This is a genomic window from Vibrio sp. Sgm 5, from assembly GCF_026241575.1.
Taxonomy (GTDB): Bacteria; Pseudomonadota; Gammaproteobacteria; order Enterobacterales; family Vibrionaceae; genus Vibrio; species Vibrio jasicida.
Genome location: NZ_JAPHPY010000034.1, coordinates 1 through 57,671, shown reverse-complemented (window position 1 = coordinate 57,671; position 57,671 = coordinate 1). Strand labels below are relative to the sequence as shown.

The 57,671-nt window shown below is 45.4% G+C and carries 54 protein-coding genes, 3 tRNA genes and 1 other RNA gene (1 of these 58 running past the window's edge); 44 read left to right on the top strand and 14 right to left on the bottom strand.

All coding sequences use genetic code 11. From position 1 onward, the window contains the following. The 4 genes from epd to mscS form a co-directional block, all read left to right on the top strand. Nucleotides 1-108, top strand: the end of a protein-coding gene (gene epd / locus OQJ86_RS17770) for an erythrose-4-phosphate dehydrogenase (protein ID WP_038870338.1). It extends 930 nt beyond the left edge of the window; only the last 108 of its 1,038 coding nucleotides appear in the window; its start codon lies beyond the left edge, outside the window; the stop codon is at nucleotides 106-108. Between the two features lie 153 nt (nucleotides 109-261). Next, nucleotides 262-1,422: a phosphoglycerate kinase gene (locus tag OQJ86_RS17765; RefSeq protein ID WP_038870336.1), complete on the top strand. Its 1,161-nt coding sequence runs from the start codon at nucleotides 262-264 to the stop codon at nucleotides 1,420-1,422. A gap of 153 nt (nucleotides 1,423-1,575) precedes the next feature. Beyond that, a complete protein-coding gene (fbaA, locus tag OQJ86_RS17760; protein WP_038870335.1) occupies nucleotides 1,576-2,652 on the top strand; it encodes a class II fructose-bisphosphate aldolase in 1,077 nt (358 codons plus the stop codon). 458 nt (nucleotides 2,653-3,110) lie between these two features. Beyond that, complete coding sequence (gene mscS, locus OQJ86_RS17755; RefSeq protein ID WP_038870334.1) at nucleotides 3,111-3,977, top strand: small-conductance mechanosensitive channel MscS; 867 nt, start codon at nucleotides 3,111-3,113, stop codon at nucleotides 3,975-3,977. 63 nt (nucleotides 3,978-4,040) lie between these two features. On the opposite strand, the gene OQJ86_RS17750 is transcribed toward mscS, so the two are convergent. Both OQJ86_RS17750 and OQJ86_RS17745 read right to left on the bottom strand, forming a co-directional pair. Further along, the gene (locus tag OQJ86_RS17750; protein WP_038870332.1) at nucleotides 4,041-4,523 is read right to left on the bottom strand and encodes a YbaK/EbsC family protein; all 483 of its coding nucleotides are present in this window, start codon (nucleotides 4,521-4,523) and stop codon (nucleotides 4,041-4,043) included. A 24-nt stretch (nucleotides 4,524-4,547) separates the two neighbouring features. Further along, a complete protein-coding gene (locus OQJ86_RS17745; protein WP_039976408.1) occupies nucleotides 4,548-5,177 on the bottom strand; it encodes a LysE/ArgO family amino acid transporter in 630 nt (209 codons plus the stop codon). A 140-nt stretch (nucleotides 5,178-5,317) separates the two neighbouring features. On the opposite strand from OQJ86_RS17745, the gene OQJ86_RS17740 reads away from it, so the two are divergent. Both OQJ86_RS17740 and OQJ86_RS17735 read left to right on the top strand, forming a co-directional pair. Continuing rightward, nucleotides 5,318-6,214 (top strand): LysR family transcriptional regulator ArgP, encoded by an 897-nt coding sequence (locus OQJ86_RS17740; protein ID WP_038870328.1) that lies wholly within the window; start codon nucleotides 5,318-5,320, stop codon nucleotides 6,212-6,214. A gap of 257 nt (nucleotides 6,215-6,471) precedes the next feature. After that, complete coding sequence (locus OQJ86_RS17735) at nucleotides 6,472-7,167, top strand: oxidative stress defense protein (RefSeq protein ID WP_038870326.1); 696 nt, start codon at nucleotides 6,472-6,474, stop codon at nucleotides 7,165-7,167. A 76-nt stretch (nucleotides 7,168-7,243) separates the two neighbouring features. Here the strand turns inward: OQJ86_RS17735 and serA are convergent, their stop codons facing one another. The 5 genes from serA to OQJ86_RS17710 all read right to left on the bottom strand — a co-directional run bounded on the left by serA (nucleotide 7,244) and on the right by OQJ86_RS17710 (nucleotide 10,548). Continuing rightward, nucleotides 7,244-8,473, bottom strand: a complete 1,230-nt coding sequence (gene serA / locus OQJ86_RS17730; protein ID WP_038870325.1) for a phosphoglycerate dehydrogenase — start codon at nucleotides 8,471-8,473, stop codon at nucleotides 7,244-7,246. A 259-nt stretch (nucleotides 8,474-8,732) separates the two neighbouring features. Next, complete coding sequence (gene rpiA, locus OQJ86_RS17725; RefSeq protein ID WP_038870323.1) at nucleotides 8,733-9,389, bottom strand: ribose-5-phosphate isomerase RpiA; 657 nt, start codon at nucleotides 9,387-9,389, stop codon at nucleotides 8,733-8,735. Nucleotides 9,390-9,447: 58 nt separating this feature from the next. Continuing rightward, nucleotides 9,448-10,041 (bottom strand): 5-formyltetrahydrofolate cyclo-ligase, encoded by a 594-nt coding sequence (locus OQJ86_RS17720; protein WP_042605408.1) that lies wholly within the window; start codon nucleotides 10,039-10,041, stop codon nucleotides 9,448-9,450. Nucleotides 10,042-10,046: 5 nt separating this feature from the next. Beyond that, a non-coding RNA gene (gene ssrS, locus OQJ86_RS17715) (6S RNA) lies at nucleotides 10,047-10,231 on the bottom strand. An 8-nt stretch (nucleotides 10,232-10,239) separates the two neighbouring features. After that, entirely contained in the window at nucleotides 10,240-10,548 is a 309-nt protein-coding gene (locus tag OQJ86_RS17710) for a cell division protein ZapA (RefSeq protein ID WP_038870320.1), read from the bottom strand. Nucleotides 10,549-10,797: 249 nt separating this feature from the next. Between OQJ86_RS17710 and OQJ86_RS17705 the strand changes: the two genes are divergently transcribed. The 3 genes from OQJ86_RS17705 to OQJ86_RS17695 are packed head-to-tail and all read left to right on the top strand — an operon-like array spanning nucleotide 10,798 to nucleotide 13,830. Next, a complete protein-coding gene (locus OQJ86_RS17705; protein WP_038870319.1) occupies nucleotides 10,798-11,376 on the top strand; it encodes a YecA family protein in 579 nt (192 codons plus the stop codon). 39 nt (nucleotides 11,377-11,415) lie between these two features. Then, complete coding sequence (gene ubiH / locus OQJ86_RS17700) at nucleotides 11,416-12,594, top strand: 2-octaprenyl-6-methoxyphenyl hydroxylase (RefSeq protein WP_038870317.1); 1,179 nt, start codon at nucleotides 11,416-11,418, stop codon at nucleotides 12,592-12,594. 27 nt (nucleotides 12,595-12,621) lie between these two features. After that, entirely contained in the window at nucleotides 12,622-13,830 is a 1,209-nt protein-coding gene (locus OQJ86_RS17695; RefSeq protein ID WP_265988788.1) for an FAD-dependent 2-octaprenylphenol hydroxylase, read from the top strand. Between the two features lie 76 nt (nucleotides 13,831-13,906). On the opposite strand, the gene OQJ86_RS17690 is transcribed toward OQJ86_RS17695, so the two are convergent. From OQJ86_RS17690 to ygfZ, 3 genes are all read right to left on the bottom strand, one after another. After that, nucleotides 13,907-14,113 (bottom strand): DUF1107 domain-containing protein, encoded by a 207-nt coding sequence (locus OQJ86_RS17690; RefSeq protein ID WP_038881174.1) that lies wholly within the window; start codon nucleotides 14,111-14,113, stop codon nucleotides 13,907-13,909. Between the two features lie 661 nt (nucleotides 14,114-14,774). Next, nucleotides 14,775-15,248, bottom strand: coding sequence for an aminoacyl-tRNA deacylase (locus OQJ86_RS17685; RefSeq protein ID WP_038870314.1), 474 nt, complete (start codon nucleotides 15,246-15,248; stop codon nucleotides 14,775-14,777). Then, a complete protein-coding gene (gene ygfZ, locus OQJ86_RS17680; RefSeq protein ID WP_265988784.1) occupies nucleotides 15,241-16,209 on the bottom strand; it encodes a tRNA-modifying protein YgfZ in 969 nt (322 codons plus the stop codon). The genes OQJ86_RS17685 and ygfZ overlap by 8 nt, the downstream gene beginning before the upstream one ends. Nucleotides 16,210-16,445: 236 nt before the next feature. Here ygfZ and OQJ86_RS17675 point away from each other — a divergent pair, with 236 nt between their 5' ends. Next, nucleotides 16,446-16,706, top strand: a complete 261-nt coding sequence (locus OQJ86_RS17675; protein ID WP_038870312.1) for a succinate dehydrogenase assembly factor 2 — start codon at nucleotides 16,446-16,448, stop codon at nucleotides 16,704-16,706. Nucleotides 16,707-16,860: 154 nt separating this feature from the next. Then, nucleotides 16,861-17,094: a hypothetical protein gene (locus OQJ86_RS26615; RefSeq protein ID WP_039976429.1), complete on the top strand. Its 234-nt coding sequence runs from the start codon at nucleotides 16,861-16,863 to the stop codon at nucleotides 17,092-17,094. 35 nt (nucleotides 17,095-17,129) lie between these two features. Here OQJ86_RS26615 and nadB read toward each other — a convergent pair whose 3' ends face one another. Further along, the gene (nadB, locus tag OQJ86_RS17665; protein ID WP_038881183.1) at nucleotides 17,130-18,737 is read right to left on the bottom strand and encodes an L-aspartate oxidase; all 1,608 of its coding nucleotides are present in this window, start codon (nucleotides 18,735-18,737) and stop codon (nucleotides 17,130-17,132) included. 555 nt (nucleotides 18,738-19,292) lie between these two features. On the opposite strand from nadB, the gene rpoE reads away from it, so the two are divergent. The 11 genes from rpoE (at nucleotide 19,293) to acpS (ending at nucleotide 28,535) form a co-directional block, all read left to right on the top strand. Then, the gene (gene rpoE, locus OQJ86_RS17660; protein ID WP_005436461.1) at nucleotides 19,293-19,871 is read left to right on the top strand and encodes an RNA polymerase sigma factor RpoE; all 579 of its coding nucleotides are present in this window, start codon (nucleotides 19,293-19,295) and stop codon (nucleotides 19,869-19,871) included. Between the two features lie 26 nt (nucleotides 19,872-19,897). Continuing rightward, entirely contained in the window at nucleotides 19,898-20,524 is a 627-nt protein-coding gene (locus tag OQJ86_RS17655) for a sigma-E factor negative regulatory protein (RefSeq protein ID WP_038870308.1), read from the top strand. Beyond that, a complete protein-coding gene (gene rseB, locus OQJ86_RS17650; RefSeq protein ID WP_038870306.1) occupies nucleotides 20,521-21,486 on the top strand; it encodes a sigma-E factor regulatory protein RseB in 966 nt (321 codons plus the stop codon). The genes OQJ86_RS17655 and rseB overlap by 4 nt, the downstream gene beginning before the upstream one ends. Beyond that, nucleotides 21,483-21,953, top strand: a complete 471-nt coding sequence (locus OQJ86_RS17645; protein WP_045466052.1) for a SoxR reducing system RseC family protein — start codon at nucleotides 21,483-21,485, stop codon at nucleotides 21,951-21,953. The genes rseB and OQJ86_RS17645 overlap by 4 nt, the downstream gene beginning before the upstream one ends. Before the next feature lie 149 nt (nucleotides 21,954-22,102). Then, nucleotides 22,103-23,896: a translation elongation factor 4 gene (lepA, locus tag OQJ86_RS17640; RefSeq protein WP_045397750.1), complete on the top strand. Its 1,794-nt coding sequence runs from the start codon at nucleotides 22,103-22,105 to the stop codon at nucleotides 23,894-23,896. Nucleotides 23,897-24,000: 104 nt separating this feature from the next. After that, complete coding sequence (gene lepB, locus OQJ86_RS17635; RefSeq protein ID WP_038881188.1) at nucleotides 24,001-24,900, top strand: signal peptidase I; 900 nt, start codon at nucleotides 24,001-24,003, stop codon at nucleotides 24,898-24,900. A gap of 20 nt (nucleotides 24,901-24,920) precedes the next feature. Further along, nucleotides 24,921-25,598, top strand: a complete 678-nt coding sequence (gene rnc, locus OQJ86_RS17630; protein ID WP_005436448.1) for a ribonuclease III — start codon at nucleotides 24,921-24,923, stop codon at nucleotides 25,596-25,598. Next, on the top strand, nucleotides 25,591-26,553 hold the full coding sequence (gene era, locus OQJ86_RS17625; protein WP_038881191.1) for a GTPase Era: 963 nt from the start codon (nucleotides 25,591-25,593) through the stop codon (nucleotides 26,551-26,553). The genes rnc and era overlap by 8 nt, the downstream gene beginning before the upstream one ends. Nucleotides 26,554-26,682: 129 nt before the next feature. Continuing rightward, entirely contained in the window at nucleotides 26,683-27,414 is a 732-nt protein-coding gene (gene recO / locus OQJ86_RS17620; RefSeq protein ID WP_039976437.1) for a DNA repair protein RecO, read from the top strand. Then, entirely contained in the window at nucleotides 27,411-28,142 is a 732-nt protein-coding gene (gene pdxJ, locus OQJ86_RS17615) for a pyridoxine 5'-phosphate synthase (RefSeq protein ID WP_265988765.1), read from the top strand. The genes recO and pdxJ overlap by 4 nt, the downstream gene beginning before the upstream one ends. A gap of 12 nt (nucleotides 28,143-28,154) precedes the next feature. Further along, nucleotides 28,155-28,535: a holo-ACP synthase gene (gene acpS / locus OQJ86_RS17610; RefSeq protein ID WP_038881196.1), complete on the top strand. Its 381-nt coding sequence runs from the start codon at nucleotides 28,155-28,157 to the stop codon at nucleotides 28,533-28,535. A gap of 89 nt (nucleotides 28,536-28,624) precedes the next feature. Here acpS and barA read toward each other — a convergent pair whose 3' ends face one another. Next, nucleotides 28,625-31,423 carry a two-component sensor histidine kinase BarA gene (gene barA / locus OQJ86_RS17605; RefSeq protein WP_265988762.1) on the bottom strand — a complete coding sequence of 933 codons (2,799 nt, stop codon included), beginning with the start codon at nucleotides 31,421-31,423 and terminating at the stop codon, nucleotides 28,625-28,627. Between the two features lie 192 nt (nucleotides 31,424-31,615). Between barA and rlmD the strand changes: the two genes are divergently transcribed. The 5 genes from rlmD to eno all read left to right on the top strand — a co-directional run bounded on the left by rlmD (nucleotide 31,616) and on the right by eno (nucleotide 39,458). After that, nucleotides 31,616-32,935 (top strand): 23S rRNA (uracil(1939)-C(5))-methyltransferase RlmD, encoded by a 1,320-nt coding sequence (gene rlmD / locus OQJ86_RS17600; RefSeq protein ID WP_265988760.1) that lies wholly within the window; start codon nucleotides 31,616-31,618, stop codon nucleotides 32,933-32,935. Nucleotides 32,936-33,062: 127 nt separating this feature from the next. After that, complete coding sequence (relA, locus tag OQJ86_RS17595) at nucleotides 33,063-35,282, top strand: GTP diphosphokinase (protein WP_038870285.1); 2,220 nt, start codon at nucleotides 33,063-33,065, stop codon at nucleotides 35,280-35,282. 206 nt (nucleotides 35,283-35,488) lie between these two features. Continuing rightward, nucleotides 35,489-36,286: a nucleoside triphosphate pyrophosphohydrolase gene (gene mazG, locus OQJ86_RS17590; protein WP_265988757.1), complete on the top strand. Its 798-nt coding sequence runs from the start codon at nucleotides 35,489-35,491 to the stop codon at nucleotides 36,284-36,286. A 151-nt stretch (nucleotides 36,287-36,437) separates the two neighbouring features. Beyond that, nucleotides 36,438-38,078: a CTP synthase gene (locus OQJ86_RS17585; RefSeq protein ID WP_265988755.1), complete on the top strand. Its 1,641-nt coding sequence runs from the start codon at nucleotides 36,438-36,440 to the stop codon at nucleotides 38,076-38,078. A gap of 81 nt (nucleotides 38,079-38,159) precedes the next feature. Then, nucleotides 38,160-39,458: a phosphopyruvate hydratase gene (gene eno / locus OQJ86_RS17580; protein WP_038870282.1), complete on the top strand. Its 1,299-nt coding sequence runs from the start codon at nucleotides 38,160-38,162 to the stop codon at nucleotides 39,456-39,458. A gap of 78 nt (nucleotides 39,459-39,536) precedes the next feature. On the opposite strand, the gene OQJ86_RS17575 is transcribed toward eno, so the two are convergent. Continuing rightward, nucleotides 39,537-41,216, bottom strand: a complete 1,680-nt coding sequence (locus OQJ86_RS17575; RefSeq protein WP_102388512.1) for a discoidin domain-containing protein — start codon at nucleotides 41,214-41,216, stop codon at nucleotides 39,537-39,539. A gap of 230 nt (nucleotides 41,217-41,446) precedes the next feature. On the opposite strand from OQJ86_RS17575, the gene ftsB reads away from it, so the two are divergent. From ftsB to rpoS, 8 genes are all read left to right on the top strand, one after another. Next, nucleotides 41,447-41,728 (top strand): cell division protein FtsB, encoded by a 282-nt coding sequence (gene ftsB, locus OQJ86_RS17570; RefSeq protein ID WP_038870281.1) that lies wholly within the window; start codon nucleotides 41,447-41,449, stop codon nucleotides 41,726-41,728. A 1-nt stretch (nucleotide 41,729) separates the two neighbouring features. After that, nucleotides 41,730-42,437, top strand: a complete 708-nt coding sequence (gene ispD, locus OQJ86_RS17565; RefSeq protein WP_265988749.1) for a 2-C-methyl-D-erythritol 4-phosphate cytidylyltransferase — start codon at nucleotides 41,730-41,732, stop codon at nucleotides 42,435-42,437. Between the two features lie 14 nt (nucleotides 42,438-42,451). Beyond that, nucleotides 42,452-42,928, top strand: a complete 477-nt coding sequence (gene ispF / locus OQJ86_RS17560) for a 2-C-methyl-D-erythritol 2,4-cyclodiphosphate synthase (RefSeq protein ID WP_038870279.1) — start codon at nucleotides 42,452-42,454, stop codon at nucleotides 42,926-42,928. A gap of 46 nt (nucleotides 42,929-42,974) precedes the next feature. Further along, a complete protein-coding gene (gene truD / locus OQJ86_RS17555; protein WP_265988747.1) occupies nucleotides 42,975-44,018 on the top strand; it encodes a tRNA pseudouridine(13) synthase TruD in 1,044 nt (347 codons plus the stop codon). Then, complete coding sequence (surE, locus tag OQJ86_RS17550) at nucleotides 44,018-44,794, top strand: 5'/3'-nucleotidase SurE (RefSeq protein ID WP_265988745.1); 777 nt, start codon at nucleotides 44,018-44,020, stop codon at nucleotides 44,792-44,794. The genes truD and surE overlap by 1 nt, the downstream gene beginning before the upstream one ends. Continuing rightward, entirely contained in the window at nucleotides 44,794-45,420 is a 627-nt protein-coding gene (locus OQJ86_RS17545) for a protein-L-isoaspartate(D-aspartate) O-methyltransferase (protein WP_265988743.1), read from the top strand. Before surE ends, OQJ86_RS17545 begins: the two co-directional genes overlap by 1 nt. 14 nt (nucleotides 45,421-45,434) lie before the next feature. After that, entirely contained in the window at nucleotides 45,435-46,358 is a 924-nt protein-coding gene (locus tag OQJ86_RS17540; RefSeq protein WP_265988741.1) for a peptidoglycan DD-metalloendopeptidase family protein, read from the top strand. A gap of 79 nt (nucleotides 46,359-46,437) precedes the next feature. Then, complete coding sequence (gene rpoS / locus OQJ86_RS17535; RefSeq protein WP_038870341.1) at nucleotides 46,438-47,421, top strand: RNA polymerase sigma factor RpoS; 984 nt, start codon at nucleotides 46,438-46,440, stop codon at nucleotides 47,419-47,421. 88 nt (nucleotides 47,422-47,509) lie between these two features. Here rpoS and mutS read toward each other — a convergent pair whose 3' ends face one another. Continuing rightward, complete coding sequence (gene mutS / locus OQJ86_RS17530; RefSeq protein WP_265988738.1) at nucleotides 47,510-50,071, bottom strand: DNA mismatch repair protein MutS; 2,562 nt, start codon at nucleotides 50,069-50,071, stop codon at nucleotides 47,510-47,512. Nucleotides 50,072-50,156: 85 nt separating this feature from the next. Here mutS and pncC point away from each other — a divergent pair, with 85 nt between their 5' ends. The 9 genes from pncC to OQJ86_RS17485 all read left to right on the top strand — a co-directional run bounded on the left by pncC (nucleotide 50,157) and on the right by OQJ86_RS17485 (nucleotide 57,570). Beyond that, nucleotides 50,157-50,639, top strand: coding sequence for a nicotinamide-nucleotide amidase (gene pncC / locus OQJ86_RS17525; protein ID WP_038870269.1), 483 nt, complete (start codon nucleotides 50,157-50,159; stop codon nucleotides 50,637-50,639). Nucleotides 50,640-50,839: 200 nt separating this feature from the next. Continuing rightward, nucleotides 50,840-51,883 carry a recombinase RecA gene (recA, locus tag OQJ86_RS17520; RefSeq protein ID WP_038870267.1) on the top strand — a complete coding sequence of 348 codons (1,044 nt, stop codon included), beginning with the start codon at nucleotides 50,840-50,842 and terminating at the stop codon, nucleotides 51,881-51,883. A 181-nt stretch (nucleotides 51,884-52,064) separates the two neighbouring features. Beyond that, nucleotides 52,065-52,532 (top strand): recombination regulator RecX, encoded by a 468-nt coding sequence (gene recX, locus OQJ86_RS17515; RefSeq protein ID WP_265988735.1) that lies wholly within the window; start codon nucleotides 52,065-52,067, stop codon nucleotides 52,530-52,532. Nucleotides 52,533-52,674: 142 nt separating this feature from the next. Next, nucleotides 52,675-55,257 (top strand): alanine--tRNA ligase, encoded by a 2,583-nt coding sequence (gene alaS, locus OQJ86_RS17510; RefSeq protein WP_265988733.1) that lies wholly within the window; start codon nucleotides 52,675-52,677, stop codon nucleotides 55,255-55,257. Nucleotides 55,258-55,460: 203 nt separating this feature from the next. Further along, nucleotides 55,461-56,648, top strand: coding sequence for an aspartate kinase (locus OQJ86_RS17505; RefSeq protein WP_265988731.1), 1,188 nt, complete (start codon nucleotides 55,461-55,463; stop codon nucleotides 56,646-56,648). A 92-nt stretch (nucleotides 56,649-56,740) separates the two neighbouring features. Then, entirely contained in the window at nucleotides 56,741-56,938 is a 198-nt protein-coding gene (gene csrA / locus OQJ86_RS17500; protein WP_004415691.1) for a carbon storage regulator CsrA, read from the top strand. Nucleotides 56,939-57,181: 243 nt separating this feature from the next. Continuing rightward, a tRNA-Ser gene (locus tag OQJ86_RS17495) sits at nucleotides 57,182-57,273 on the top strand. Nucleotides 57,274-57,359: 86 nt separating this feature from the next. Then, a tRNA-Arg gene (locus OQJ86_RS17490) sits at nucleotides 57,360-57,436 on the top strand. Between the two features lie 57 nt (nucleotides 57,437-57,493). Continuing rightward, a tRNA-Arg gene (locus OQJ86_RS17485) sits at nucleotides 57,494-57,570 on the top strand. The last annotated feature ends 101 nt before the right edge of the window (nucleotides 57,571-57,671 follow it).

Below are 57,671 nucleotides of genomic sequence, written 5' to 3'. Positions count from 1 at the left end.
GGGCAACTCGTAAAAATGCTTGTTTGGTGCGATAACGAATGGGGCTTTGCTAACCGGATGCTGGATACCGCTTTAGCAATGCAAGCTTCTTCACAAGTGGAGCCTTAATGGTGAGGAAGCGATGGAGAAATTTTTTATTTTAAGCCTTGAAATAAATCTGACGTATCTCCATATCAATAACCAGTTTGAAGAATTAACGGGCTTGGCAGGATTGCCGAGTTTTTAAAAACTTTAATTATTTAATATTTGAGAGGACACATCATGTCTGTAATCAAGATGACTGACCTGGATCTTGCAGGTAAACGTGTATTTATCCGTGCTGACCTAAACGTGCCAGTAAAAGACGGTAAAGTAACTTCTGATGCACGTATCATCGCATCTCTTCCAACTATCAAGCACTGTCTAGAAGCAGGCGCTAAAGTAATGGTTACTTCTCACCTAGGTCGCCCAACTGAAGGTGAATACGCTGAAGAGTTCTCTCTACAACCAGTAGTTAACTACCTAAACGACGCACTAGATTGCGAAGTTAAACTAGCGAAAGATTACCTAAACGGTCTAGAACTAAACGCTGGTGAGCTAGTTGTTCTTGAAAACGTTCGCTTTAACAAAGGCGAGAAGAAAAACGAAGAAGAACTGTCTAAGCAATACGCTGCTCTATGTGACATCTTCGTAATGGACGCATTCGGTACCGCTCACCGTGCACAAGCATCTACTCACGGTGTAGGCATGCACGCAGACGTAGCATGTGCGGGTCCTCTACTAGCTAACGAACTAGAAGCACTAGGTAAAGCAATGGACAAGCCTGCTCGTCCAATGGTTGCTATCGTAGGTGGTTCAAAAGTTTCTACTAAGCTAACGGTTCTTGAGTCTCTATCTAAAATCGCTGACCAACTAGTTGTTGGTGGTGGTATTGCTAACACATTCATCGCAGCTGCTGGCCACAACGTTGGTAAGTCTCTATACGAAGCAGACCTAGTTGAAACAGCTAAGAAGCTAATGGACGAGTGTGCAATTCCAGTAGCAACTGACGTTGCATGTGCGAAAGCATTCGACGAGAACGCAGAAGCTGAAATCAAGCACGTTTCTGAAGTACAAGACGACGACATGATCTTCGACCTTGGTCCAGATTCAACTGCTGAACTAGCAGAAATTTTGAAGAACGCTAAGACTATCCTATGGAACGGTCCAGTAGGCGTATTCGAATTCAAGAACTTTGAAGCTGGTACTAAAGGTATCTCTGACGCTATCGCATCTTCTGAAGGCTTCTCTGTTGCTGGTGGTGGTGACACGCTAGCGGCTATCGACAAGTTCGGTATCAAAGCTGACGTATCTTACATCTCTACTGGCGGCGGCGCTTTCCTTGAGTTCGTAGAAGGTAAAGTTCTTCCAGCAGTTGAAATGCTAGAAGCACGCGCTAAGTAATATTCAGTAAAGCGGGACTCCTCTCCCGCTTTCTTGTTTGCTGCAACGCGAGAGGAACTCTGCTAAAATAGCCTCAGTTGTGAGCAAACGTTTGCAAGATTTTCAATTTAACAAGTTTTGTTTATAAAACGACAGATAAATAGGATTACATCCATGTCTAAGATCTTCGACTTCGTAAAACCAGGTGTTATCTCTGGCGATGACGTTCAGAAAGTATTTGAAGTAGCAAAAGAGAACAAATTTGCTCTTCCAGCAGTTAACGTTGTTAACACTGACTCAATCAACGGTGTTCTAGAAGCTGCAGCGAAAGTTAAAGCTCCTGTTGTTGTTCAGTTCTCAAACGGCGGTGCTGGTTTCTTCGCTGGTAAAGGTGTGAAACTTGAAGGTCAAGGTGCACAAATCCTTGGCGCTGTAGCAGGTGCAAAATACGTACACGCAGTTGCTGAATCTTACGGCGTTCCAGTAATCCTTCACACTGACCATGCTGCTAAGAAATTGCTTCCATGGATCGACGGTCTGCTAGACGCTGGTGAAGAGTTCTTCGCTCAAACTGGTAAACCACTATTCTCTTCTCACATGATCGACCTTTCTGAAGAGTCTCTAGAAGAGAACATCGAAATCTCTGGCAAATACCTAGCTCGCATGGCGAAAATGGGTATGACTCTAGAGATCGAACTAGGTTGTACTGGTGGTGAAGAAGACGGCGTTGATAACTCTCACATGGACGCATCAGAGCTTTACACTTCTCCAGAAGACGTTGCTTACGCATACGAGAAACTAAACGCTATTAGCCCACGTTTCACTATTGCAGCATCTTTCGGTAACGTACACGGTGTTTACCAAGCAGGTAACGTTGTACTAACTCCAACTATCCTACGTGACTCTCAAGCATACTGTGCAGAGAAGTTCGGTATTGCACCAAACGCTCTAAACTTCGTGTTCCACGGTGGTTCAGGTTCATCTGAAGCTGAAATCCAAGAGTCTATCGGCTACGGTGTTATCAAAATGAACATCGATACTGATACACAGTGGGCAACTTGGGATGGTATCCGTACTTACTCTGCAGAAAACTTTGATTACCTGCAAGGTCAAATCGGTAACCCAACTGGCGAATCTGCGCCAAACAAGAAGTACTACGATCCACGCGTATGGCTGCGTGCTGGTCAAGCTTCAATGGTAGCTCGTCTAGAGAAAGCATTCTCTGACCTAAACGCAATCGACGTACTATAATTCGTCTTATTTGAGTTTCTAAAAACCCGCTCTTCGAGCGGGTTTTTTTATGTCTAATCAATGAGACAGCGACCATTCTCTTTCTTTTAGCAATTGATAACTCAATCAACTGCTATATGATCACCGCACTTCATATCCCTTCAGTTTTGGCGCAAATTTCGAAACCCAGCGCATTTCCGCACCAAGTGGCATAAAAGCAATTAAAAAGTGTGGCGAAATGTAAATCCATTGCGTACTCTGTAACATGCCAATATCGGAAAATTCTGATAAAGCTTTGTTTTGTAGGTCTTTGCGAAACTCTGACTTTGCAAAATTTCAGTTTTGAGATATTGTGCCAAAAATCTGACACTGTTCAGGAAAACAATAGGGATGTTGTTGTGAATAAGAACCTATAAAAAACAAGGTTCATAAGTTAACGGCAATTAGATTTTTATATCTTTATTTTGAGGATACGAATTATGGCAGGTGAATCGATGGGTATCGATACCTCTTTAACGGATGGTTTGAGCAAAGCGGAAACGTGGCTAAATAACAACTCAGATCTTCTTATTCAGTACGGTGTAAACATCATTTCTGCACTGCTGATCCTATTTATCGGTAACATTATCGTTAAAGCGGTAGCAAACAGCGTTTCAAAAGTGCTTGAAAAGAAACAAATGGACAAAGCGGTTGTTGAGTTTGTCAACGGTCTAGTTCGTTACCTTCTATTTGTTATTGTATTGATTGCGGCACTAGGTCGTGTAGGTGTTCAAACTGCATCTGTAGTTGCGGTAATTGGTGCGGCTGGTCTTGCTGTTGGTCTTGCTCTACAAGGCTCACTATCTAACTTTGCTGCTGGCGTGCTAATCGTTGCATTCCGTCCATTTAAGTCTGGTGACTATGTGGAAATCGGTGGTGTAGCTGGTAGTGTTGAAGCAATTCAAATCTTCCAAACTGTACTAAAGACACCTGACAACAAAATGGTTGTTGTGCCGAACTCATCAGTTATCGGCGGCGCAATCACTAACTACTCTCGCCACGCTACGCGTCGTGTAGACCTAGTTATCGGTGTTTCTTACAGCGCTGATCTTAAGCAAACTAAGCAAGTTATCCGTGACGTGCTAGAAAAAGATGAGCGTATCCTGAAAGATCCTGCAATCCAAATCGGTGTCCTAGCACTAGCAGACTCTTCAGTGAACTTCGTGGTTCGTCCATGGTGTAAAACGTCTGATTACTGGGATGTTTACTTCGATTCAACTCAAGCAATCAAAGAAGCGTTGGACGAAGCAGGCATCGAAATTCCATTCCCACAAATGGATGTTCATTTGAACAAAGTAGAAGCTTAATCCCTTCGATTGAGAACATGAAAAAGCGAGGCAATGGCCTCGCTTTTTTTATATCCGGATTTTCTAAAGTTCTAACAGAGTGTTACTGCCAGCGAGGAGCAGACGTTTAAGTTCGCTACCTGCAAAGCCAAAGGTTAATTCGGGTAAACCTGGCGTATAAAGCAACTCATCATGCTGGTAGAGTGCCGTGTCGACGATAATGGTGACATGCTCAGGTAAGCCAATAGGACAAACTGCGCCAGGTACACAACCTAGCTGCTCAATCATTTCATCGTCGCTGCAAATAGAAGGCCTTTTACCAGTCATAATTTTGATTTGTTTGGAGTCTAAACGAGAGTCTTTGTCAGTCAGGTATACTGCGTAACCTTGTCCTTTTAGCTTGAGAAAAAGGCTCTTAGTATGAGTGCCAGTCCAGCCGAGTTGTGCGGCAACTTTGACATCGGTTTCGAAGTCGAGAATGGCTTCATGTTGCCACTCTCGAAAGGGGATGGAGAGCGCGTTGAATCGCTCTCGATTGATTTGATGGATTTTTTCCAGTGACTCCATGTCGTGTTTCTTTCCTATTTATCTTTACCAGTATTTGGTGACTAACTCATTCGCAAGTACAAAAGCGATAGTAAACATCATAGTAGCAACCGCAATATCGATGCCTTTTTTCACTTTTGGTTTTGAGAGCGTTGGCCCCAATTTTGCCGCACCTAATGAGAGCGTGTAGAACCATACAAAGGAAGCCATGATGGTGCCCATAGCGAATGCGATGCGATCATTGCCTTCAAACTGACCACCAATTGAACCTAAGATCACTACGGTATCTAAGTACAGGTGCGGGTTCAACACTGTGACGGCAAGTGCGCCAAGAATTACGGTGCGACGGCCTCGTGCGACGACTTCACCATTCGATTCAGAGGCGTTTGCTGCTTTGAATGCACTTTTTAGTGACAGTAAACCGTAAACACTTAAGAAGGCAATACCACCTAAAGTGACTGAGGTAAGTAGGATTTCATTTTGCGAGAGAATCGCGCCGCCACCAAAAATACCGAGCGAGATAAAAATCATATCTAGGATGCTACAGATGGTCGCAGTCGTTAGATGATGTTGACGCTTAATGCCTTGGTTAAGTACATACGCATTTTGCGCACCGATTGGAATGATCATGGTCGCACCTAAACCGAATCCTTGTAATAACACCCAAAAGCTCACAACACACCTCAACATTAGTAATAGAACAATAGAGGAGGGGAAGATAAAGCTTTTCATTAAATAAGTATAATTAATGATTTTAATATATTATTAGCGTTACTTATTTAGTGCTGTTGGCGTTTATTAGGGAGGAAAAACACGTGCGAGGATTGGATTATAAATGGATAGAAGCGTTAGATGCGGTAGTTCATCAGGGCAGTTTTGACCGAGCTGCTGAGCACCTTTTTGTTTCGCAATCAGCCATTTCCCAACGTATCAAACAGCTTGAGAAGTACCTTGCCCAACCGGTACTTATACGTGAGCAACCGCCAAAGCCAACCCCAATTGGTAAGAAGCTACTCGGGCTTTATCGTCGCGTCAGGTTGCTTGAGCATGAAATCCTTCCTGAGCTAAAAAACGACACCACAACTCGCCCCGTTCAGCTCTCACTCGCGACTAATGCCGACAGCTTAGCAACGTGGTTACTACCGGCTTTACAAGATGTGATGAAGCATCGCCAAGTTGAACTTAAGTTGACGATCTACGGAGAATCACGATCGATTGAAAAGCTCAGAAGTGGTGAGGTAGCAGGGGCTATAAGTTTAGAATCACAAGCCATACCGAGTTGTCGAGCGGATTACCTAGGGCGCATCGATTATGTTTGTGTCGCTAACCCTGAGTTCTATCAGCGCTATTTTACCGAAGGCGTGAACAATCAAACGTTAGCTAAAGCACCAGCGGTTTCCTACGATCAGTACGATGATCTGCATAAGAAGTTTTTAACGGAGCACTTCAACGTCAGACCGGATAGTGTCATCCATCACAACATTAGTAGTTCTGAAGCTTTCCTCAAAATGGCGTTAGCTGGAGTCGCTTATTGCTTGATTCCTCGACTACAGATCACCGATGAACTGGAGAAAGGGGAGCTTATCGATATTACACCTGGCTTTTTGATGTCTTATCGCATTTATTGGCATCACTGGCAGTTGGAAACTGGAGTGCTGCAAGAGATATCGCAAGCAATTGTGAGTTACGCTCAAAAACACTTACCGCAATAAGTTCCCACTTCGCTCGCGTTTTGAGTCGAAATTACCATGAAGTTACACAGTCAAAGTTGTGTTAGAAGTCGCTTAAGGTGCTTGGATAATTGCCAGAAGTTTCTATGATGAGTCTATATACACTCCTGTTCATTGCTGTTTTATCTATTTGCGAATTCAAGACAGCAACTTATCTGCCATGGCTTTCATCGAGTCTATCGCCTTGAACTCAGGCAACTGGAGTGATCTTAGTCTTTCAATACGGATGGATTTGTCGAATGAAACTGTCTTCATGTTTACTTGCTTCAGCCCTAAGCCTTACTAGTATTTCTGTGTTTGCGAATGATGTGCCGAATTTTGCCCATTTATCAACCACTGGCTACGGTGAAGTTGTCGCGACGCCAGATATGGCGGCTTTTTCTGTAAAGGTTGTTGATACGACCATGACGGCAGAACAGGCGAAGCAATCTGTCGATAATACGGTTGATGAGTTTCTTAAGAGCTTAGCTGATGCCGGTTTGTCGAAAGACAATATTACTAGCTCAAATCTGTACCTTGCTCCTCAGTACCACTATCCTAAATCGGGTAAAGCGGAACTTGTGGGTTATCGAGCTTCACGCAGTATTGATGTGACTGTGAGTGATTTGGCGAACTTGAATGAGTACTTGGATATGGCGCTAAAGGCGGGCATCAACCAAGTTGACAACATTCAGCTTAAAGTAAGCAACCAATCTGAGTACCAACAAAAAGCACGCATGGCAGCGATTAAAGATGCACAAAGCAAAGCGGCTTCTTTAGCGACAGGTTTTGATAAGAAGTTAGGTGATGTGTGGCAGATTAACTACAACCAAATGCACGCACGCCCAGTATTGATGCGCTCTGTGGCGATGGATGCAAGAGAGAGTTCAAATAGCTATCAAGATTCAACGTTGGTGATTCGTGACCAAGTGGACGTCGTATACAGGCTTAAATAGTACAGATAACATTACGATTCATAGAATGAGAAAAGGCAGGGAAGTCCCTGCCTTTTTTGTATTTGCAAGTCAGTGATCAGTGAAGGATTCGGGCACGAATGGTGCCTTCGATGCCTTTTAATTTAACTAATGCTTCTGCTGCGCGAGAGGTTTCTACGTCAATCACTACGTAGCCGATCTCAGCTGCGGTTTGTAGGTACTGGCCGGCGATGTTGATGCCGTCTTCTGCGAAAATGGTGTTGATTTGCGTCAGGATACCAGGACGGTTTTTGTGGATGTGGAGTAGACGTGAACATTCACGATGCTCTGGCAGTGATACTTCTGGGAAGTTCACGCTCGACAGTGTTGAACCATTGTCTGAGTACTTCGCCAACTTACCCGCAACTTCTACACCAATGTTTTCTTGTGCTTCTTGTGTTGAGCCACCGACGTGTGGCGTTAGGATAACGTTGTCGAACTTCTGTAGTGGAGACTCAAACGCATCGGCGTTGGTTTTTGGCTCTACAGGGAATACGTCGATAGCTGCTCCAGAAATATGGCCTGATTCTAGGCTGTGGCATAGAGCCGGAATATCAACAACAGTACCGCGCGCCGCATTGATAAAGATAGCGCCCGGCTTCATGCGCGCGAACTCTTCCTCACCCATCATGTTCTTGGTTTCTGGCGTCTCTGGTACGTGCAAAGAAACGACGTCACATTTATTTAGTAACTCACTCATGGTGAGCACTTGTGTCGCATTACCTAGAGACAGTTTGTTTTCAATGTCGTAGTAGTAAACACGCATGCCTAGGTTTTCGGCAATGATACCTAATTGCGTACCAATGTGACCGTAACCAATGATGCCCAGACGTTTCCCGCGAGCTTCGTAAGAACTGTCTGCACTCTTTTTCCAAATGCCACGGTGCGCGAGTGCGTTCTTTTCTGGAATGCCACGAAGAAGCAACAGGATTTGACCTAGAACCAACTCTGCAACGCTGCGCGTGTTTGAGAAAGGTGCGTTGAATACAGGGATACCACGCACCGAAGCAGCGTTGAGGTCTACTTGGTTGGTACCAATACAAAAACAGCCAATCGCAACTAGCTTGTTCGCCGCATTGATCACGTCTTTCGATAGGTTTGTTCGGGAGCGGATACCGATGAAGTGTACGTCTTTTACTGCTTCAATCAGTTCTTCCTCAGAAAGGGAACCTTTGTGATATTCAATGTTGCTGTAGCCAGCTGCTTGAAGAACTTCAACTGAAGAAGGGTGGAGTCCCTCTAGCAAGAGGATCTTAATCTTTTCTTTTTCCAGTGAAACTTTGGCCATTTTTCTCGTCCTTAAAATGGAAAGGTGGGCTAATGTGGCGCACATAAAGCAAAACCATTAAAAAGGGGATAATTAACAGTTTTGTTGGAAGACAAACGTTTCCCTGTGCGTCTTCTGTTCAATAAAGTAACAAAAAATTTTTGCTTTGGGTAAGAAAATTACGGAATAAGGCATGCTTTTCTTAGAAAAAGAAAGAAAAAACGGCGCCCTAGGGCGCCGTCTGTAATGAAATAACAGAAAATTTAAGTCAACTAGTGACTTATTCTTCTATTTTTGCACCTTCTGGTGTGCCAGTGATAACCACATCTGCACCACGGTGAGCGAATAGACCCACAGTCACAACACCCGCGATGCCGTTGATCTTATCTTCCATCTCTTTTGGGTTAGTGATTTGCATGTTGTGTACGTCTAGGATCACGTTGCCGTTGTCCGTCGTTACGCCTTCACGGTATGCAGGGTCACCACCTAGTTTTACCAATTGACGAGCTACGTAAGAGCGTGCCATTGGGATAACTTCTACAGGAAGTGGGAATTGGCCCAGTACGTCAACTGCTTTTGTGCCGTCAACGATACATACGAATTTGTCTGAAATCGCTGCAACGATTTTTTCACGAGTCAATGCAGCACCGCCGCCTTTGATCATATCGCGTGTTGCATTGATTTCATCTGCACCATCAACGTAGACATCTAGCTTCACTACGTCGTTACACTCGAATACTTCAATACCAAGCTCTTTTAGGCGCTCAGTAGAAGCAATAGAGCTAGACACTGCACCTTTGATATCGTCTTTGATACTGCCTAGGGCATCGATGAAGTGATTCACGGTAGAGCCAGTACCAACACCGACAATGCTGTCTTTCTCAACATATTTAAGTGCTGCCCAACCAGCCGCTTTCTTCATTTCATCTTGAGTCATGCCAATCTCCTGAATAGATGTTCGTTAACGTTTGCGGCGTGATTATAGCGGGTAAGTTCTACTTTTCCCATTGCCAGATCTGGCTTGGAGTCACGATCTTAGGTAATGGGATGTCCCAACTCTCTGTTGGAAGGCGTTCGACATGCTGACAATCATGAGCAATGCCGATTGGCTTGGCGCCCTCGCCAGTACTAAACCAGCGTGAGAGTGTCCTGTCATAGTAGCCTCCGCCCATACCTAAGCGATGGCCGATACTGTCAAAACCAACTAATGGTGTGCAGATCAGGTCGAGATCTCGAACGGGCTTTAGGTAGGTGATATCGAGTTTGGGTTCTAAGATTCCATACTTATTAAACACCAACTGGTCATCGTTTACGTAATGAAGAAACAACAATTGGCCTTGCGAGAATGGGTGAATCACCGGTAGGTAAATCGACTTACCTTGTTGCCATAGCCACTCAATTAACGGTTTTGTATCGAGCTCTCCGTCGGCGGAAAGATAAATGGCGATGTGATCTGAAACTTGGATTTCTGGCAACTGTGAAAACTGTTTAATTAGATCGAGCCCTGCTTGAAACTGAGTATCACTGCACAGGCCGTTACGTTTTTCACGGATGAGTTTACGGAATTCTTGTCGAGATAGGTTTGACATAGAGAGGATACCCCAGGGTGCCGTTGAGGATTGTGGCCCTTGAACCAGCTGGTTCAAGGCGGATCAGCAATGATAACCGTAGGCTTCTCGGTGCATGCCAAGCTTGCTCAATAGCTATCAAGTACTAACCCTTCGGTATTGCTTATCGGCTCAGGGACTTAAATCCAACTGACGAACACCCCAGGGTAAATTTGGTATCTACTGCTGTCCTTGCGTTACATTCTTAAGTGCGTTCTCTAGCGACGCAGTGAGCTTTTCCATTCGCTCCGTAATTTCTTGTTGCTGACCGTTTGATTCGTATGACTTGGTATGCAATTCATGACAAATATTTAATGCAGCAAAAGTCAGTAGCTGAATTTCATTGGTTACCTTAGTACGGTCTGTCATCTCTTTCAATCGACGATCGAGATCTTTAGCCGCTGTAATCAGTGACTCTTCTTGACCCGGTGGACAATTCACTCGTGTCATTTTTCCAAGGATTTCAACGTCGACCGCTTGATTGCTCATGATGAATAAACTCTATATTCGCGCTATCTAAGGTATTGCTTTGTACAACTACCGAGGAGGAAACTATAGGAAAACCGCTATTAAGATTCAAGCATTTCCCACCCTAGATAGAAAAATGGTGAAGTGATCACACAGGAATTGGACAAATTGAGTAAATGCTGTCCAAATTTGAATTTGATAGCCGTTTCAGCCGAGTAGGCTTGATGGTAGGATAGAACGATACATTATTACGCAAGAATGAGCCCAGTTATGAGTGAAATCACCCTTCCAGAATATCAATCTATTGCTGTTGAACTTAAATCCGCAAGCATTGCAGTGACGCCTGCTGAGTTACACGGGTTACTTGTCGGCATGCTAAGTGGTGGATTGGCGATTAACGATCAAACCTGGCAACCAATTTTGTTTGATTACACCAATGATGGCATGGGGTGGCCAACTACTGCACTGGCTTTTGCACAAAGCATTTTTAAAGTGACGGTAAATGAGTTGACAGGCACCTCGATGGAATTGTCTCTGTTGTTGCCTGATGAGCCAGGTGAAGAAGGCTTGTTCGCATTGGCTGATGGCCTATCTGATTTCGTTAACCATTTTATCTCAGGTTTGGGATTAGCTGGTATCGCCATGAATAAAGCGTCTGACGATGTGAAAGAGGCGTTAGCAGATCTTGAAGAGATCGCTAAGTTAGGCATTGATGAAGATGACGACCTAGGTGAGCAAGCTCAATTGCTAGAGCAAGTAATCGAACACGTCAAAGCATGCGTATTAACTATTCATGCCGAGTTTGGCGCTCGTCCTGAAAGCAACGATAGTAAACCGACGATTCACTGATCGTCAGTACCATTAATTGAATAGTTTCTAGAGGTTAGCATGAGGCAATATGACGTTGTAATTGCTGGTGGAGCCATGGCGGGAGCCACACTTGCTTTAGCGATAGATCGCTTATCGAAAGGACAACTTCGTGTTGCCGTTGTTGAACCGTTTAAAGCGCAATCTAATGAGCACCCTGGTTTTGACTCTCGTTCCATTGCCTTATCCTACGGGACCGTCAACACCTTACGCCATTTGCAGTTGTGGGCGGCGGTTGAGCCTTTTGCAACTCCAATAGAGCACATTCATGTGTCCGATCGTTCTCATGCGGGGATGACTGAGATTACCAAGCACGAAGTTGGTGTTGAAGCACTTGGTTACGTAGTGGAACTCGCCGATGTTGGTCGCGTCTATCAAGAGCTCTTAGATAAGAGTGAGGCGATCAGTCTGTTTTGCCCGGATTCGGTCGTGAACATCGAGCGTGAGCAAAACAAAGCACACATTGAGCTGACGAGCGGTGAGAAGCTGGAAGCTAAGTTGCTCGTTGCTGCCGATGGCGCAGTATCGCAATGCTGTCAGCAAATCGGTTTAGAGTTGTCTGAGCATGATTTTGACCAAGTGGCAGTGATTGCGAATATCGTGACGCAAGAGCCTCATCAAGGTCGCGCTTTTGAACGCTTTACCGAGAATGGCCCAGTCGCACTGCTGCCGATGAGTGACAACCGCATGTCGTTGGTGTGGTGCCTGCGTCCTGAAGAAGCGCAGACCGTGGTGAACTTATCTGACGCGGAGTTCCTTGAGCGTTTGCAGAACGATTTTGGTTGGCGTTTAGGTGCGATGCAGAAAGTCGGACAACGCGCGAGCTATCCGCTTCTTCTGCGTCATCGTAAGCAGAACATTTCGCACCGCTTTGCTATTGTCGGCAATGCCGCACAAACGCTTCACCCGATTGCTGGGCAAGGCTTCAACCTTGGTATTCGTGATGTGGCATCGTTAGCGGAAGAGGTTGTTAAGCAAACTGAAGACGCGGGTCGTTACCAAGGCTTAATGCGATTTAGCCAGCGCCGTGAAGATGATCGCAGCGAAACAATTTGGCTAACTAGCTCTCTCGTGCATATTTTTTCAAATGATTTACCGGCGATGCGAATTGGGCGTAACCTCGCTCTCGCAACGATGGATAACCTTTCTACTTTTAAGCAGCCGCTGCTACGCCACACGCTTGGTCTAGTGAAACGATAAACGGCAACGAATTAGGTAACAAAAGCAATGATGCAAAGTGTAGATATCGCCATCATCGGCGGTGGTATGGTTGGATTGGCGTTGGCTGCCGCTTTTAAAGACAGTGACCTACGTGTTGCTGTTATTGAAGGCTCTGTGCCGGACGATACGTTGAGTGAACTACCGGACGTTCGTGTATCAGCGCTAAGTCGCTCTAGTGAAACGATGTTGCGTAAACTCGGAGCTTGGCAAGGTATCGAGCAACGTCGTGCTTCTCCGTATTATGCAATGGAGGTATGGGAGCAAGACAGCTTTGCTAACATCGCGTTTGATGCGCAAAACATGGCTCAGCCAGATCTTGGCCATATTGTTGAAAATCGCGTAATTCAATTGGCGTTGCTAGAGCAAGTTCAAAAGCTGGATAACGTGACGCTGTTTATGCCTGCACGTTGTGCAACGTTAGCGGTTGGTGAGCAAGAAAGTTGGCTCACGCTAGACAATGGTCAGGCCATGACTGCTAAGTTGGTTGTTGGCGCCGATGGTGCAAACTCTTGGCTGCGTAATCAAATGGATATCCCACTAACGCATTGGGATTACGGCCATAGTGCGCTTGTCGCGAACGTGAAAACCGCTGATCCACACAACAGCGTTGCGCGTCAGATCTTTACACCGCAAGGTCCATTGGCTTTCCTTCCGATGTCTGAACCGCACATGTGTTCGATTGTTTGGTCTACCGAACCAAATCGTGCCGAGCAACTGCTGGCGATGAATGAGCAAGAGTTCAATAAGGCATTAACTAGCGAATTTGATGTGCGTTTAGGTTTGTGTGAAGTAGTTGGTGAACGTGCGGCGTTCCCGCTTAAGATGCGTTATGCGCGTGACTTTGTGGTTGAACGCGTGGCGTTAGTTGGCGATGCAGCACACACCATTCATCCACTAGCAGGGCAGGGTGTGAACCTTGGTTTATTGGATGCTGCGAGCTTAGCGCAAGAAGTGTTGGCGCTTTGGAAGCAAGGGCAGGACATTGGCACCAAACGTAACCTGCGCGGTTACGAGCGTTGGCGTAAAGCGGAAGCTGCGAAGATGATTGCTGCGATGCAAGGCTTCCGTGACCTGTTCTCTGGTGAGAATCCTGCTAAAAAGCTGGTACGTGGAATTGGTTTGAGTTTAGCTAGCCAGCTACCAGGAGCAAAAGACGAGATAATGAAACGCGCATTGGGTTTGAAAGGCAATTTGCCGGAACTTGCGCGTCAATAACGAGCTTATTGCTCGACGAATAGAAGACACAAAAAAGGCTGGTTAATCCAGCCTTTCCTTTACATCGATGTTGTCGCTAAGCGTATGCGCATCTGAGCTTCATAATCTCTTGGTTAATTTCTTTAACCGCTTGAAAGTGGCGTCTTTCCGCTTTCTCTGGCAGCATTAATTTTCCATTATCAAACTCAAATTTACCGACTCCGTAAATATAAATTCTTCCTTTAAAAAGACGACTTATGTGTTTAGCAATCATACCTGGTGTATAGCGCTTAAACAGTCTCATATTTACTTTTCCTTATCTCTTACCTAGCTCAGTTATCTTACGTTTTTGGCGTAAAAATTATTGTGACAGCAATGGTATTAAGTACAGATGAGTTGTATCGCTTTAGAGATTTGTGCTGCCATAGACAAATTGACAGGGTCATATCTCAAATAGCGTGAGGATTACCTCAAAAAAACACTAGCGAAGGAACCGTTCCTTATCTCCTTCTGTTGTTACGTGGTGCATTAAGCAACTGTTTTGTTACAGAATTAAGAATAGAAGGAAAATAATTGTTTGCTAAATGTTTTTACTCAATTGATTGCATTTTTATCGTTTTGCCGGATTAAGGGCTTAATACATGGCTTTCATCGAGTTAGAGGGAAGAGGCGCAGAAAAGTTCCGTATAAAAAAAAGCCCGCTTCGGCGGGCGAATAGTCACAGATGCATTACACAAAAGTGGACGACTGACTGTGTGGCAGAGGCCAATTCAGTCAGCAGTTTCACTTTATGTTGATTAAGTCGTTGTTGAAAACTTAACCAACAAATTCAGCATATACGAGTTTATTACGCGTGACTATTTATGTTTCAAGAATGATTAAAAATTCCACTTTGTATGTTGGGAGATATGAGTGAGATCACGTAGGTGTGAGAAAGCCTGCATGTTATTACATTTTTACGAAGGTTAACGGCAGATATCGGCCAAGGTTGGTTGGCACAATTGCAGTAAATCATCGATAGATAATGCTAATCCAGCCATACGATCACCACTGCTGATAGTGATTTCTTTTTCTTCAAGCAAACTTGGGTCAAATACGATCGGCATGTAGCGTTTTAAGAGTAGTGGCGTGACAGTACCAATCTTGTATCCGGTAATCGCTTCTACGTCGGCTTGATCAACACACGTCATGCGACGGCACTGCAGTAATGCGCGCACCTTCTTTGGATCAACGCTACGATCACCTGGTGCACAAGCAAGCGCATATTGGTTTCCCATATCACGCAAAAGAATCGCTTTGACCATTTGAGAAGGGCGAATGCCGCGTTGTTGCGCGGCATCCTCAATGGTTGTTGCTGGCCTTTGATGAGGAAGAAGGCGGTACTCGATGTTTTGGTCCGCCAAAAACTGCATCAAAGGGGTATGAATGGTATTACTCATCGTCAAGGCTGTACGGCAGTGCTGCGATTTCCCATTCACATTCTGGTTGGTCAACCAAGCGCAGACGAGTGTCATCATCTAGGTTGTTTGGCAATACAATGAGACCCATCGCTTGGTTGTCGCTGAATTGGTAATACGTGAGCAAGGCGCCTACTGAACGCCAGTTTTCACCGACACTACGTTCCAATTCGATCGCACCTTCACCTAAGATTTCAACGGTTACACCTTTAACAATGTACATTGCACGTTTGTTGGTGCCGCGATATTTCGCGCGCGCTACAGTTTCTTGACCTGTGTAGCAGCCTTTCGTAAAGCTTATACCACCAAGCGCTTGTACGTTTAGTGCTTGTGGAATGTGTTCGTTTTGCGAGTCTGCTGCCACGTATGGCAGTGCTGCCTCAATATCGAAACGGGTCCAAAGCTCGTGGGTTGTCAGTGTTGCTTGGCTATCTTCCACTAATGATTGTGCTGCTTCTGCTGTAAGCGCAAGCAACCAGCGATTCAGAGCGACTTTGACCGCAGTGCCGCCTTCAATCGCACGCACGTCGCCAGAATCAGCATTTAGCGTTGAGATGAATGCATCTGCATTCTTACCAGCAACACCCAGTACCACGTCGCTTGACTCTTCGATGGTCACTTTTGAGAACACTGCGTACTTTTTAATTTCTTTCAGTTCCACTTCAATTGCTGATTTCGGCTGAACCATTGAGTAGCCATCGTTATGGTGGAATAGGCGGAAGACACTCCACACTTTACCTTTCGCGTCACAATGTGCTCCCAACATTGATTGGTCTTTCTCAAGAGAAACCACATCGCAGGTAACTTGACCGTGTAGGTATGACTTTTTGTCGTCCCCGACCATGGTGATCATGCCCAGGTTATCCAATAGCGAGATAGACAGCTCCGGTAGCGCGTCTTGTGTCGATAGGTTCAGTGGTGAAAAGCGAGTTTGCCATTCCATGAGTACGATGCCTTTTGAAGATATTTTTCAGCTATGTTAATTGCAGATTCGACATTTGTCAGCACTCAATATATCCACTCAATTTTAAGGTGTTTGGCTCAACTGAACGTTTGTTTATTAAATGCGATCAGGATTTGCAGTGACTTGGCTACATATTGTGACCCGCACACTAGTGGCGTAGAACATCCCTTGTTACACTCCGCACTAAGAACAAGACATCTATGAAGGAATACTGAATGTACACTGCGGAAGAAAAGGCGCGTATTAAATGGGCTTGTCGTCGTGGCATGCTTGAGCTTGACGTGGTGATTATGCCGTTTTTTGAAGAGTGCTTCGATGCACTAGGTGAGCAAGAGCAACGTGATTTTGTTTCGTTGCTAGAATGTGATGATCCAGATTTGTTTACTTGGGTCATGGGGCATGGTCGCAGCGAAAACCTTGGTCACGCTTCGATGGTTGATAAAATTGTCGCACACAACCTCAGCAAGGTTCGTTAACCTTACTGTTTCTAAATCTCTAAACGCCCAAGCGCTGCATTACTTGATTCTTTTCGGTTTAGCTTGGGCGGTTATCTTCTCTGATATTCCACTCGTCTTATCTAGTTATCTGTTACTACTGATCTATCGTTGCCATACCCAAGGTGGATTCGTCATGCCGTCAACTGTCGGGAATTGGTATTTTCATCGTGATGGAACGGTTCGAAATGACGCTCAAACTTCACTGTTATCAGGAGTCGATCTTTCCGCTTCTGTTTTCAAGGTGACGTTCAAGTTGGTATCTGGGGATAAGGTGACCGTTTGGCGAGACAGTTGTGATGATGTGTCGTATCGTCAATTGAATATGATATTGCGTCAATGGAAAATGGGAGCCGAAGCTCCCATTTGATATCGTGTCTGACTCTTTCTTATTTGGCGTCAGATTTACTTGTTTGGTGTTAGGATCGTCGGTCCACTATTCTCTTGTTGGTTTGGATAATCCAAGGTGTAGTGTAGGCCGCGGCTTTCTTTACGCTGCATCGCACAACGCACCATCAGTTCAGCTACTTGAAGTAGGTTACGCAGTTCTAGCAAGTTGTTTGAAACACGGAAGTGGCTGTAGTATTCATGCGTTTCTTGCTGAAGCATTTGAATACGGCGTAGTGCGCGTTCTAAACGTTTGTCCGTGCGAACAATGCCCATGTAATCCCACATAAACAAGCGAAGCTCATGCCAGTTATGCTGGATGATAACCTCTTCATCACTGTTGGTGACTTGGCTTTCATCCCAACAAGGTACTCGGGGTGCTAATTCGACCTTCGTGTGGTGCTTTAGGATATCTTTGGCGGCTGACCATGCGTAGACCACGCACTCAAGTAGTGAGTTTGAAGCCATGCGGTTTGCACCGTGTAGACCGGTGTAACTGACTTCGCCAATGGCATATAGATTCTTCAAGTCCGTATTGCCGTTTTGATCGACCATCACGCCACCACACGTGTAGTGTGCGGCTGGAACAATTGGGATCGGCTCTTTGGTCATATCGATGCCAAGATCCATCAAACGAGAGTAGATGGTTGGGAAGTGCTTGGTAATGAATTCCGCAGGTTTGTGGCTGATGTCTAAATACATGCAGTCTGCACCTAGGCGCTTCATTTCAAAGTCGATGGCACGTGCGACGACATCACGCGGCGCAAGTTCTTTACGCTCATCAAAATCCGGCATAAAGCGTGAGCCATCAGGGCGTCGCAGATAGGCACCTTCACCACGCAAGGCTTCTGTGAGTAGGAAGTTACGTGCTTCTGGGTGGAACAGGCAAGTAGGGTGGAATTGGTTGAATTCCATATTTGCGACACGGCAGCCTGCGCGCCAAGCAATCGCGATACCGTCACCAGAGGAAACGTCAGGGTTTGACGTATATTGGTAAACTTTGGAAGCGCCACCAGTCGCAAGAACAACAAATTTAGCGCGAACGGTTTCTACCTGTTCTTCATTTCGGTTCCAAATATAAGCGCCAATGATCTTGTTTTTGTCGCCGCCGACTTTATCTTCAGTGATTAAATCCAGAGCATTGTGACGTTCAAGAACATGAATGTTTGGGTGGCTGTGGGCGTTGTCTTGCAGTGAGGTTTGCATCGCCATACCTGTTGCATCCGCAGCATGCAAAATTCGGCGTCGACTGTGACCACCTTCGCGAGTTAAGTGGTAACGAGGTTCTTCATCAGAGTCATCGTCCTCACGATCAAACGGTACACCACCATCAATCAACCATTGCACGCATTCTTTTGAATTCTCAGCGATAAACTTAACCGTTTCTTCATCGCAAATGCCATCACCAGCAATTTGTGTATCTTCAACGTGAGACTCGATGGTGTCAGATTCATCGAAGACCGCAGCGATACCACCTTGCGCGTAAAACGTCGCGCCTTCGCTGCGTGGGCCTTTACTCAACACCATCACTTTACAGTGGTTTGCTACGCGCAAAGCTAACGACAAGCCTGCGGCGCCACTCCCTACCACTAACACATCACATTCATGTTCACGATTCGTGTTCATATTACTTTTACAATCCCAAGCTAAGGTAACAAGGCTACCTTGTGTATATTTTGCACACCATGTGCATCCATTAACGCGACATCCGTCGCTAAGGGCTAAGTTGGGAGGTATCTAAATCACCGCAACTCTGGTGACTTGTGCCACTCTTATTTTTGCATGTCGATGACATGCGCATGCTTCCTGAGTTTTATTTTAAACGCGTTGTTCAGATAGCCATTAGCCGTGCCAACAAAAAGTAATAGTTTGTCAATGCCATTGCTTTTCTAGGCTCTACCCAGCACAATCTGGGACAGAGATCATCCATTATACCCATTTCCCCATCACTATGCTCGCTTGTCAAAACGAGACGTAATTCAGACGTGGTGAGGGATTTGGCTAGTGACATCACACTGTGAAAAAACAATGACAAAAAATTTGAGAAACCATGGAACTTTCTCATTCACGTCGGAGTCACAATAGTGCTCAAGTAAGCAGTGGTGTCAATACTACGTTTTGCATAATTAGTACCCATATCTGAGAAGAGTAGGGGCATAACAAATAGGAGTATCCGCTCGAATGAACGAGCAGCTGACCGATCAAGTATTGATTGAGCGAGTTCAGAATGGAGATAAGCAAGCATTCAACCTGCTGGTAACGAAGTATCAGAACAAGGTATGTAATCTTATTTCCAGATACGTAAGTAATCCTGGCGATGTTCCAGATGTAGCACAAGAAGCGTTTATCAAGGCTTACCGAGCTATCCCTAGCTTTCGCGGGGAGAGTGCGTTTTACACTTGGCTGTATCGCATTGCAGTGAATACTGCGAAGAATCATATCGTTGCTCAGGGTCGTAGACCGCCTGCGACGGACGTTGATGCTGAAGATGCTGAATTTTACGAAACAGGTAATGCATTGAAAGAAATTTCGAACCCTGAGAACTTAACGTTGTCCAAAGAATTGCAACGGGTAGTGTTCAGCGCAATCGAAGCCTTACCTGAAGATTTAAAAACGGCAATGACTCTGCGTGAGCTTGATGGCTTAAGCTATGAGGAAATTGCTGAAGTAATGGATTGCCCGGTGGGAACGGTACGATCACGTATCTTCCGTGCTCGTGAGGCGGTGGAAAAGAAAATCAAACCTCTTTTACAGCGCTAGTACAAGTGATAACTATGGTGAAAACAATGGCTGACAAAGAAAAACTTTCAGCTCTCATGGATGGAGAATTGGTCGATAAGGCTTTAATTCAAGAATTAGAGCAAGACCAAGAAAGCCGTGACGCTTGGCAGAACTATCATCTTATTGGTGATGTGATGCGAGGCGAAGCGCCAGCAAAACCTGAGTGGAATATTGCTGAAAGCGTGGCGTTAGCGTTAGAAGACGAGCCAGTGCATCGTGCTATCGATTCACGCAGTGCTAACGTTATTTCAATTAATGACGCGCCAAAAGAGTCGCAACCAGAGCCACAAAAAGCCAAGCGCCAGTTGCCTGCATGGCTAACTCAGTTTGGTCAGGTTGCCGTTGCTGCGTGTGTGTCACTTGCCGTGATTTTAGGTGTGCAACAATACGGTGGTAGCGACCCAATGTCGCCACAAGCCGATCAACTTCCTGTGCTTCAAACAGTGCCATTTGCTGGCAGTGCAGAACCAGTAAGTTTGACTCGTGAGTCCGTTGAGCGCTCGGTTGGCGAAGCAAATATGCAAGAGCAACGTAAACGTGTTCATGCTATGCTTCGTGACTACGAATTGCAGTTAAGAATTAACAGTGATGCGTCTCAGCAAGATGCAAATCTGACTCCGGATATTGAATGAAAAAATTTCTGATCAGCGCTTGCGCTCTGTTCAGTCTGATGTCTACTCAAGCCTTTGCTGGTGATAAACCAGCGGAGGCTTTATTGCATCAAATGAGCGAGGCGAGCAAAAATTTAAGCTACGAACTCTCTTATATCCTCATCAAAAAGAACAGCATTGAACCTTTGCTGTACCGTCATGCGACTCACGATAAAGATCAGTACGCACATCTTGTGTATTTGAGTGGTCCAGTTCGTGAAGTAATTCGTCGTGGTACTGAAGTGAGCTACATCGAAACCGGCGCAGAGCCGTTTACGATTGAATCTGGCAAGATGGTCGCACCAATCATGCCGATGCTGAACACCAATATCGATGAATTGAACCTCTATTACGATTACGTCAAAGTCGGTCGTGCTCGTGAAGCTGGCGTTCCGACTCAGGTGCTACGTATTGTGCCTAAAGACGGCTTGCGTTATTCGTACGTACTTTGGATTGATGAGAAAAGTAAGTTACCACTGCGTGCTGATCTGGTTGACCGTGATGGAGAAATGCTAGAGCAATACCGTACGATCTCATACTCGGTGAATCCAAAAATTGGCGAGTTGATGAGTGGTTTGGCGGATGTGCAGTTGCCAGCAGTATTGACGATGCCTAAAGGTGATATCGGTACGAGTGACTGGAACGTAGGTTGGATTCCTGAAGGTTTCCACCCAAATGAGCTAAATCGCTACCGAATGGCAGTGACCGACCAAATGGTTGAAAGCCAACTTTACTCGGATGGTTTATTCAGTTTCTCTGTTTATGTCGCCAGCAAAGATGAGCATTCGCTGAAAGGTCAGCTGGTTCGTCAAGGTCGTCGTACTTTGCATAGCTTTGTAAGTGGTAATCATGAAATCTCTGTTGTGGGTGATATTCCACCGGCAACTGCTCAGCGTATTGCACAATCTGTTACGTTTGATGCAGCAAAGAGTAAAGCGCAATGATGACCGCATTAGCAACCGTGACGGGTGTCCATCGTCACGGTCAGCAATACGATATTGATTTAAGCTGCGAGCAACAGACCAGTTGTAGCAGCTGTTCTTCGCAAAAAAGCTGTGGCACTGGCGTGGTTACTAAAGCAATTGGTAACAAAACATTAGCATGGCATCTGCGTACAAAAACATCCGTCAAAGTTGGTCAGGTGGTAGAAATCGGCTTTCCTGAGTCGAGCCTGATCAAATCCGCAATGGCGGTTTACCTTCTTCCTCTGTTTGGTCTGATTTTTGGTGCCGTGATTGGCAACTTCCTTCTTGTGCCTTTAACTGCAGGCGGCGAGGGCATTACCATCCTAGCTTCGGTTTTGTTCGCTGCTGGTGGTATGTGGCTCGCTAAACGTGTGTCACGGCCTTTAGAAGATGAATCAAAACGCCAAGTTACCCTCATTCGAGTTCTCGGTGAGCCTATCCAATAAGTACGTACCTCGAGGTTGCTAAGGTATATACTTTAAATAAGGTGCGCCCGTTAACGAAATTGGGTAGAATCTGCCAACTTGATTGAAATGCCGTCAGCTGATGGCTTTCTTACTGTCCCTATTTGTAAAGAGTTAGTCACCCTAAATCTATGAAGCACATTCGTAACTTTTCGATTATCGCCCACATCGACCATGGTAAGTCGACCCTATCAGACCGTCTAATCCAAGTATGTGGAGGATTAAGCGATCGTGAAATGGCCGCACAGGTTCTGGATTCTATGGATCTTGAACGTGAGCGTGGTATCACCATTAAATCTCAGAGTGTAACGTTAAACTACACTGCTAAAGACGGTGAAACCTACCAGCTGAACTTCATCGATACTCCGGGACACGTTGACTTTGCGTACGAAGTATCACGCTCTCTAGCCGCTTGTGAAGGCGCGCTATTGGTGGTTGACGCAGGTCAAGGTGTAGAGGCTCAAACGCTTGCTAACTGTTACACCGCGATCGAAATGGATCTAGAGGTTGTGCCAATCCTTAACAAGATTGACCTACCTGCCGCTGATCCTGAGCGCGTAGCAGAAGAAATTGAAGAAATCGTTGGTATCGATGCAATGGAAGCTACTCGCTGTTCTGCGAAAACAGGTATCGGTGTAGATGACGTTCTAGAAAACATCGTATCAGCAATTCCAGCACCAGAAGGTGATCCTGAAGCACCACTTCAAGCATTGATCATCGATTCATGGTTCGATAACTATCTTGGCGTTGTTTCTTTGGTTCGTATTAAAAACGGCTCACTGAAGAAAAACGACAAGATTAAAGTAATGAGCACAGGCCAAACTTGGGGTGTAGACCGTCTAGGTATCTTCACACCTAAGCAAGTCGATACTGATGTTCTTAATACTGGTGAAGTAGGTTGGGTAGTTTGTGGTATCAAAGACATCCTTGGTGCTCCTGTTGGTGATACGCTAACCCTAGCGAAAAACGGCAGTGAGAGCCCTCTACCTGGCTTTAAAAAAGTAAAACCTCAGGTATACGCGGGTCTATTCCCAGTATCATCTGATGATTACGAAAACTTCCGTGACGCGTTAGGCAAATTGAGCCTGAACGATGCATCGTTGTTCTATGAGCCAGAAAACTCAGCGGCACTAGGCTTTGGTTTCCGTTGTGGTTTCCTTGGCATGCTGCACATGGAAATCATCCAAGAGCGTTTAGAGCGTGAATACGATCTAGACCTGATTACAACAGCGCCTACTGTAGTCTACGAAGTCGTAGAAACTGACGGTACGCTACTTTATGTTGATAGCCCGGCCAAACTGCCAGCGGTAAACGACATTGAAGAAATTCGCGAGCCTATCGCACGTTGTAATATTCTTGTGCCATCGGATTACCTTGGTAACGTAATCACACTGTGTGTAGAAAAGCGTGGTACTCAGGTTGATATGGTTTACCACGGCAACCAAGTTGCTGTGACGTACGATATCCCAATGGCAGAAGTTGTTCTGGACTTCTTTGACCGTCTGAAGTCAACTTCACGCGGCTACGCATCTTTGGATTACAACTTCCAACGCTTTGAAACATCGAACATGGTACGTGTAGATGTACTTCTGAATGGCGACAAAGTAGATGCGCTAGCACTGATTACGCACAAAGATCAGTCTCAGACTCGTGGTCGCCAGTTGGTTGAGAAGATGAAAGAATTCATTCCTCGTCAGATGTTTGATATCGCGATCCAAGCGGCAATCGGTAACCACATCATTGCTCGTTCTACTGTGAAACAGCTACGTAAGAACGTAATCGCGAAATGTTACGGTGGTGACGTGAGCCGTAAGAAGAAACTTCTGAAGAAACAGAAAGAAGGTAAGAAACGTATGAAGCAGATCGGTAACGTAGAGCTGCCTCAAGAAGCGTTCCTAGCGATTCTTCACGTTGGTAAAGACTAGAGTTGAACTATCTCTTACTCTTGTCTGTCATAAGACGTTAGATAGTAAAATAAGTGAAAGGGTTTCGGCTCTTTCACTTTCGTATTTTTAGATAAGGGAATTTAATGGCGAATACATTCTCACTGATTCTAGTTATCGTGACTTTGGTAACTGGCGTAGTTTGGCTACTGGAAAAGCTGGTGTTTGCGAAAAAACGTCAAGCGAAAGTAGAAGAGATTCAAGCACAGACAGCTAATGGCCTAGACGCGGTAACACTACAGAAAGTAGAACGTCAGCCATGGTGGATTGAGAATAGCGTGTCTATTTTCCCTGTAATTGCATTCGTTCTTGTATTGCGTTCTTTTATCTATGAACCGTTCCAAATTCCTTCAGGCTCAATGATGCCCACCCTACTAGTGGGCGACTTTATTCTGGTGGAGAAATACGCTTACGGATTGAAAGATCCTGTTTGGCGTCATCAGCTAGTGGAAACTGGCAAACCAGAGCGTGGTGATATTGTGGTATTCAAATACCCACCTCAACCAAATATTGACTACATTAAACGTGTTGTTGGCTTACCTGGCGATACGGTTCGTTACTCAAGTGACAAGCAAGTGTGTATTCAATCGCAAGGTGATTCGGTTTGTAAGCCAGTTAAATTGAGCAATGTTGAAGAAAGTCCGTTCATCCAAAACGGTATTCCTCTGATTCAGATGAATGAAAAACTGGGTGAAGTGGAACACCAAATCTTGGTTAACCCATTAGCTCGTGACCGTGTGCAGAACTACCAGCCACGTCCAGGAGTTAACGAATGGGTTGTACCGCAAGGTCAGTACTTTGTTATGGGTGATAACCGTGATAACAGTGCTGATAGCCGTTACTGGGGCTTTGTTCCAGAAGCAAACTTAGTGGGTAAAGCTGTCGCGATTTGGATTAGCTTCGAGTTTGATCGTGGCGCAGACAGCGTTCTACCTTCATGGATTCCAACTGGTGTGCGTTTTAACCGCGTCGGTGGTATTCACTAACCATTACATATCGAGAGAGTATGAATTCTCCAATTGATAAACTAGAGAGAAAGCTCGGCTACCAATTTAAGGATGCTGGGCTTATCAACTTGGCGCTGACTCACCGCAGCGCCAACAGTAAGCATAATGAACGTCTTGAGTTTCTGGGCGATTCAATTTTAAGTTTTGTCATCGCTGATGATCTGTACCATCGTTTCCCGAAAGTGAACGAAGGTGACATGAGCCGTATGCGCGCTACTTTGGTACGTGGGCACACATTGGCGGAACTGGGTCGTGAGTTCGATCTAGGAGATTATTTAAAATTAGGTCCAGGTGAATTGAAGAGTGGTGGATTCCGCCGAGACTCTATTCTAGCCGATGCGGTAGAAGCCATTATTGGTGCGATTTACCTTGATAGTGATATTGAAGCCGTGCGCGGTATTGTACTGAGTTGGTACAACTCGCGTCTTGAAGCCATCAAGCCTGGCGTATCACAAAAAGATCCAAAAACTCGCCTACAAGAGTTCCTGCAAGGCAGAAGAAAACCACTGCCTGTCTACACAGTGACTAATATTAAAGGTGAAGCGCACAACCAAGAGTTCACGGTTGAGTGTGACGTAGCAGGTGTGGATAAGCCTGTCATTGGTAAAGGCACCAGCCGCCGCAAGGCAGAACAAGCGGCTGCTGAAACAGCACTTGAGCAATTAACAAATGGCTGATAACGAATTCGATATCGATGCATTTTTTGCATCAAACGGTGAAGTAAGTTCACCAGAAAACCAGCACTGTGGCTTTATTGCGATTGTTGGTCGCCCAAACGTTGGTAAATCGACGCTTCTAAACAAAATTCTTGGTCAGAAGATTTCGATTACATCTCGTAAACCGCAAACGACTCGTCACCGCATCATGGGTGTGGACACTGACGGCGATTACCAAGCGATCTACGTAGATACACCAGGACTTCACATTGAAGAGAAGCGTGCGATCAACCGTTTGATGAACCGTGCGGCGAACTCATCGCTCAGTGATGTAAACCTAGTATTCTTCTTGGTTGATGGTACGCACTGGACCAAAGACGACGAGATGGTGCTGACTAAGCTTCAAAAGTCGAACTTCCCTGTAGTACTTTGTGTGAACAAGGTAGACAATGTCCAAGATCGTAACGAAGTGATGATGCACATGGCCGACATGTCTAAGAAAATGGACTTTGTTGACGTTGTGCCAATCTCTGCGAAACAAGGCAAGAACATCGACGTACTACGTAAGCACGTTCGCGATCACTTGCCAGAAGCAACGCATCACTTCCCTGAAGAATACGTAACAGACCGTTCTCAGCGTTTCATGGCGTCTGAAATCGTGCGTGAAAAGCTGATGCGTTTTACTGGTGAAGAATTGCCTTACTCGGTAACGGTTGAAATTGAACGTTTTGACTACAACCCAGAAAATGATGGCTTCCACATCAATGCCTTAATTCTTGTTGAACGTAACGGTCAAAAGAAAATGGTCATTGGTAAAGGCGGTGAGAAGATCAAGACCATTGGTCGTGAAGCGCGCTTAGATATGGAAGAGTTGTTCGGCCGTAAGGTTTACCTAGAGACTTGGGTAAAAGTGAAATCTGGTTGGGCAGACGACGAACGTGCATTGCGTTCACTTGGTTACATCGACGACCTATAAGTTTGGTTGCTTGTAAGTTTGGTAACGAAGACACTTCGTTCCAACATCGATAAAAACTAAATATCGATTAGAATAAGGAGCCAATTGGCTCCTTATTTTTTATTCACACTTCTTAGGCACATTGACGAGATGAGCAACCAGTCTTCAGAAGGCTTTCAACGCTGCTTTGTATTGCATCGACGCCCTTACAGTGAATCGAGCTTAATCCTTGATGTATTCAGCGAGGAGTATGGTCGAATTACATTGATGGCAAAAGGTGCCCGCGGTAAACGCTCCAATCTTAAAGGCGCATTGCAGCCCTTTACCCCTTTATTGCTGAAATGGTCAGGGAAAGGCTCGATGAAGACGTTACGTCAAGCAGAGCCCATCAGTTTAGGTTTGCCTTTGACAGGAATAAACCTTTACTCCGCCATGTACGTAAATGAATTGATTGGAAGGGTGTTGATGGCAGAAGTGCCGATGCCTGCGCTGTTTCATGATTATCTGCATGCACTAACGGAACTAGCTCAGAGTGATAACCCTGAACCGGGCTTGCGTCGTTTTGAATTGGCCCTGCTGTCTTCTATGGGGTATGGCGTCGATTTTTTGCATTGTGCTGGTACTGGTGAACCCGTTGATCCTGAGATGACTTACCGCTATCGCGAACAAAAAGGATTCATTGCGTCAGTAAGGCGAGATAACCTCACTTTTTTAGGGAATGAATTGATTGCGATTAGTGAACGGCGATTCATCACTAAAGAGCAATTAAAAGCGGCGAAACGCTTTACACGTATGGCCTTAAAGCCGTATCTTGGCGGCAAACCTTTAAAAAGTCGTGAATTATTCATTCAGACATACAGAGCACGGAGTAATGGAAAATGAGCTCAATCTATTTAGGCGTTAATATCGACCATATTGCCACTCTACGTAATGCGCGTGGTACTAAATACCCAGATCCTGTTCATGCTGCTGAGATTGCAGAGCGTGCTGGCGCAGACGGTATTACTATTCACCTGCGTGAAGACCGTCGCCACATTCTAGATCGTGACGTGCGCATCCTACGTGAAACCATTCAAACTCGTATGAACCTTGAAATGGCAGTAACAGACGAGATGGTTGAGATTGCACTACAGACTAAGCCTGAATTCGTGTGTCTGGTTCCTGAAAAACGTGAAGAGTTGACAACAGAAGGTGGTCTTGACGTTGTTGGTCAGCTTGAGAAAGTGAAAGCTGCAACGCAAAAACTGACGGAAGCGGGCATCAAAGTCTCTCTATTTATTGATGCTGACCGTCAACAGATCGATGCGGCAAAAGCATGTGGTGCACCGTATATCGAACTTCACACTGGTCACTATGCGGATGCGGAGACTGAGGAAGACCAACAAGACGAGCTTAAGAAGATTGCTGCAGGTGCAAGCTACGCTGATGACCTAAGTATCATCGTTAATGCTGGTCACGGTCTGACTTACCACAACGTTGCGCCAATCGCTGCATTGCCTGAAATTTACGAACTGAATATTGGTCACTCGATCATCGGTCGTGCGGTATTTGATGGCCTAGAAAAATCAGTGGCAGAAATGAAAGCCCTGATGGTCGCTGCACGTAAGTAATCCGTTTCAATCATGGCAATTTTAGGATTAGGAACCGATATCGCCGAGATTGGGCGAATAGAGAAAGCACTAGAACGCAGTGGTGAACCATTTGCAAAGCGCATTCTCTCGGTTCAAGAAATGGCAAAATTTGACGAACTGAAACAAAAAGGTCGCTATCTAGCAAAGCGCTTCGCGGTAAAAGAAGCAGCGTCAAAAGCGTTAGGCACGGGCATTGCGAAAGGCGTGACCTTCCATGACTTTACCGTTTCGAATGATGAGTTCGGTAAACCGATGTTGACGCTTTCTGGCGTGGCAAAGCAAATCGCCGAGTCGATGGGTGTGAATCATGTTCATTTATCGATTTCTGACGAGCGTCATTACGCGGTCGCGACGGTGATTTTTGAATCCTAATTTGTCTGATTACGGATTAATAACCGAATACGAAAAAGCCAGAGTCGATGCTCTGGCTTTTTTATTGTGTTGATTTTCCGAACTATTCTCTACTGTTCAAGATAAAACTTCGCCGTCGTGGTGACTTTAATCATCTCATCTTGCAGTTCGAACATTTCCGGTTCGATGTCTTCAATACTCGCACCTGAACGCAGCGCCTGTTCCAAGGTTGCACACAGTGACTTCAACCTCGGTACGCCACAGTAAGAGCTACTGCCGTGAAGTTTATGCACCACATGGATAAGGTCATCACGCGAAAAGTCTTCTTGCTCTATGGCTTGATCGACCACTTCTTCCACTTCTGGAATAAAGTCGATCAACATGCGCAGCATGTCCTTAGCTAGGTCTTCTTTGTTTGCACTTTGTTTTAAGGCCGCTTGCCAGTCGATGATCATATCTTGCTGCGGTTTTTCCGGCGCTGGTGGTGCAGCTTCCACTGCAGGCTCCACGTAAGATGGTGCGATCTTATCGACACTGTCAGTACAAGTATTTGGGTTCCAATGAACCAAAACCTGTTGCAACACATGTTCCTCAATTGGCTTGGTTAGGTAATCATCCATGCCCGCTGCCAGCAGCCGGTCACGCTCACCAGCCATTGCGTGTGCGGTCACCGCAATTACAGGAGTGTCTTTGTTCAGCTCTAGCTCTTTAATGTACTGACAAGCGGTTACGCCGTCCATCAATGGCATTTGAATGTCCATGAAGATCAGATCGTATTTCTTCTCTGTTGCGAGGTTCACTGCTTGTTGACCGTTGCTGCATGCCGTTACTGTTTCGACACGCTCTCTCAATAGCGCGGAGATCAGCTTCAAGTTGGCAGGGTTATCATCAACCGCAAGCACAGTTAATGGCAGTCTTTCGCTCTCTACAGGTTCAACCGGAGGCAGGGCAACCTGAGGCATTTCGATATGGTCAGTGATCAGGCTCTGTAGCAGTTTACGACGCGATAATGGCTTGGTCAGACATTGGATCTGATGATCGTTCATCACTTGGTCTGCTAATGCTAGCTCCGTGCTTGGCGTACCCATGATGACACTTGGAGCCATATGCTTCGCCTGTTCAATCCACGCTGAGACGGATTGGTCGTTGTAAGTTTGGTTTGCGCCCAAGTTCAACAATACGTAGTCGTAGTGTTCATCGTTCTCTGGTAGCGATGAACGGTAGGTCACTAGAATGCCTTCTTGACTCAAGACTTGTTGAGTCACTGATGCTGCTTGCATGTTTGGTTCAACCAGCAGCAGCTGCTTACCAGATAGCAGTTCTACTTCAATTAGATCGCTCATTGGCATTTCTGTTGAATGTAGGCGCAGCGTAAACCAGAAGGTAGAACCTTGGTGGAGACGGCTGGTTAAGCTGATTTCGCCGCCCATTTGGCTAACCAGTTTTTGGGTGATAACCAGACCTAAACCAGTACCGCCGTATCGGCGTGAAATACTTGCATCTGCTTGGCTAAAGGCTTGGAACAATTGTGCTTGTTGGCGCTCCGAAATACCAATGCCCGTATCGCGAACCATAAATTGCAGTTCAATGGAATCACTGGATTGGGACCGCATTTCAACACTGATGTCGATGTTGCCGCGCTCGGTAAATTTGATCGAGTTACCGACCAAGTTAGTAAGGATTTGCTGGATACGCAGTGGGTCACCGACCAAGCCTGGCGGAATCTTCGGATCCACTTTTAGGGTGATCTCCAATCCTTTCTCGTGTGCGCTGGTCGCTTGTAAGTTAATAACTTCTTCCAAGCTTTCTCTGAATTCAAATGGAATGTTTTCTAGGGCTAGCTTACCCGCTTCCAGTTTCGAGAAGTCGAGGATGTCGTTGATGATGTTGAGTAGGTTGTTTGCCGACTTCTCAATGGTTTGCAAGTAATCCGTTTGGCTGTTCGACAACTGAGTTTTAAGCATCTGACGCGTAAAGCCAATCACACCGTTCAGTGGCGTACGAAGCTCGTGTGACATATTGGCTAAGAATTCAGATTTCACTCGCGCCGCTTCTTGCGCACGTTTCTTCGCGATGTCTAACTCTACGTTCTGAATTTCTAGCTGTTCGAGGGTTTCACGCAAGTCCGATGTCGCTTGGTCTATACTGTGCTGCATCTCAACGTGGTATTCCGACAACGAGACCGCCATGGCGTTGATGCCGTTTTTCAGTTGGTCCAACTCACCGTGCATTTTGCCTTCGATACGCACGTCAAGGTGGCCACGACGAATTCGGTCCACAACGTTCTTCATGTGGGTGATCGGCTGGGTAACGTCATGCATGAGGCGAGAGGCGAACACGCTCGCGAGACCAAGGCCGAGAATCAACACCAAGAATGCTGAGAAGACCTCTTGGTACTGCTGCAAACGAAGTGACGAAAGATCCATTTCCACCGCGATGTAGCCAATGGCTTTTGTTCCCTGATTCTCATTTGAAAGCTCAGAAAGATAATGGCCTTCTGATAGAATCGGCACACGCAGAATAAGCGAGTTATCGAAGATTTCTGAGTTCCCTAATTGAGGAATCGGTTTGTCCTTCGGGAACATCAGCGCTTCAAAATTTGGGTGGAAGTTAGAGGTGACAAAAAGCTCATGGTTTTCATCAAACACCGCGATACTACGAACCAATTTCGAATTTTTACGGTGGGCGTAGCTGATCAGGCGACGGACGGCTTCACGACTTTCAGAAAGAAGGTGAGTTTCACTGGCAATAGCAAGTGGTTCGATAATGCTATTACCTGTCGTGATGACTTGTTTTTCGAGGTCTTGGTAGCGGTTAAATGAGAAAAAGCCGCTCAGTAATAAACCAATAATGAGTGTGGGAGCGAGAGTTAGTGTAATTACACGTGCTCGTAAGCCATATCTGGTCATGTTATCTAATTACATCGGAGTCTGGATATGGGAAAATAACGCATTATTTCTCAAGCGCGCGATAAAGCCTTGAGTAAAGAAGTGACGTCACCGGATAAACGGTAAGCATAATCAAGTCACTCGAATCACACAACGGCTGCAATCAAGAATAGTGAAGCCGTAGAGCAATTAGACACAAATCAGGCACAGAGCATGGCACGTATCTTTCAACCTAAAAAGAAAACGCAATTAAATACTCGTCACCAAGCGGTACAAGTGGAGCGTTTGGATCACCACGGCGCAGGCATTGCTTACCTCAAGAAGAAACCATTGTTTATTGATGGTGCGCTACCGGGTGAGGAAGTGGTAACCCAATTGGTGGAAGAAAAGAGCAAATTCGCTCGTGGTAAGTTGATTAAAATCCTTAAACCGAGTGAAACACGCGTTGACGCCTTTTGTCCGCATTACCATGAATGTGGTGGTTGTGACCTTCAGCATTTGAACTATGACCAACAATTGACGCATAAGCTGCACACGCTTCGTCAGTTGATGAGAAAATTTGCCGGCAGTGATATCGAGTTGGATGCACCTGTGTTGGGTGACTCTCATGGCTACCGTCGCCGTGCTCGCGTGAGCTTATTTGTGGATAAAAAGACCCGTCAGCTGCACTTTGGTTTCCGTAAGAAACAAAGTAAGCAAATCGCACAAGTGACGGACTGTCCCGTGCTTGCGCCTGAGTTGAATGTGTTACTGCCAGAAATCTACTCGATGCTAAAAGCGTTTAAGAAGCCAGAGCAATTGGGTCACGTAGAGTTGGTCTTAGGCGACAATGGTCCTTGTATTACATTGCGCCACCTAAGCAAACTGACTGAAAAAGAAACTAACACTTTGGTGGAATTGGCGAAGCGTCATCATGCATCGCTCTACCTGATGCCAGAAACGGATCAACTTGATTTGATTGAAGGTGAAGTGCCTTTCTATCAAGAAGCCGGTGTCACCGTACCATTCACGCCAAACAACTTTATTCAAGTGAACCAAGCGGTGAACCAGAAAATGGTCGCTCAGGCAGTGGCGTGGTTAGACCCACAAAGTGACGAGCGAGTGTTAGATTTGTTCTGTGGTCTAGGTAACTTCAGTTTGCCAATTGCAAAACGTGCAAAACATGTGGTTGGCGTAGAAGGTGTGGCAGAAATGGTAGAAAAGGCAGCAAATAATGCATCCTTGAACCAAATCAATAACGCACAATTTTATCACGCTAACCTTGAGCAGGATTTTGAAGGGCAAGTTTGGGCGGCTGAACAATTCGACAAAGTGCTGCTTGATCCGGCACGTGCAGGCGCGAGTGGGATCATCGATCAAGTTTCTGCGCTTGGCGCACAGCGTGTAGTTTATGTTTCGTGTAATCCTGCTACCCTTGCAAGGGATAGTCAGAGCTTGCTGGAGCAAGGCTACCAATTGACCAAATTAGGTATGCTGGACATGTTCCCTCATACCAGCCATCTAGAATCGATGGCGTTGTTTGAAAAGTCCTGATAATTGGGACTTTGTTGATCACTTACACGTGGTGGGTGGTCAATAAGCCAACGTTTAAGGCTTGGCATAAGAACTAACCTGGATGGTGTTAGTCAAACCACACAAATATAATAATTAGGATGATGAGATGGTTGCGGTAAGAAGCGCGCATTTAAACCAAGATGAACAGTTTGAACTCGAAACCTGGGTGGCTAGCCTAGGGCAAGAGAAGAACACAGCGAAACGCTTAATTGAAGTGTATCGTGATTGCCAGTCGATTTTGGCGAACCACGAGCAGGCGGAGCTTTTGTTGTGGCGTGGACGAGAGATGATTGAAATTTTGATCACCTTGTCGATGGACAAAGCGACACTTGTCGCGGCGCAACTGTTTCCTTTGGTCTCAAGCGGTGCTTTTGATAGAGAACTCCTTGAGGAAAAATACAGCAAAGAAATCATTAAGCTGATCGATGGCGTCGACGAAATGGCGGCAATTGGTCAACTGAATGTAACAATGGATGGTGGTGCTGCCTCGTCTCAAGTTGATAACGTTCGTCGTATGTTGTTGGCCATGGTGGATGATTTCCGCTGCGTCGTCATTAAGCTGGCGGAACGTATCTGCAACCTGATTGAAGTAAAAAAAGCGCCGGACGAAGTTCGTCGCGCTGCGGCAAAAGAGTGTGCAAACATTTATGCGCCTCTGGCAAACCGCCTTGGTATTGGTCAGCTGAAATGGGAAATCGAAGATTACGCTTTCCGCTACCAACAACCAGAAACCTACAAGCAAATCGCGAAGCAATTGGCTGAGCGTCGTATTGTCCGTGAACAATACATCAAAGACTTTGTCGACGACCTTACCCAAGAAATGACCGTATGCGGCATCAACGCAGAAGTCAGTGGTCGTCCAAAGCACATCTACAGTATTTGGCGTAAAATGCAGAAGAAGAGTCTGGCGTTTGATGAATTGTTTGACGTACGAGCAGTACGTATTATCGCCGACAAACTGCAAGATTGTTATGCCGCTCTGGGTGTGGTCCACACCAAATACAAACACCTGCCAAGCGAGTTCGACGACTATGTAGCGAACCCGAAACCAAACGGTTACCAGTCTATCCATACCGTGATTCTTGGCCCTGAAGGCAAGACCATCGAGATCCAGATTCGTACTAAAGAGATGCACGAAGACTCGGAACTAGGTGTTGCAGCGCACTGGAAATACAAAGAAGGCGCAAGCAGCCGCAGCGGTTACGATGAGAAGATCACGTGGCTACGTAAGCTACTCGACTGGCAAGAAGAAATGTCCGACTCTGGCGAGATGTTGGACGAGCTGCGTAGTCAGGTATTTGACGACCGCGTGTATGCCTTTACCCCACGTGGTGATGTCGTCGACCTACCGATGGGCGCAACCCCATTAGACTTCGCTTACCACATTCACTCAGAAGTAGGGCATCGTTGTATCGGTGCTAAAGTGGCAGGTCGTATCGTACCGTTCACCCATAAACTGCAAATGGGCGATCAGGTGGAAATCATCACCCAGAAAGAACCAAACCCTTCACGAGACTGGTTAAACCCATCGCTTGGCTTTGTGACGTCAAGCCGAGCGCGTGCGAAGATCAACGCATGGTTCCGCAAGCAAAGTCGTGAGAAGAACCTAGAAGCGGGTCGTGAAATTCTAGAGCACGAACTGGCGAAAATCGGCGCGACACTGAAAGATGCTGATAACTACGCGCTGAAACGCTTTAACGTTAATAGTGCCGATGAATTGTATGTTGGTATTGGTAGTGGTGACTTGCGTATCAACCAAATCATCAACCACATCAACGCCTTGGTAAACAAACCAACCGCCGAAGAGGAAGACCAACAAGCGCTAGAAAAACTGCAAGAAGCAGAAAATCGCGCGCCAGCACAAAGTCGTCCGAAGAAAGATGCAGTCGTAGTTGAAGGTGTCGATAACCTAATGACACACCTAGCGCGTTGTTGTCAGCCGATCCCAGGTGATGAGATTGCCGGTTACATCACCCAAGGTCGCGGTATTTCGGTCCACCGCAGTGACTGTGAGCAACTAGAGGAGCTTCGCCATCACGCACCAGAACGTATCATCGATACCGTCTGGGGCAGCGGCTTTGTCGGTTCTTACATCTTGACGGTTCGTGTTGAAGCAATGGAGCGTGGCGGTCTACTTAAAGACATCACAACTCTGTTTGCGAACGAGAAAATCAAAGTCACCAGTATGAAGAGCCGCGTCGATTACCGCACGCAAATGTCGATCATGGACTTTGACCTTGAAGTGACCAACCTTGAAGTGTTCTCGCGAGTGTCAAAACGAGTCGAGCAGATTAAGGATGTTATGTCGGTGAAACGCTTAGGCTAAAATTCTCGTCATACTTGAAGCTGATAGCGTTGTTGCCTACGCTCACTCGCTCCATCACATAGGCAAGCTATGCTCAGGAGTCTCGCTCGCTTGCCGCCTAGCTACAGCTTCAATTATTTAGAGAATTGATCAACATATAACAAAGGTGAGTGGTTTTGACTGCTCACCTTTTTCTTTAGATAGAAAGGTTTAAAGGAACAGAGAAAATGAGTCATCCAATTGAACAGTTAGAACAAATCATGGCGAAGTTGCGTGACCCAGACGGCGGTTGCCCATGGGACTTAAAGCAGACCTTCGATACCATTGTTCCGCACACCATTGAAGAAACCTATGAAGTGGTGGATGCGATTCAAAACCGTGATTGGCCGAACTTACAAGAAGAGTTAGGTGACTTATTGTTCCAAGTGATTTTCTACAGCCAAATAGCAAAAGAACAGGGGCTGTTTGATTTTTCTGACGTCGTCGAAACTGTGAATGAAAAACTGACTCGTCGTCATCCTCATGTTTTTTCTGATGTTGAGTTTGAATCTGATGAAGAAATTAACGCTAATTGGGAAGCAGAAAAAGCCAAAGAAAAAGCACAAGTAGGCAAAGCTGAGGAAAGTATTCTAGACTCAATACCGAACTCTCTACCTGCGCTTTCTCGTGCTACAAAAATTCAAAAGAAATGCGCTAAATATGGTTTTGATTGGGACTCTCTGGGTCCTGTAGTCGGGAAGGTACAAGAGGAAATTGAAGAAGTGATGGAAGAGGCGCTTCAAGTCAACCCCGATGAAACCAAGGTAGAGCTTGAGTTGGGGGACTTATTATTTGCGACCGTCAACCTATCTCGTCACTTAGGCAAAGACCCTGAAGTCGCTTTGGCCAAAGCAAATCTAAAGTTCTCAAGACGCTTTAAAGGCGTGGAAACTAAAGTTGCAGCGCACGGTAAGCAACTCACAGACTTTACTCTAGATGAACTCGATTCGATGTGGGATGAAGTGAAACGAGAAGAGCAAAGCTGAAATTGCATGAATACTCGACTTTGATTTGAAGCAAAAAATAAAAAATTCCGGTGTGATAGATTTCACGTTGTGGCGTTAAGGAGCTTCTGGTATATTTACGTCCCGTCCAGAAGCACTCCATTTCCCTCATTCAACCAATTTCAGGTTAAACATGACGACAAATTACATTTTTGTTACTGGCGGGGTTGTATCCTCTCTAGGTAAAGGTATTGCAGCAGCATCTCTTGCCGCTATTCTAGAAGCTCGTGGTCTTAAAGTGACTATGATGAAGCTTGACCCTTACATCAACGTTGATCCAGGCACAATGAGCCCAACTCAACACGGTGAAGTGTTCGTTACGGAAGATGGCGCAGAGACTGACCTTGACCTTGGTCACTACGAGCGTTTCATCCGCACCAAGATGACTAAGCGTAACAACTTCACTGCAGGTCGTGTTTATGCAGACGTACTACGTAAAGAACGTCGCGGCGATTACCTAGGTGCAACCATTCAGGTTATCCCTCACATCACTAACGCTATCAAAGACCGCGTAATCGCGGGTTCTGAAGGCCATGATGTTGCTATCGTTGAAGTCGGTGGTACGGTAGGTGATATCGAATCACTACCATTTATGGAAGCTATTCGTCAGCTTGCTGTAGAACTAGGCCGTGAACGCGCAATGTTCATGCACCTAACTCTAGTTCCTTACCTAGCAGCTGCGGGCGAAGTGAAAACTAAGCCAACTCAGCACTCTGTTAAAGAGCTGCTATCTATCGGCATCCAACCAGATATTCTAGTTTGTCGTAGCGATCGTATGATCCCTGCTAACGAACGTAAGAAAATTGCTCTTTTCTGTAACGTACAAGAAAAAGCAGTTATCTCAATGAAAGATGTAGATTCTATCTACAAGATCCCTCAGCTAATCAAAGCTCAAGGTCTAGACGATCTTGTTTGTGCTCGCTTTGGCATCAATGCGCCAGAAGCTAACCTGTCTGAGTGGGAACAAGTAATTTACGAAGAAGCTAACCCAACGGCAGAAGTGACGATTGGTATGGTTGGTAAGTACATTGAACTACCAGATGCATACAAATCAGTAAACGAAGCGTTGAAACATGCTGGTCTTAAGAACCGTCTGAGCGTTAAGATTCAGTACGTTGATTCTCAAGATGTAGAGAACAAAGGTGTTGAGATCCTAGAAAGTCTAGACGCAATCCTTGTTCCTGGCGGTTTCGGTGACCGTGGTATCGAAGGTAAGATTCGCGCAGCTCAATACGCTCGTGAAAACAACGTTCCTTACCTAGGTATCTGTCTAGGCATGCAAGTGGCACTGATCGAATACGCGCGTAACGTAGCGGGTATGGAAGGTGCACATTCAACAGAATTTAACAAAGAGACGAAGTACCCTGTGGTAGGTTTAATCACAGAGTGGGTTGATGGCGAAGGTAAAGTTGAAGAACGTACCGAGAAGTCTGATCTTGGTGGTACTATGCGTCTTGGTTCACAGCTATGTCACCTAGAAAAAGGTACGAAAGCTCGTGAACTATACGGCAACGCGACAATTCATGAGCGTCACCGTCACCGTTATGAAGTGAACAACAATCTTCGTCCGCAAATCGAAAAAGCAGGCCTTAAAGTATCTGGCTTGTCAGCTGACAAGAAACTGGTAGAAGTAATTGAGAACCCAGCTCACCCATGGTTCGTAGCGGCTCAATTCCACCCAGAGTTCACATCAACACCGCGTGATGGTCACCCATTGTTCGCAGGTTTCGTGAAAGCAGCTGGCGAATACCAGCGTGGCGATTTCGAGAAGTAAGTAAGGAATACAGGCAGTAACGTAAGCTGTGTTGCTGCCTTTAATTTTGACATTATATATTCAACGAGAAGGAAACATTCAATGTCTAAGATCGTTAAAGTTCTAGGTCGTGAAATCATCGATTCACGTGGTAACCCAACTGTAGAAGCTGAAGTACACCTAGAAGGCGGTTTCGTAGGTATGGCTGCTGCTCCATCTGGCGCATCTACTGGTTCTCGCGAAGCTCTTGAGCTACGTGACGGCGACAAAGCACGTTTCCTAGGTAAAGGTGTTCTTAAAGCTATCGAAGCTGTAAACGGCCCAATCGCTGAAGCTCTAGTTGGTAAAGACGCGAAAGATCAAGCTGCAATCGATGCAGTAATGATCGACCTAGACGGTACTGAAAACAAATCTAAATTCGGTGCGAACGCTATCCTAGCTGTTTCTCTAGCAAACGCTAAAGCAGCAGCTGCTGCTAAAGGCATGCCTCTATACGAGCACATCGCTGAGCTAAACGGTACAGCTGGTCAGTTCTCTATGCCTCTACCAATGATGAACATCATCAACGGTGGTGAGCACGCAGATAACAACGTTGACATCCAAGAGTTCATGATTCAACCAGTTGGTGCTAAGACTCTTAAAGAAGGTCTACGTATCGGTGCTGAAGTATTCCACAACCTAGCTAAAGTTCTTAAGTCTAAAGGCTACAGCACTGCAGTTGGTGACGAAGGTGGTTTCGCTCCTAACCTTAAGTCTAACGCTGAAGCTCTAGAAGTTATCGCAGAAGCTGTTGCAGCTGCTGGTTACGAACTAGGTAAAGACGTTACTCTAGCTATGGACTGTGCTGCATCTGAGTTCTTCGACAAAGAAGCAGGCATCTACAACATGAAAGGCGAAGGTAAAACTTTCACTTCTGAAGAGTTCAACCACTACCTAGCTGAGCTAGCTAACCAATTCCCAATCGTTTCTATCGAAGACGGTCTAGACGAGTCTGATTGGGCTGGCTTCAAGCACCAAACTGAACTACTAGGTGACAAGCTTCAACTAGTAGGTGACGATCTATTCGTTACTAACACTAAGATCCTTGCTGAAGGTATCGAGAAAGGCGTAGCTAACTCTATCCTTATCAAGTTCAACCAAATCGGTTCTCTAACTGAGACTCTAGCTGCAATCAAGATGGCTAAAGACGCAGGTTACACAGCAGTAATCTCTCACCGTTCTGGCGAAACTGAAGATGCAACTATCGCTGATCTAGCGGTAGGTACAGCTGCAGGTCAAATCAAAACTGGTTCTATGAGCCGTTCTGACCGTGTTGCTAAGTACAACCAACTTATCCGTATCGAGGAAGCTCTAGGTGAGCGCGCTCCTTTCAACGGTCTTAAAGAAGTTAAAGGTCAATAATTTAGGTTTCTAAATTATTAGCTTAACGCTTTAAAAAACGCCTCGCATTTGCGAGGCGTTTTTTCTCCAGTTCACTTTCTATATATTTCCTTTCAGAGTAAATTCTGCTAATTGTAAGATTTCTGAACCATGGTTTTTACTGATCTCCAATTTAATGTACTGATAACTTAAAGGAGTCGTTAGTTGATAGAGCTTTGTCTGAAATCTTTTGGTAAAACTTTGCTGTGTCTGGCTATTTAGTATTTGCCAAGTGACTCCATCATTGCTGCCAAGTAGTTTCCAATTTTGAGGATCTCGATCCGAGGCATCGTTGGCTGATGTCAAAGAATACTGATGTACGGTGACCGGTTTTGGGAAGTAATATGTGATGTTTCCAGTTGAACTAAAAGTTAACCACTTGGTCGCTCTATTTTCATCGAATGCATGAGAGTGATCTTCCTTTGGAGCATTACTTGCTGAAGCAGAAGATCTGCCAGGATATTGTTGAGTTAGGTTTACTATTGTCGGGAAGTTGCCGAGCAATTCAACTTCTGCCAACTGAATTATGTTGGCTCCCGCATTTTCCGTTATGTTTAAACGGTAGTAACTGAAAGGTATAGATGGCGAAAAATCAAAGTTTCTCGTTTGATGCCTAGAAGTAAAAAATTGGTTATCTTGACTATCTAATGTTTGCCATTGATGTCCATTAATAGAGCCTTGTAGTAACCAAGCCTTAGGGTCTCGGGCTGCGACGTCATTCGCTGAAGTTATCGTATATCTCGATACAAGGGCGGGCTTATCGAATTGATAACTTATCCAACCTGTATCGGCGAAGCTAAGCCATTTAGTATTATTACTGTTGTCAAAGGCATTGTAAGCAGTCTCATAAGGTTTGTTTTCGTCGGAGGCTTTGATATTTTTTTCTAGGGCGACGGCTAGATCTTTATTCCGTTGAGGTTCTCCATCGCATTGCCCTATTGCTTGATAATGAATACTTGTTGGGCAATTATTGCCGTTATCATGCAAGCAAGTTTGATATTCACGCCATAATTCATCTACGGTGTTTGAAAAAAAATCTGTAATGTCGTTTTGCCAATTAAATCCACTAGGACTTCCCGCATACTTGTTTAATTCGTAAAGAAAGTCTCGTTGATCACCATTTGCAAGTAACTTGTGCCTTAACCAATCAATCCAAAAGGCTCCTAAATCATAAGAACTATTGTGGTCACCACCCAACGTTCGCTTCTCTTCCAGCGATTTGAATTCAGTCAGGTAGCGAACTGCATCTGCAACGCCTTCTAGAGTGCCACTGCCTTGTTCAAAATTAGAATTTTGGTAAGCATGAACCAACTCATGCACTAGTATACCTTTAATCTCAGCTTCAACCTTTTCACTTGGTAAGCTTTCTAAAAAGCAGCTGTTTATGTATATGTTTGTGCTATTTATACCACCAGATTTATAAGCAACTCCGTCACAATTCGGATTGCTGAAGGGGTGAATTGTGATTTTTAAATTGCTGACATAAGGAACTTCGTTTACATCTAAATACAATAATTGATTTAGCTTAACTATATGTTGGAGAGTAAAGTCTCTGTAGTTTGGTAGGTTAGCTACAAATAACCGTCCCCCTAGGCTATTGGTATCGATACTGAACTCTAAGTTATTTGGCTCTAACGAATCTTTCCAAAGATCATCACATTGCGATGCATATAGAGGAAGAGGGCTTAAAAGGCAAAAGGTCAGCCCTAGTTTAAAGAGATTTTCCTTGTTATTTTTCATATTTACGTTCCTATTTTTGATTAGCCTGATTTGAACTATCAGGTTCGACAAAATGAACGATGTTTCAGAGCTCGGGTTAGCGTTGACTAGCTTTTGTTTTTAATGATGCTAACTTAACTTAATGTGTAAGGAGCGTGTGAGTCTCTTTTTCTGCCCTAGAGCCAACCACGCATTTATGCTATATATGTCACCTTATCTAATCCCTTCCGGTACAGAATGTTAGCAGCGATATGCGAATCTTTGTTTTAGCCCTTACGTTACTGTTTGGCTGGCTCCAATATACCCTATGGTTTGGCAAAAACGGGGTAACTGACTACTACACAGTAGAAGATGAAATTGAAGTGCAGCAACAAGTGAACAGCAAGCTGCAAGCTCGTAATAATGAGATGTTCGCAGAAATTGATGACCTGAGACAAGGTCTTGATGCGATTGAAGAACGTGCGCGTCATGAGTTAGGTTTGGTCAAAGATGGCGAGACTTTCTATCGTATTATTGACGAGGACGAGCAATAACATGCCAAAGTTGTTTTCATCTCATGTTGCGATTGTACCTGCGGCCGGTGTTGGTAGCCGTATGAAGGCTGATCGCCCTAAGCAATATCTCTTAATTGACGGAAAAGCGGTATTAGAGCACACAGTAGAGAAGCTGCTTTCTCATCCGAGGATCTCTAAAGTCGTGATCGCAATTACCGATGGCGACCCTTATTACCCTGAATTGAACATTGCTCAGCACCCAGACGTGATTTGCGTGTCTGGTGGCAAAGAAAGGGCGGATTCTGTGCTTTCAGGGCTAAACTATGTAAGAACACATCTTGAGAGCGAGTGGGTTTTAGTTCACGACGCAGCAAGACCATGTGTTCTCACATCCGATATTGACCATTTGATCGACGTTTGTAGCGCACACCCAACAGGTGGCATCCTTGCCTCTCCAGTGAGAGACACAATGAAGCGAGCAAACGTGGTACAAGATATCGATCATACGGTAGATAGAGAAGCATTGTGGCATGCACTTACCCCACAAATGTTTAAAACTCAACAATTAACACGAGCACTGACTGACGCATTAGAACAAGGTGCAACCATTACTGATGAAGCTTCTGCTTTGGAATGGTTAGGTGAAACGCCGGCTTTGGTTCAAGGTAATGCGAATAACATAAAAATTACTCAGCCAGAAGACCTCGCGTTAGCCGAGTTTTACCTAAGCCGTGAGCACGGCGAGTAAACAAAGGATAGAAAATGATTCGAATTGGTCATGGTTTCGATGTACACAAATTTGGTGGTGAAGGCCCGGTGATTATTGGTGGTGTCGCTGTTCCTTACGAACAAGGGTTGATTGCCCACTCAGATGGTGATGTGGCACTTCATGCATTGAGCGATGCACTGCTTGGTGCTATTGCTGCCGGAGATATTGGCCGTCACTTCCCAGATACCGATGATAAGTGGAAAGGGGCTGATAGCCGCGAACTGCTTAAAGATGTTTATCGCAGGGTGAAAGAACAAGGCTATCGATTAGGAAACGCTGACATCACCATCATGGCACAAGCGCCTAAAATGGCGCCACATATTGACGCAATGTGTGCCACGATTGCTGAAGACTTGGAAACCGATATCAGTAATATAAACGTAAAAGCGACGACGACAGAGCGTCTCGGTTTTACTGGACGCAAAGAAGGCATTGCAACGGAAGCAGTTGTACTTCTCTTTAAGCAATAACCTAGCAATTTGCTCCTCAATGCTGCGTTAGCAGTGGAAAAACATCATGTCAGACATTTTATCTTCATTGGCTTACCTTACGGGTAAGCCTGTAGCATCAGCAAAAATCAAAGCGCAACCAGAACACTTTCAGGTTCGCGAAGACTTAGGTTTTGCCTTTACGGGTGAAGGCGAGCATTTAATGGTTCGTATCCGTAAAACGGGCGAGAACACCAGCTTTGTTGCTAATGAGCTAGCAAAAGCCTGTGGCGTTAAGTCGAAAGACGTTAGCTGGGCGGGTCTTAAAGACCGTCACGCTGTGACTGAACAATGGCTAAGTGTTCATTTACCGAAAGGTGAAACACTAGATTTTTCAGCATTTTTGGCGCAATACCCAAGTATCGAAATTCTGGCAACAGATCGTCACAATAAAAAACTACGCCCTGGTGACCTAGTAGGGAACGAGTTCGTGGTTACTTTGTCTGAAGTGACAGATGTAGCGGATGTTGAGCAACGCCTTGAAAAAGTGAAACAAGTTGGCGTGCCGAACTACTTTGGTAGTCAGCGTTTTGGTAACGATGGCAACAACCTTGAAGAAGCACGTCGATGGGGGCGCGAGAACGTACGTACTCGTAACCAAAACAAGCGCAGCATGTATTTGTCGGCGGCTCGTTCGTGGATCTTCAACCGCATCGTTTCAGCTCGATTAGAGCAAGGCGTGTTTGACAAGTTCATCGACGGTGATGTGGCGAAGACAACTTCTGGTACTCAGTTGATTGATGCAAGCAACATTGCTGATCTACAGGCACAATTTGCTCAGGGCGAAGTGGTTATTACTGCAGCGCTAGCTGGAGACAATGCACTTCCAACTCAAACAGATGCATTAGCCTTGGAGCAGCCTTTTTTGGATGAAGAACCCGATTTAATGGCATTAATTCGTGGGAATCGTATGCGTCACGACCGTCGTGATATTGCACTTAAACCTCAAGACTTAGCTTGGACGGTGGATGGCAACAATATTACGTTGACCTTCTCGCTAGATGCCGGTTCGTTTGCGACCTCTATCGTACGCGAGTTGATTATCGAGGAAAAAGTAGAAAGAGAATATTAATGGAAATGGATTCACCAAACGCGAAGCCATTAAGAGTACTGCTCAGTAATGACGACGGCGTTCATGCTCAAGGAATTCATGCGCTTGCTGATGAGCTAAAAAGTATTGCTGAGGTGACGATTGTGGCACCAGATCGAAACCGGTCTGGTGCTTCGAACTCACTGACGTTAGAGCAGCCTCTGAGAGTAAATGAAATCGCACCCAACACCTTCTCTGTGCAAGGCACCCCGGCAGATTGTGTTCACTTTGCATTGAATGAATTGATGAAAGGCGATTTACCAGACTTAGTTCTCACTGGGATCAATCATGGCGCGAACCTTGGCGATGATGTCTTATATTCAGGTACGGTTGCCGCTGCGATGGAAGGACACTTTCTTGGCGTTCAATCTGTTGCTTTTTCGTTGGTGGGTAAACAGAACTTTGCAGCTGCGGCAAAAATTGCCCGTCAGCTAGTTGAGCAGCATTTGGTTAGGCCGATCCCGACTAACCGCTTACTGAACGTCAATGTTCCTGATTTACCACTAGAACAATTAGGTGAGATTGAAGTGACACGTTTAGGCGCCCGTCATCATGCCGAGAATATGATCAAGCAACAGGACCCACGTGGGCATGATATATATTGGTTAGGTCCTCCGGGTAAAGAGCAAGATGCTGGAGAGGGCACCGATTTTTATGCGATTGAGCATGGTCGAGTTTCAATCACCCCACTGCAAGTTGACCTCACTGCTCATGAGTCTTTGCGTGCGATGGACAGCTGGTTAAAGGAAGAGAAGTAATGAGTAACCCACATGCTGACAGGTTGATAGCGTTTCTTATCTCCAGTGGCATCAGTGATCAACGCGTATTGGATGCCGTGTACTGTTTGCCGCGTGAGAGTTTTGTCTCACAGGCAATGATGCACCAAGCGTACGATAACAATGCGTTACCGATTGGTCAGGGGCAAACTATTTCTCAGCCTTACATTGTTGCGAAAATGACAGAATTGCTCGATCTCAAACAAAGCAGCAATGTGCTTGAGATAGGAACAGGATCAGGTTATCAAACGGCTGTACTTGCTCAAATTGTTGATCATGTTTATTCCGTTGAACGCATCAAGTCTTTGCAATGGGACGCTAAGCGTCGCTTGAAACAACTGGATATTTATAATGTCTCTACCAAACATGGTGACGGCTGGCTCGGATGGGAAGCGAAAGGTCCGTTCGATGCGATTATTGTCACTGCGGCTGCGGAAAGTGTTCCCCAAGCACTTTTATCTCAGCTGAAAGAGGGCGGTAAGATGATCATACCTGTTGGTGCGGATGAGCAACAATTGTTGAAAATTGAACGCAAGGGTGAACAATTCCTTTCTACCGTGGTAGAAATGGTAAGATTTGTGCCATTAGTTGCAGGCGATTTAGCTTAAGGGTTAAAGATCAGGTGAATAGGTTCTTACGTCGTTTTGGTATTAGCTGCTTGATAGCTGCGGGACTTGTCGGTTGCGCGGCTCATTCGCCTGCGCCTGTTTCTAGCTTAAATAAAGACTATTCTAGTGTTGAACGAGGCAGTTATAGAGGCAGTTATTATGAAGTAAAGAAAGGAGATACACTTTATTTCATAGCTTATGTCACAGATAAGAATGTAAATGATCTTGTTCGTTACAATGAACTTAACGCACCCTATACGATTTTCCCTGGTCAACGATTAAAACTTTGGGCACCGAAATATGTTGCTCCAAAATATGGTCATAAAGTGGAACCCGTTGTTCCTCCAGTGGTTGCGACAAAACCAGCGCCAGTGACTAAAACATCAACAGCGTCAAAGCCGTCAAATTCAAGTAAAAGCTCTACTCAAAAGCCGGCGACCACTACGCCTAAAGTTGCACAAAAACAGCCGCCAAAGAAGGTTGAACAATCCAAACCAAAGGAGTATGTTGGGTCAAAAGGTAATCAGAATGTTAAACCGAAACCACCAGTAACTGCGGCGAAAAACGATAAAGTATCAAAGTGGTTGTGGCCAACAAAAGGGAGAGTAATCAAGAACTTCTCAGCGGGAGAACAAGGAAATAAAGGCATAGACATCGCAGGACAGCGTGGTCAGCCTATCTTTTCAACCGCGGCCGGCACTGTTGTGTACTCAGGTAATGCGCTACGAGGTTATGGCAACCTAATTATAGTGAAGCATAACGACAATTATTTAAGCGCATACGCACACAATGACAGATTGCTGGTATCAGAAGGACAAAGTGTCAAGAGCGGACAAAAAATCGCTACCATGGGTAGTTCTGGTTCTAAATCAGTCAAGCTCCACTTTGAAATTCGCTATCAAGGTAAATCCGTAAATCCAAAACGATATTTACCTTAAAACTTTGAATAACAACTTGCGACATCATTTAGCGACATATTGAGTTGTTATGTTTGCTAACTCGCCAGGGGGAGGCGTTATGAGTATCAGCAACACAGTCACCAAAGTTGAAGAGTTCGAATATGACAACGCAACGACAGGAAGCGGAAGTCCTGAACTTGAAAAAACATCTAAAAAAACCAAAGCAACAGCTCGCGAAGAGTTTGATGCGAGCAATAAAAGTCTAGATGCGACACAACTGTACTTAGGCGAAATTGGCTTTTCACCACTACTCACAGCAGAAGAAGAAGTACTTTACGCTCGTAGAGCATTACGTGGCGATGAAGCTGCCCGTAAGCGAATGATCGAAAGTAATTTACGTCTTGTCGTGAAGATCTCTCGTCGTTACAGCAATCGCGGTTTAGCACTTCTTGATCTTATCGAAGAAGGCAATCTGGGCTTGATCCGTGCGGTTGAGAAGTTTGATCCTGAACGAGGTTTCCGTTTTTCAACCTACGCAACGTGGTGGATTCGCCAAACGATTGAGCGTGCGTTGATGAACCAAACTCGCACCATTCGTTTGCCAATTCATGTGGTTAAAGAGCTAAATATTTATCTGCGTACCGCACGTGAACTTTCTCAGAAGCTCGACCATGAACCAACGGCAGAAGAAATTGCAGCTCAGCTAGATATTCCAGTTGAAGACGTAAGTAAAATGCTTCGCCTTAACGAGCGTATCAGCTCTGTCGATACACCTATCGGTGGTGATGGCGAGAAAGCGCTACTGGATATTATTCCTGATGCAAACAATTCGGATCCCGAAGTATCCACTCAAGACGATGACATCAAATCCTCGTTGATTGACTGGCTAGAAGAGCTAAATCCAAAACAGAAAGAAGTGCTTGCTCGTCGTTTTGGTTTACTTGGCTACGAGCCATCAACGCTTGAGGAAGTGGGACGTGAGATTGGTCTAACACGTGAACGTGTACGTCAGATTCAAGTTGAAGGTTTACGTCGATTGCGCGAAATCTTGATTAAGCAAGGTTTGAACATGGAAAACCTGTTCAACGTGGAAGTCGACTAGGACAGCCCTGCTTTAAAGGTGAATTTAGAATAAACAAAAGGCTATGGGAAACCATAGCCTTTTTGCGTTTTATTGAAGATGCGCCAGATTAGAGCATCTTCCTCAAGCGGTAAAGCTCTTCCAATGCCTGACGTGGCGTTAGATCGTCAGGATCAATATTCGACAGTGCTTGCTCTACATCGCTTGGCTCTGGGATCAAGCTTAGTTGGTTTGCTACATCGACAGCACTTGGTCGTGGAGAGTCATTACCTTGACCTAATTGCTCAAGTTGAGACAGTTTGTTGCGCGCATTCTTGATTACGGGTTTTGGAACCCCAGCCAACCCAGCAACGGCAAGGCCGTAAGACTTGCTTGCTGCACCTTCTTGGACTGCGTGCATAAAGGCAATGCTGTCACCGTGCTCTACTGCATCTAGGTGGACGTTGGCAAGATTTGGCAGTTGGTTTGGCAGTTCAGTCAACTCAAAATAGTGCGTTGCAAACAGGGTCATTGCGCCTATTTGTGTGGCTAGCCATTCTGCACTTGCCCATGCTAAAGAAAGACCATCATAAGTACTGGTACCGCGGCCGATCTCATCCATTAACACCAAGCTGTTTTGAGTCGCGTTATGAAGAATATTTGCTGTTTCGGTCATTTCTACCATGAAGGTAGAGCGCCCGGAAGCAAGGTCATCGGATGCGCCAATACGAGTAAATATACGATCCAAAGATCCGATATGAGCTGATTCGGCTGGTACGTATGAACCAATGTGAGCCATCAAAGCAATCAACGCAGTTTGGCGCATGTAGGTCGATTTACCACCCATGTTTGGACCAGTGATGATAAGCATCTTACGGTCTGAGCTTAACTCTATTGGGTTAGCAATAAATGGTTCCCTGGTTACTTGTTCCACAACAGGGTGGCGGCCTGCTTGAATACTGATACCGGCTTCTTTATCGAGAGTCGGGCGACAGTAATCTAACGTGTCTGCACGTTCGGCAAGGTTTTGTAAAACGTCCAACTGAGAAATCGCTGACGCAAGGTTTTGCATTTTCTCAAGGTTTGGCATCAATAAATCAAACAGCTCTTCCCACAGTTTCTTCTCTACTGCTAACGCTTTTGACTTAGAGTTTAGAACCTTGTCCTCATGCTCTTTCAACTCTGGAATGATGTAGCGTTCTGCATTTTTCAGCGTTTGTCGACGCACATAATGTGGTGGAACCAAGTGGCTTTGGCCACGACTAACCTGAATAAAGAAACCGTGTACGGCGTTGTAGCCTACTTTTAGTGTATCAATACCGTGGCGCTCACGTTCGTCTGCTTCGAGCTTTTCTAGATACTCGGTTGCGCCATCTGCGAGTTTACGCCATTCATCAAGCTCAGCGTTGTAGCCCTCTGCAATCACACCACCCTCGCGAATAACCACTGGTGGATTTTCTTTGATTGCACGTTCTAGCAGATCACAGACATCATCAATTGGCGCGGCAAATTGAGCCAATTTAATTAGGTAAGGATGCGCCAGAGAAGACGTTACACTTTCCAATTCTGGGAGTTGTTGCATTGCGTAACGCAGTCGAGCCATATCGCGAGGACGAGCAGAACGAAGTGCTAAGCGAGCCAAAATACGCTCAATATCACCAATCTGTTTGAAAATTGGTTGAATGTCGGTGAACAAGCTTTGATCTTTGATTTCGCTGATCGCATCTAAGCGATTGTGTAAGGTATCAATACAGCGCATTGGTTGGTGTAACCAGCGCTTGAGCATACGACTGCCCATTGCGGTTGCACAATGATCTAAGACTTCCGCAAGCGTGTTATCAGTGCCACCTGATAGGTTTTGTGTTAGCTCAAGGTTGCGACGAGTCGCTGCGTCAAGAATCACAGAGTGATCTTGTCTGTCGTAGGTGAGTGAACGAATGTGTGGCAGGGCAGTACGTTGAGTGTCCTTTACATATTGAATCAAACAGCCAGCGGCACACAAGCCAAGTGATGCGTGTTCAACACCAAAGCCGACTAAGTCACGAGTGCCAAATTGTTGGTTAAGCTGTTGCTTCGCAGTATCGAGCTCAAACTCCCAAACAGGGCGGCGGCGGTTACCATTACGGTTAGACATGAGGTGAACGGCCTCAAAATCTTCAGGGAAAAGTAGCTCTCGTGGGGCCGTACGTTGAAGTTCTGCTGCCATCGCTTCTTCGGTTTTAGGCTCAACCAATTGGAAGCGTCCAGAAGTTACATCCAATGTCGCGTAACCAAATTTACCATTGTGCTGATAGATTGCTGCAATCAGGTTATCGATACGCTCAGATAGCAGAGCTTCGTCGGTCACAGTACCTGGCGTGACGATGCGTACTACTTTACGTTCAACCGGACCTTTGCTTGTTGCAGGATCGCCAATCTGTTCACAAATCGCCACAGACTCACCAAGCTGAACAAGTTTGGCTAGATAACCTTCAACGGCGTGGAATGGAACGCCAGCCATTGGGATAGGTTCACCTGCCGACGCACCGCGTTTAGTCAACGAAATATCAAGCAATTGAGATGCGCGTTTTGCATCGTCGTAGAAGAGTTCGTAGAAGTCGCCCATGCGGTAAAACAGCAAGATTTCAGGATTCTCAGCCTTTAGCTTGAGGTATTGCTGCATCATCGGAGTGTGTTTTTGTTCAGCTTTCACAGGTAAGTACTTTTGTTTATTTCCGTAGCGGCTTAGGATACGTGAATCCCTATCAAGTAAAAAGAGACAAAGGGCATTTTTGGCTATGGAAAGAGCAACAAAATTGAGTGCCGATTTAGGGGCATTATTGGCTAAGCATGGGCATATTTTAACGACGGCAGAATCTTGCACTGGAGGTGGGGTTGCAACAGCAATCACTGATATTGCAGGTAGCTCTGCTTGGCTAGACCGCGCATTTGTGACCTACAGCAATGAAGCTAAAATGGAAATGCTTGGTGTACAAGCTTCAACATTAGAAGCGCACGGTGCTGTGAGTGAGCCAGTCGTGATTGAAATGGTGCTGGGCGCCCTAAATCATTCAAATGCAACTATTGGAGTCTCGATAAGTGGCATAGCTGGCCCTAGCGGTGGAAGCGAAGAAAAGCCTGTTGGGACGGTTTGTTTTGCCTTTGCAGATAATCAGAATTGGCAGCAAGTGGAAACCATGCATTTTACTGGTGATCGTGCGCAAGTTCGCAAAAAAGCGATTGAGCATGCACTGACTCAACTGCATCAGTATTTGATCTAGAATTTCTTTAATTGTCGTAGCCCAGTTTTGATAAGGGCTGGAGCAAATAGTAGGTTTAGGTCTGCCAAATTTTTTTCATACAGGTATAGACACTGTATGAATCAACAGTATAATGACTTTCATTGATGAGCAGTTCTTCTGCTCAAGAAAAATGAATTATGATTCATCGCCCAAAGAAGATGAATAAATCGGAGAAAGTAATGGACGAGAACAAACAGAAAGCGCTCGCCGCTGCGCTAGGTCAAATTGAAAAGCAATTCGGTAAAGGCTCTATCATGCGCCTTGGTGATAACCGCGCAATGGACGTAGAAACCATCTCAACGGGTTCTCTTTCTCTTGATATCGCTTTGGGTGCTGGTGGTCTGCCAATGGGTCGTATCGTAGAAGTTTACGGTCCAGAATCTTCAGGTAAAACAACGCTAACTCTAGAGCTTATTGCAGCAGCGCAACGTGAAGGTAAAACTTGTGCATTTATCGATGCGGAGCACGCGCTAGATCCTGTATACGCGAAGAAACTAGGTGTTGATATCGATGCTCTACTTGTTTCTCAGCCTGATACGGGTGAGCAAGCTCTTGAGATTTGTGACGCACTTGCACGTTCTGGTGCTATCGACGTCATGGTTGTCGACTCTGTTGCGGCACTTACTCCAAAGGCTGAAATTGAAGGCGAAATGGGCGACAGCCACATGGGTCTTCAAGCTCGTATGCTTTCTCAAGCAATGCGTAAGCTTACAGGTAACCTAAAGCAGTCTAACTGTATGTGTATCTTCATCAACCAAATTCGTATGAAGATTGGTGTGATGTTCGGTAACCCTGAAACCACTACTGGTGGTAACGCTCTTAAATTCTACGCTTCTGTTCGTCTAGATATCCGCCGTACTGGCGCAATCAAAGAAGGCGATGAAGTTGTGGGTAACGAAACGCGCATTAAAGTGGTTAAAAACAAGATTGCTGCACCGTTTAAAGAAGCGAATACGCAAATCATGTATGGCCAAGGCTTCAATCGTGAAGGTGAATTAGTCGACCTAGGCGTTAAGCACAAGCTAGTAGAAAAAGCGGGTGCATGGTACAGCTACCAAGGCGATAAGATCGGTCAAGGTAAAGCGAACGCTTGTAACTACCTACGTGAGCACACCGAAGTGGCAAAGACTATCGATGCTAAGCTACGTGAAATGCTACTTTCTCCTGCTTTACCTGAAGCGCCAGAAGCCGGTGAAAAATCAGAGCAAGAAGAAGAGTTTTAATCTTTTCTTCAATTAATATCTAACAAAGCCCTGCGATGCGGGGCTTTGTTGTATCTGCTGCAATCAAAACCGTTAAAAATAAAGGGCAGATTAATATCAATCCCAGTAAGTAGGTGAGCAGAACTGGCACAGCAACAAGCTAGAGTGGGCAGTTATTTACTACGATAGTTTTAGGATCATCATGTACCAAAAGCGTCAAGCTCCGACGTTGTCGAGCAAAGAAGCGGCGATTCAGCTACTAAGCCGTCGTGATCATGGACAATACGAGCTCTATCAAAAGCTAGCTCTAAAAGGTTATGAAGAGGCAGATATCGAAGTGGCCATCAACTTTTGCCTCGACCACAATTACTTAGATGACCTGCGTTATGCCAAAAGTCAGATTCGTCAACACGTTTATAAAGGGCATGGTGAAAGGAGAATTCGACAAGAGTTGAATCAAAAACGCGTGGCTGAATCTATCATTGAAACAGCGATGGAAGAGGAACCACAAGACTGGTTTGAACTGGCAAGAGCGGCGGCTGAGAAGAAATTCAAAGGAATGAAAGCCAAAGACCAGAAAGAATACGCTAAACAGGTGCGATTTATGCAATATCGTGGCTATAGTTTTGACCAAATCAGCTATGCGCTGAGTTTTGATTACGAAGATTAGCGGTCAGTAGCTCACACTGTTTTTTGTTTTGTTTCAAATTTTTTCCTCTAATGCCTCTTTTCCGCAAGAAAACTAGTCGTAGCTGATTGCATGATCTACAATACGGCAAAATTCTAACTCGACTATTTTCAGGAAGAGCTGCATGTACATGAGCACTGATGAGGTTCGTAACGCGTTCCTCAAGTTCTTTGAGAGCAAAGGACACCAAATCGTAGAAAGTTCATCGTTAGTTCCACATAACGACCCAACCCTGCTGTTCACAAACGCGGGTATGAACCAATTTAAAGATTGTTTCTTAGGCTTAGAAAAACGAGCCTACACTCGAGCGACTACGGCTCAACGTTGTGTACGTGCTGGTGGTAAACACAACGACCTGGAAAACGTTGGCTTCACTGCTCGTCACCACACATTCTTTGAAATGCTAGGTAACTTCAGCTTTGGCGATTACTTCAAAGAAGACGCTATTGCGTTCGCTTGGGAATTCCTAACAGTAACCCTTAAGCTGCCAGCAGACCGTCTACTGGTAACCGTTTACGAGACAGACGACGAAGCATTCGATATCTGGAACCAAAAAGTAGGTGTTCCAGCAGACCGCATTATTCGCATCGGCGACAAGAAAGGTGGTAAACCATACGAGTCAGATAACTTCTGGCAAATGGGTGACACAGGTCCTTGTGGTCCATGTACTGAAATCTTCTACGATCACGGTGAGCACATCTGGGGTGGCCGTCCTGGCACACCTGAAGAAGATGGTGACCGTTTCATCGAGATCTGGAACAACGTATTCATGCAGTTCAACCGTCACGCAGACGGCACGATGGAACCGCTACCAAAGCCATCGGTAGATACTGGTATGGGTATCGAGCGTATCTCTGCAATTATGCAAGGCGTTCACTCAAACTACGAAATCGATGTATTCCAAGCTCTTATCAAAGCTGCTGCTGAAGTGATTGGTTACGAAGACCTATCAAACCAATCGCTACGCGTTATCGCTGACCACATCCGTTCATGTTCATTCCTGATCGTTGATGGCGTTATGCCTTCAAACGAAGGTCGTGGTTACGTTCTACGTCGTATCATCCGTCGTGCAGTTCGTCACGGTAACAAGCTGGGCGCACAAGGTGCATTCTTCCACAAACTGGTTGGTGTACTAGCGGAAATCATGGGTACGGCTGGTGAAGAGCTGAAGCGTCAACAAGCTGTGGTTGAAAAAGTACTGCGTATCGAAGAAGAAAACTTCGGTCGTACACTTGAGCGCGGTATGGCGATTCTAAACGAAGCGTTAGATAACCTAGACGGTAAAGTTCTAGACGGCGAAACCGTATTTAAACTTTACGATACTTACGGCTTCCCAGCTGACTTAACTAACGACGTTGCACGTGAGCGTGAGTTCGCAATCGACGAAGAAGGTTTCGAGAAAGCGATGGAAGAGCAGCGTCAACGTGCGCGTGAAGCTGGTAACTTCGGTACTGACTACAACGCAGCAATCAAAGTTGATACGCAAACAGAATTCTGTGGTTACACAGGCACTAAAGGCTCTAGCTCAGTAGCAGCGATGTTCGTTGAAGGCAACGAAGTAGAATCTCTATCTGCAGGCGACAAAGCAATCATCGTGCTTGGTGAAACACCATTCTACGCTGAGTCAGGCGGTCAATGTGGTGACGCTGGTGAAATCCGCACTGAGTCTGGTGTATTCCGTGTTGAAGACACTCAAAAACTAGGTAACGCAATCGCACACCACGGTGTAATGGCTGAAGGCGTTCTAGCAAAAGGTGATGAAGTTGCCACTATCGTTGACGCCGAGCGTCGTGCCGCTATCTCTCTAAACCACTCAGCGACGCACTTGCTGCATGCTGCGCTACGCCAACTTCTTGGTGAGCACGTAACGCAGAAAGGTTCACTAGTGAAACCAGATAGCCTACGTTTCGACTTCTCACACTTAGAAGCGGTAACGGCAGCTGAGCTAAAAGAAGTTGAGCGTCTAGTGAACGCGCAAATTCGCCGTAACCACAAGGTTGAAACCAACGTGATGGACATTGAGTCTGCTAAGAAGAAAGGCGCAATGGCGTTGTTCGGCGAGAAGTATGACGATGAAGTACGCGTACTGTCTATGGGCGACTTCTCTACTGAACTTTGTGGTGGTATCCACGCTTCAAACACAGGTGACATCGGTCTATTCAAGATCACATCTGAAGGTGGTATCGCAGCAGGTATTCGTCGTATCGAAGCGGTAACGGGTGAAGGTGCGCTAGACGCAATCGAAGCTCAAGCGGCTAAGTACGAAGAGAAACTGGCTGAATCAGCGCAGAAAGCAAAATCTCTAGAGAAAGAAATCCAGAAACTGAAAGACAAGATGGCTGCGGCAGAAAGCGCAAACATCATGGGTAAAGTTCAGGATATCAACGGTACTAAAGTACTGATTGCTGCTCTAGAAGGCGCAGATAACAAGAACCTACGTACTATGGTTGATGACATCAAAAACCAAGTAGGTAGCGGTGTAATCCTTCTTGCTAACGTGAACGATGACAAGATCGGTCTGATTGCAGGCGTAACCAAAGACCTTATCGGTAAAGTGAAAGCTGGTGACCTAGTTAAGATGGTTGCTGAGCAAGTTGGCGGTAAAGGCGGTGGTCGTCCTGATATGGCGCAAGCTGGTGGTACAGATGCCTCTGCACTACCAGAAGCGATTCAATCAGTACAGCCATGGCTAGAAGAGCGCTTATAAGCTTTTAACATCCTTTACGCTCAATCAAAGTTATTTGATTGAGCGTAATTTTTTTATAGTAACCAAGTGGTTTAATTGACCGTATTTTAACCAGGTCATTTACGTCACTTGGTTTTTGTTGTAGCTACCGCTTATATAATTTTGCAATCAATAGAATATGAAGTGGTCCTAATGAGACTTTGGTCTTGGGAAGGTGAAGACTGGTGAAAAAGCCCCTTATCGTGCAAAAGTTTGGCGGAACTTCTGTGGGTTCAATTGAGAGAATCCACCAAGTCGCTGAACACATCATTAAGGCGAAAGATGATGGTAATCAAGTTGTCGTTGTTGTGTCTGCAATGTCAGGCGAAACAAATCGATTGATGGATCTAGCTAACCAAATAGATAGCGTTCCAACAGCTCGAGAACTTGATGTTTTGCTCTCTGCTGGTGAGCAAGTGTCGATGGCACTACTGGCAATGACCCTTAATAAATTGGGTTATGCTGCTCGCTCACTTACCGGAGCACAAGCGAACATTGTGACGGACAATCAACACAATGACGCGACGATTAAGCACATTGACACTTCTACGATCTTTGACTTACTTAAGCAAGATCAAATCGTTATCGTGGCAGGTTTCCAAGGTGTGAATGAAAATGGGGATATCACCACATTAGGTCGAGGTGGCTCTGATACGAGCGCAGTGACACTTTCAGGCGCGTTAAGTGCTGATGAGTGCCAAATCTTTACCGACGTTGATGGTATATATACTTGTGACCCTCGTGTAGTGAAAAACGCTCAGAAATTGGACGTTATCGATTTTCCTTCTATGGAAGCGATGGCGAGCCGAGGAGCGAAGGTACTGCATCTACCTTCTGTGCAATACGCATGGAAGAATAATGTGCCACTACGTGTGCTTTCGACCTTCGATATTAATGAAGGCAGTTTGGTGAAAGGGGAGGCGGGTAAGCAAGCCGTTTCCGGTATAGCGATTCAACGTGACCTTGCCATAATTGAAGTCGACAGTGACCACCTGTCTAGTGTCGCAAAGCAATGTCAGATGTTAGGCATCGACATTTGGAATGTGATCGAGGAAACAGAACGAACAGGTATCATGATAAAACAAGATGCATGTGCCAAGTTGGATCTGGTGTTCAGCGATAAAATCCGTAATAGTGAAGTAGTAAGCCTGTTGACCGCAGTGGGGCTTGAAGCCAATGGAATGGTTGAGCACGCATGCGATTTGTTGGCACAGCAAGATATTGCAATTAATTTCTGCTCAACGAATGCACTCACTATGATGCTAGTCTTACCACCAGAGTGTGTGGATACAGCAGCAAATATTCTCCATGATGCTTACATTAGATCGAGTGAAGCATTAAGCATTCAGCAAAAACATGCCTTTTTAGGCTAATTTTCCGTAACAAGGTAGTTTACGAAAATATAACTTTTGTTGGATAATAGCTTTGTAGCAAGAAAATTTAGAGATTACTCAAGGAGCAAAGAATGCTAATTTTGACTCGCCGCGTAGGCGAAACACTGATGATTGGTGATGAAGTGACTGTAACTGTACTAGGTGTAAAAGGTAACCAAGTACGTATCGGCGTTAACGCTCCGAAAGAGGTTTCAGTTCACCGTGAAGAAATCTACATGCGCATTCAAGCTGAAAAAGGCAATGGTAACGTTGCTTCTGGTAACTACTAAGCTGCTCCTGTTTATAGAGCTTAGTTTGAATGAAAAAGGCTAGCCATTGGGCTGGCCTTTTTAGTTTTAGATAAATGTCATTTTTTAAGAGAAGATTCTCTTTTTTTCATCATAATAGAGTGATAAAGTTTGTTTAATAATCACTTTGATTAAATCCGCATCGGTTAAGCGATTTTTGCGTTTTTTTTCAAAGAAAGTGTTTGACATATTTTCGGTAAAACGTAATATGTGCCTCCGCAAGACGGTGAGGTGGCCGAGAGGCTGAAGGCGCTCCCCTGCTAAGGGAGTATACGGTTTATCCCGTATCGAGGGTTCGAATCCCTCCTTCACCGCCATTCATTGACTGGCCCGTTGGCCTTTTTTTTGTTTCGTAAGAAATGAAATGTGATGTACTTCACACCTTCCTAGCAAGAAGAATTGCGCGTCCTTAGCTCAGCTGGATAGAGTACCTGGCTACGAACCAGGCGGTCGGAGGTTCGAATCCTCCAGGACGCGCCACTCTTTAGGGTTTCTTAATGAACTCCTGATATTGGGAATACTGATATCAAAAACCGTGCGTCCTTAGCTCAGCTGGATAGAGTACCTGGCTACGAACCAGGCGGTCGGAGGTTCGAATCCTCCAGGACGCGCCACTCTTTAGAAAAAGCCTCGCTTATGCGGGGCTAATTATATGGTCCGCCTCACTCTCAAGCCCTACGCTTAGAGTAGGCTCTCAGAACGAGGTGAACCATAT

Coding starts and splice junctions, on each gene's coding strand:
- surE (WP_265988745.1), top strand. CDS start 44,018: ATGGAAATGGATTCACCAAACGCGAAGCCATTAAGAGTACTGCTCAGT.
- ubiH (WP_038870317.1), top strand. CDS start 11,416: ATGAGGCAATATGACGTTGTAATTGCTGGTGGAGCCATGGCGGGAGCC.
- rseB (WP_038870306.1), top strand. CDS start 20,521: ATGAAAAAATTTCTGATCAGCGCTTGCGCTCTGTTCAGTCTGATGTCT.
- mazG (WP_265988757.1), top strand. CDS start 35,489: ATGAGTCATCCAATTGAACAGTTAGAACAAATCATGGCGAAGTTGCGT.
- relA (WP_038870285.1), top strand. CDS start 33,063: ATGGTTGCGGTAAGAAGCGCGCATTTAAACCAAGATGAACAGTTTGAA.
- alaS (WP_265988733.1), top strand. CDS start 52,675: ATGTACATGAGCACTGATGAGGTTCGTAACGCGTTCCTCAAGTTCTTT.
- OQJ86_RS17655 (WP_038870308.1), top strand. CDS start 19,898: ATGGCTGACAAAGAAAAACTTTCAGCTCTCATGGATGGAGAATTGGTC.
- ispD (WP_265988749.1), top strand. CDS start 41,730: ATGCCAAAGTTGTTTTCATCTCATGTTGCGATTGTACCTGCGGCCGGT.
- OQJ86_RS17690 (WP_038881174.1), bottom strand. CDS start 14,113: ATGAGACTGTTTAAGCGCTATACACCAGGTATGATTGCTAAACACATA.
- fbaA (WP_038870335.1), top strand. CDS start 1,576: ATGTCTAAGATCTTCGACTTCGTAAAACCAGGTGTTATCTCTGGCGAT.
- eno (WP_038870282.1), top strand. CDS start 38,160: ATGTCTAAGATCGTTAAAGTTCTAGGTCGTGAAATCATCGATTCACGT.
- csrA (WP_004415691.1), top strand. CDS start 56,741: ATGCTAATTTTGACTCGCCGCGTAGGCGAAACACTGATGATTGGTGAT.
- pncC (WP_038870269.1), top strand. CDS start 50,157: ATGGAAAGAGCAACAAAATTGAGTGCCGATTTAGGGGCATTATTGGCT.
- OQJ86_RS17765 (WP_038870336.1), top strand. CDS start 262: ATGTCTGTAATCAAGATGACTGACCTGGATCTTGCAGGTAAACGTGTA.
- recA (WP_038870267.1), top strand. CDS start 50,840: ATGGACGAGAACAAACAGAAAGCGCTCGCCGCTGCGCTAGGTCAAATT.
- OQJ86_RS17685 (WP_038870314.1), bottom strand. CDS start 15,248: ATGAGTAATACCATTCATACCCCTTTGATGCAGTTTTTGGCGGACCAA.
- serA (WP_038870325.1), bottom strand. CDS start 8,473: ATGGCCAAAGTTTCACTGGAAAAAGAAAAGATTAAGATCCTCTTGCTA.
- OQJ86_RS17695 (WP_265988788.1), top strand. CDS start 12,622: ATGATGCAAAGTGTAGATATCGCCATCATCGGCGGTGGTATGGTTGGA.
- OQJ86_RS17545 (WP_265988743.1), top strand. CDS start 44,794: ATGAGTAACCCACATGCTGACAGGTTGATAGCGTTTCTTATCTCCAGT.
- rnc (WP_005436448.1), top strand. CDS start 24,921: ATGAATTCTCCAATTGATAAACTAGAGAGAAAGCTCGGCTACCAATTT.
- lepB (WP_038881188.1), top strand. CDS start 24,001: ATGGCGAATACATTCTCACTGATTCTAGTTATCGTGACTTTGGTAACT.
- OQJ86_RS17585 (WP_265988755.1), top strand. CDS start 36,438: ATGACGACAAATTACATTTTTGTTACTGGCGGGGTTGTATCCTCTCTA.
- acpS (WP_038881196.1), top strand. CDS start 28,155: ATGGCAATTTTAGGATTAGGAACCGATATCGCCGAGATTGGGCGAATA.
- ygfZ (WP_265988784.1), bottom strand. CDS start 16,209: ATGGAATGGCAAACTCGCTTTTCACCACTGAACCTATCGACACAAGAC.
- OQJ86_RS17720 (WP_042605408.1), bottom strand. CDS start 10,041: ATGTCAAACCTATCTCGACAAGAATTCCGTAAACTCATCCGTGAAAAA.
- rpoS (WP_038870341.1), top strand. CDS start 46,438: ATGAGTATCAGCAACACAGTCACCAAAGTTGAAGAGTTCGAATATGAC.
- OQJ86_RS17705 (WP_038870319.1), top strand. CDS start 10,798: ATGAGTGAAATCACCCTTCCAGAATATCAATCTATTGCTGTTGAACTT.
- mscS (WP_038870334.1), top strand. CDS start 3,111: ATGGCAGGTGAATCGATGGGTATCGATACCTCTTTAACGGATGGTTTG.
- OQJ86_RS17750 (WP_038870332.1), bottom strand. CDS start 4,523: ATGGAGTCACTGGAAAAAATCCATCAAATCAATCGAGAGCGATTCAAC.
- rpiA (WP_038870323.1), bottom strand. CDS start 9,389: ATGACTCAAGATGAAATGAAGAAAGCGGCTGGTTGGGCAGCACTTAAA.
- recX (WP_265988735.1), top strand. CDS start 52,065: ATGTACCAAAAGCGTCAAGCTCCGACGTTGTCGAGCAAAGAAGCGGCG.
- pdxJ (WP_265988765.1), top strand. CDS start 27,411: ATGAGCTCAATCTATTTAGGCGTTAATATCGACCATATTGCCACTCTA.
- OQJ86_RS17575 (WP_102388512.1), bottom strand. CDS start 41,216: ATGAAAAATAACAAGGAAAATCTCTTTAAACTAGGGCTGACCTTTTGC.
- rlmD (WP_265988760.1), top strand. CDS start 31,616: ATGGCACGTATCTTTCAACCTAAAAAGAAAACGCAATTAAATACTCGT.
- rpoE (WP_005436461.1), top strand. CDS start 19,293: ATGAACGAGCAGCTGACCGATCAAGTATTGATTGAGCGAGTTCAGAAT.
- OQJ86_RS17675 (WP_038870312.1), top strand. CDS start 16,446: ATGTACACTGCGGAAGAAAAGGCGCGTATTAAATGGGCTTGTCGTCGT.
- recO (WP_039976437.1), top strand. CDS start 26,683: ATGAGCAACCAGTCTTCAGAAGGCTTTCAACGCTGCTTTGTATTGCAT.
- era (WP_038881191.1), top strand. CDS start 25,591: ATGGCTGATAACGAATTCGATATCGATGCATTTTTTGCATCAAACGGT.
- barA (WP_265988762.1), bottom strand. CDS start 31,423: ATGACCAGATATGGCTTACGAGCACGTGTAATTACACTAACTCTCGCT.
- OQJ86_RS26615 (WP_039976429.1), top strand. CDS start 16,861: ATGCCGTCAACTGTCGGGAATTGGTATTTTCATCGTGATGGAACGGTT.
- OQJ86_RS17710 (WP_038870320.1), bottom strand. CDS start 10,548: ATGAGCAATCAAGCGGTCGACGTTGAAATCCTTGGAAAAATGACACGA.
- ispF (WP_038870279.1), top strand. CDS start 42,452: ATGATTCGAATTGGTCATGGTTTCGATGTACACAAATTTGGTGGTGAA.
- truD (WP_265988747.1), top strand. CDS start 42,975: ATGTCAGACATTTTATCTTCATTGGCTTACCTTACGGGTAAGCCTGTA.
- OQJ86_RS17735 (WP_038870326.1), top strand. CDS start 6,472: ATGAAACTGTCTTCATGTTTACTTGCTTCAGCCCTAAGCCTTACTAGT.
- ftsB (WP_038870281.1), top strand. CDS start 41,447: ATGCGAATCTTTGTTTTAGCCCTTACGTTACTGTTTGGCTGGCTCCAA.
- lepA (WP_045397750.1), top strand. CDS start 22,103: ATGAAGCACATTCGTAACTTTTCGATTATCGCCCACATCGACCATGGT.
- nadB (WP_038881183.1), bottom strand. CDS start 18,737: ATGAACACGAATCGTGAACATGAATGTGATGTGTTAGTGGTAGGGAGT.
- OQJ86_RS17645 (WP_045466052.1), top strand. CDS start 21,483: ATGATGACCGCATTAGCAACCGTGACGGGTGTCCATCGTCACGGTCAG.